The organism is Pseudomonas subflava, assembly GCF_023823685.1.
In the GTDB taxonomy this organism is placed as follows: Bacteria; Pseudomonadota; Gammaproteobacteria; order Pseudomonadales; family Pseudomonadaceae; genus Aquipseudomonas; species Aquipseudomonas subflava.
In genome coordinates, this window is the sequence record NZ_JAMXBF010000006.1 from 55,931 (window position 1) to 110,809 (window position 54,879).

General features: G+C 67.4%; 55 protein-coding genes (2 of these 55 only partly in view). 21 read left to right on the forward strand and 34 right to left on the reverse strand.

Features of this window, described 5'->3' with window-relative positions; genetic code table 11:
- Together NF616_RS09370 and NF616_RS09375 are read left to right on the forward strand one after the other, a co-directional pair.
- Positions 1-1,167, forward strand: partial view of an Orn/Lys/Arg family decarboxylase gene (locus tag NF616_RS09370; RefSeq protein WP_252272974.1) — the 3' portion only. The gene continues 1,089 nt to the left of window position 1, outside the view; the window shows 1,167 of its 2,256 coding nt (coding positions 1,090-2,256); the start codon falls outside the window, past its left edge; its stop codon occupies positions 1,165-1,167.
- A 54-nt stretch (positions 1,168-1,221) separates the two neighbouring features.
- On the forward strand, positions 1,222-2,598 hold the full coding sequence (locus tag NF616_RS09375) for an amino acid permease (RefSeq protein ID WP_252272975.1): 1,377 nt from the start codon (positions 1,222-1,224) through the stop codon (positions 2,596-2,598).
- On the opposite strand, the gene nhaB is transcribed toward NF616_RS09375, so the two are convergent.
- Positions 2,555-4,051: a sodium/proton antiporter NhaB gene (gene nhaB / locus NF616_RS09380; protein WP_252272976.1), complete on the reverse strand. Its 1,497-nt coding sequence runs from the start codon at positions 4,049-4,051 to the stop codon at positions 2,555-2,557. The two genes, NF616_RS09375 and nhaB, sit on opposite strands and share 44 nt — an antisense overlap.
- A gap of 223 nt (positions 4,052-4,274) precedes the next feature.
- Between nhaB and NF616_RS09385 the strand changes: the two genes are divergently transcribed.
- Genes NF616_RS09385 through nudC form a run of 3 tightly spaced genes read left to right on the forward strand, consistent with a single transcriptional unit; the run spans position 4,275 to position 7,612 of the window.
- Positions 4,275-5,087 carry a crotonase/enoyl-CoA hydratase family protein gene (locus NF616_RS09385; protein WP_252272977.1) on the forward strand — a complete coding sequence of 271 codons (813 nt, stop codon included), beginning with the start codon at positions 4,275-4,277 and terminating at the stop codon, positions 5,085-5,087.
- An 18-nt stretch (positions 5,088-5,105) separates the two neighbouring features.
- Entirely contained in the window at positions 5,106-6,779 is a 1,674-nt protein-coding gene (locus NF616_RS09390; RefSeq protein ID WP_252272978.1) for a FimL-related protein, read from the forward strand.
- A complete protein-coding gene (nudC, locus tag NF616_RS09395) occupies positions 6,779-7,612 on the forward strand; it encodes an NAD(+) diphosphatase (RefSeq protein WP_252272979.1) in 834 nt (277 codons plus the stop codon). The genes NF616_RS09390 and nudC overlap by 1 nt, the downstream gene beginning before the upstream one ends.
- A 1-nt stretch (position 7,613) precedes the next feature.
- Here the strand turns inward: nudC and NF616_RS09400 are convergent, their stop codons facing one another.
- Positions 7,614-7,979, reverse strand: a complete 366-nt coding sequence (locus NF616_RS09400; protein WP_252272980.1) for a glyoxalase superfamily protein — start codon at positions 7,977-7,979, stop codon at positions 7,614-7,616.
- A 15-nt stretch (positions 7,980-7,994) separates the two neighbouring features.
- Complete coding sequence (locus tag NF616_RS09405) at positions 7,995-8,771, reverse strand: TSUP family transporter (RefSeq protein ID WP_252272981.1); 777 nt, start codon at positions 8,769-8,771, stop codon at positions 7,995-7,997.
- Between the two features lie 100 nt (positions 8,772-8,871).
- Here NF616_RS09405 and NF616_RS09410 point away from each other — a divergent pair, with 100 nt between their 5' ends.
- Positions 8,872-9,522 (forward strand): hypothetical protein, encoded by a 651-nt coding sequence (locus NF616_RS09410; protein ID WP_252272982.1) that lies wholly within the window; start codon positions 8,872-8,874, stop codon positions 9,520-9,522.
- 86 nt (positions 9,523-9,608) lie between these two features.
- Here the strand turns inward: NF616_RS09410 and NF616_RS09415 are convergent, their stop codons facing one another.
- From NF616_RS09415 to NF616_RS09430, 4 genes are all read right to left on the reverse strand, one after another.
- Positions 9,609-10,376: an SDR family oxidoreductase gene (locus NF616_RS09415; RefSeq protein WP_252272983.1), complete on the reverse strand. Its 768-nt coding sequence runs from the start codon at positions 10,374-10,376 to the stop codon at positions 9,609-9,611.
- Between the two features lie 24 nt (positions 10,377-10,400).
- Positions 10,401-11,468 (reverse strand): phosphotransferase family protein, encoded by a 1,068-nt coding sequence (locus tag NF616_RS09420; RefSeq protein WP_252272984.1) that lies wholly within the window; start codon positions 11,466-11,468, stop codon positions 10,401-10,403.
- 199 nt (positions 11,469-11,667) lie between these two features.
- Positions 11,668-11,982, reverse strand: coding sequence for an SCP2 sterol-binding domain-containing protein (locus tag NF616_RS09425; protein ID WP_252272985.1), 315 nt, complete (start codon positions 11,980-11,982; stop codon positions 11,668-11,670).
- Between the two features lie 60 nt (positions 11,983-12,042).
- Complete coding sequence (locus NF616_RS09430; RefSeq protein ID WP_252272986.1) at positions 12,043-12,753, reverse strand: histidine phosphatase family protein; 711 nt, start codon at positions 12,751-12,753, stop codon at positions 12,043-12,045.
- A 211-nt stretch (positions 12,754-12,964) separates the two neighbouring features.
- On the opposite strand from NF616_RS09430, the gene sohB reads away from it, so the two are divergent.
- Both sohB and NF616_RS09440 read left to right on the forward strand, forming a co-directional pair.
- Positions 12,965-13,987, forward strand: coding sequence for a protease SohB (sohB, locus tag NF616_RS09435; RefSeq protein ID WP_252272987.1), 1,023 nt, complete (start codon positions 12,965-12,967; stop codon positions 13,985-13,987).
- A 9-nt stretch (positions 13,988-13,996) separates the two neighbouring features.
- Positions 13,997-14,986, forward strand: coding sequence for a YhdH/YhfP family quinone oxidoreductase (locus NF616_RS09440; protein ID WP_252272988.1), 990 nt, complete (start codon positions 13,997-13,999; stop codon positions 14,984-14,986).
- Positions 14,987-15,072: 86 nt separating this feature from the next.
- On the opposite strand, the gene NF616_RS09445 is transcribed toward NF616_RS09440, so the two are convergent.
- Positions 15,073-15,510, reverse strand: a complete 438-nt coding sequence (locus tag NF616_RS09445) for a hotdog fold domain-containing protein (protein WP_252272989.1) — start codon at positions 15,508-15,510, stop codon at positions 15,073-15,075.
- 214 nt (positions 15,511-15,724) lie between these two features.
- On the opposite strand from NF616_RS09445, the gene NF616_RS09450 reads away from it, so the two are divergent.
- On the forward strand, positions 15,725-16,306 hold the full coding sequence (locus NF616_RS09450) for a TetR/AcrR family transcriptional regulator (protein ID WP_252272990.1): 582 nt from the start codon (positions 15,725-15,727) through the stop codon (positions 16,304-16,306).
- Positions 16,307-16,455: 149 nt separating this feature from the next.
- Here NF616_RS09450 and NF616_RS09455 read toward each other — a convergent pair whose 3' ends face one another.
- On the reverse strand, positions 16,456-16,953 hold the full coding sequence (locus NF616_RS09455) for a DUF934 domain-containing protein (RefSeq protein WP_252272991.1): 498 nt from the start codon (positions 16,951-16,953) through the stop codon (positions 16,456-16,458).
- Positions 16,937-18,595: a nitrite/sulfite reductase gene (locus NF616_RS09460; protein WP_252272992.1), complete on the reverse strand. Its 1,659-nt coding sequence runs from the start codon at positions 18,593-18,595 to the stop codon at positions 16,937-16,939. Before NF616_RS09460 ends, NF616_RS09455 begins: the two co-directional genes overlap by 17 nt.
- A 470-nt stretch (positions 18,596-19,065) precedes the next feature.
- Here NF616_RS09460 and NF616_RS09465 point away from each other — a divergent pair, with 470 nt between their 5' ends.
- On the forward strand, positions 19,066-20,115 hold the full coding sequence (locus NF616_RS09465) for an ABC transporter substrate-binding protein (protein ID WP_252272993.1): 1,050 nt from the start codon (positions 19,066-19,068) through the stop codon (positions 20,113-20,115).
- A 19-nt stretch (positions 20,116-20,134) separates the two neighbouring features.
- Here the strand turns inward: NF616_RS09465 and NF616_RS09470 are convergent, their stop codons facing one another.
- The 3 genes from NF616_RS09470 to NF616_RS09480 are packed head-to-tail and all read right to left on the reverse strand — an operon-like array spanning position 20,135 to position 22,422.
- Positions 20,135-20,353: a DUF2970 domain-containing protein gene (locus tag NF616_RS09470; protein ID WP_252272994.1), complete on the reverse strand. Its 219-nt coding sequence runs from the start codon at positions 20,351-20,353 to the stop codon at positions 20,135-20,137.
- Positions 20,354-20,404: 51 nt separating this feature from the next.
- On the reverse strand, positions 20,405-21,430 hold the full coding sequence (locus NF616_RS09475) for a lipase secretion chaperone (protein ID WP_252272995.1): 1,026 nt from the start codon (positions 21,428-21,430) through the stop codon (positions 20,405-20,407).
- A 53-nt stretch (positions 21,431-21,483) separates the two neighbouring features.
- Positions 21,484-22,422 (reverse strand): lipase family alpha/beta hydrolase, encoded by a 939-nt coding sequence (locus tag NF616_RS09480; RefSeq protein ID WP_252272996.1) that lies wholly within the window; start codon positions 22,420-22,422, stop codon positions 21,484-21,486.
- A gap of 227 nt (positions 22,423-22,649) precedes the next feature.
- Between NF616_RS09480 and NF616_RS09485 the strand changes: the two genes are divergently transcribed.
- Genes NF616_RS09485 through NF616_RS09505 form a run of 5 tightly spaced genes read left to right on the forward strand, consistent with a single transcriptional unit; the run spans position 22,650 to position 27,226 of the window.
- Complete coding sequence (locus NF616_RS09485) at positions 22,650-23,426, forward strand: helix-turn-helix domain-containing protein (protein WP_252272997.1); 777 nt, start codon at positions 22,650-22,652, stop codon at positions 23,424-23,426.
- A 43-nt stretch (positions 23,427-23,469) separates the two neighbouring features.
- Entirely contained in the window at positions 23,470-24,288 is an 819-nt protein-coding gene (locus tag NF616_RS09490) for an AraC family transcriptional regulator (protein ID WP_252272998.1), read from the forward strand.
- Between the two features lie 46 nt (positions 24,289-24,334).
- Positions 24,335-25,741: an NAD(P)/FAD-dependent oxidoreductase gene (locus NF616_RS09495; protein ID WP_252272999.1), complete on the forward strand. Its 1,407-nt coding sequence runs from the start codon at positions 24,335-24,337 to the stop codon at positions 25,739-25,741.
- Positions 25,742-25,755: 14 nt separating this feature from the next.
- Entirely contained in the window at positions 25,756-26,097 is a 342-nt protein-coding gene (locus NF616_RS09500) for a cupin domain-containing protein (RefSeq protein WP_252273387.1), read from the forward strand.
- Positions 26,098-26,149: 52 nt separating this feature from the next.
- On the forward strand, positions 26,150-27,226 hold the full coding sequence (locus NF616_RS09505; RefSeq protein WP_252273000.1) for a polyamine ABC transporter substrate-binding protein: 1,077 nt from the start codon (positions 26,150-26,152) through the stop codon (positions 27,224-27,226).
- A 46-nt stretch (positions 27,227-27,272) separates the two neighbouring features.
- Here the strand turns inward: NF616_RS09505 and NF616_RS09510 are convergent, their stop codons facing one another.
- The 5 genes from NF616_RS09510 to NF616_RS09530 all read right to left on the reverse strand — a co-directional run bounded on the left by NF616_RS09510 (position 27,273) and on the right by NF616_RS09530 (position 31,559).
- Positions 27,273-28,550: a leucine-rich repeat-containing protein kinase family protein gene (locus NF616_RS09510; RefSeq protein WP_252273001.1), complete on the reverse strand. Its 1,278-nt coding sequence runs from the start codon at positions 28,548-28,550 to the stop codon at positions 27,273-27,275.
- Position 28,551: 1 nt separating this feature from the next.
- Positions 28,552-29,466 carry an endonuclease/exonuclease/phosphatase family protein gene (locus tag NF616_RS09515; protein ID WP_252273002.1) on the reverse strand — a complete coding sequence of 305 codons (915 nt, stop codon included), beginning with the start codon at positions 29,464-29,466 and terminating at the stop codon, positions 28,552-28,554.
- Positions 29,466-30,494 (reverse strand): RNA methyltransferase, encoded by a 1,029-nt coding sequence (locus NF616_RS09520; RefSeq protein WP_252273003.1) that lies wholly within the window; start codon positions 30,492-30,494, stop codon positions 29,466-29,468. Before NF616_RS09520 ends, NF616_RS09515 begins: the two co-directional genes overlap by 1 nt.
- Before the next feature lie 130 nt (positions 30,495-30,624).
- Entirely contained in the window at positions 30,625-30,960 is a 336-nt protein-coding gene (locus NF616_RS09525) for a cupin domain-containing protein (RefSeq protein WP_252273004.1), read from the reverse strand.
- On the reverse strand, positions 30,957-31,559 hold the full coding sequence (locus NF616_RS09530) for a hypothetical protein (protein WP_252273005.1): 603 nt from the start codon (positions 31,557-31,559) through the stop codon (positions 30,957-30,959). Before NF616_RS09530 ends, NF616_RS09525 begins: the two co-directional genes overlap by 4 nt.
- Before the next feature lie 134 nt (positions 31,560-31,693).
- Here NF616_RS09530 and NF616_RS09535 point away from each other — a divergent pair, with 134 nt between their 5' ends.
- Complete coding sequence (locus NF616_RS09535; protein WP_252273006.1) at positions 31,694-31,987, forward strand: DUF1883 domain-containing protein; 294 nt, start codon at positions 31,694-31,696, stop codon at positions 31,985-31,987.
- Here the strand turns inward: NF616_RS09535 and NF616_RS09540 are convergent, their stop codons facing one another.
- Entirely contained in the window at positions 31,988-33,241 is a 1,254-nt protein-coding gene (locus NF616_RS09540; protein WP_252273007.1) for a diguanylate cyclase domain-containing protein, read from the reverse strand. It lies immediately after the preceding gene.
- Between the two features lie 129 nt (positions 33,242-33,370).
- On the opposite strand from NF616_RS09540, the gene NF616_RS21515 reads away from it, so the two are divergent.
- Positions 33,371-33,457 carry a small membrane protein YohP gene (locus tag NF616_RS21515; protein WP_491568552.1) on the forward strand — a complete coding sequence of 29 codons (87 nt, stop codon included), beginning with the start codon at positions 33,371-33,373 and terminating at the stop codon, positions 33,455-33,457.
- A gap of 51 nt (positions 33,458-33,508) precedes the next feature.
- Here the strand turns inward: NF616_RS21515 and osmE are convergent, their stop codons facing one another.
- The 7 genes from osmE to metH form a co-directional block, all read right to left on the reverse strand.
- Positions 33,509-33,841, reverse strand: coding sequence for an osmotically-inducible lipoprotein OsmE (gene osmE, locus NF616_RS09545; protein ID WP_252273008.1), 333 nt, complete (start codon positions 33,839-33,841; stop codon positions 33,509-33,511).
- A gap of 76 nt (positions 33,842-33,917) precedes the next feature.
- Complete coding sequence (locus NF616_RS09550) at positions 33,918-34,571, reverse strand: potassium channel family protein (protein ID WP_252273009.1); 654 nt, start codon at positions 34,569-34,571, stop codon at positions 33,918-33,920.
- A gap of 42 nt (positions 34,572-34,613) precedes the next feature.
- Entirely contained in the window at positions 34,614-35,135 is a 522-nt protein-coding gene (locus NF616_RS09555; RefSeq protein ID WP_252273010.1) for an AAA family ATPase, read from the reverse strand.
- On the reverse strand, positions 35,132-35,695 hold the full coding sequence (gene pnuC, locus NF616_RS09560; protein ID WP_252273011.1) for a nicotinamide riboside transporter PnuC: 564 nt from the start codon (positions 35,693-35,695) through the stop codon (positions 35,132-35,134). Before pnuC ends, NF616_RS09555 begins: the two co-directional genes overlap by 4 nt.
- Complete coding sequence (locus NF616_RS09565) at positions 35,692-36,021, reverse strand: DUF6176 family protein (protein ID WP_252273012.1); 330 nt, start codon at positions 36,019-36,021, stop codon at positions 35,692-35,694. The genes pnuC and NF616_RS09565 overlap by 4 nt, the downstream gene beginning before the upstream one ends.
- Before the next feature lie 17 nt (positions 36,022-36,038).
- On the reverse strand, positions 36,039-36,509 hold the full coding sequence (locus NF616_RS09570) for a hypothetical protein (protein ID WP_252273013.1): 471 nt from the start codon (positions 36,507-36,509) through the stop codon (positions 36,039-36,041).
- Positions 36,510-36,555: 46 nt separating this feature from the next.
- A complete protein-coding gene (gene metH / locus NF616_RS09575) occupies positions 36,556-40,266 on the reverse strand; it encodes a methionine synthase (protein WP_252273014.1) in 3,711 nt (1,236 codons plus the stop codon).
- 154 nt (positions 40,267-40,420) lie between these two features.
- On the opposite strand from metH, the gene NF616_RS09580 reads away from it, so the two are divergent.
- A complete protein-coding gene (locus NF616_RS09580) occupies positions 40,421-42,697 on the forward strand; it encodes a fatty acid cis/trans isomerase (protein WP_252273015.1) in 2,277 nt (758 codons plus the stop codon).
- 85 nt (positions 42,698-42,782) lie between these two features.
- Here NF616_RS09580 and NF616_RS09585 read toward each other — a convergent pair whose 3' ends face one another.
- Positions 42,783-43,571, reverse strand: a complete 789-nt coding sequence (locus tag NF616_RS09585) for an outer membrane protein OmpK (RefSeq protein WP_252273016.1) — start codon at positions 43,569-43,571, stop codon at positions 42,783-42,785.
- Positions 43,572-43,613: 42 nt separating this feature from the next.
- Positions 43,614-44,564 carry an adenosine deaminase gene (locus tag NF616_RS09590; RefSeq protein ID WP_252273017.1) on the reverse strand — a complete coding sequence of 317 codons (951 nt, stop codon included), beginning with the start codon at positions 44,562-44,564 and terminating at the stop codon, positions 43,614-43,616.
- Between the two features lie 132 nt (positions 44,565-44,696).
- Between NF616_RS09590 and nfuA the strand changes: the two genes are divergently transcribed.
- The 3 genes from nfuA (at position 44,697) to NF616_RS09605 (ending at position 47,598) form a co-directional block, all read left to right on the forward strand.
- Positions 44,697-45,281 (forward strand): Fe-S biogenesis protein NfuA, encoded by a 585-nt coding sequence (gene nfuA / locus NF616_RS09595; RefSeq protein ID WP_252273018.1) that lies wholly within the window; start codon positions 44,697-44,699, stop codon positions 45,279-45,281.
- A gap of 367 nt (positions 45,282-45,648) precedes the next feature.
- The gene (locus tag NF616_RS09600; protein ID WP_252273019.1) at positions 45,649-46,641 is read left to right on the forward strand and encodes a response regulator; all 993 of its coding nucleotides are present in this window, start codon (positions 45,649-45,651) and stop codon (positions 46,639-46,641) included.
- Positions 46,642-46,644: 3 nt separating this feature from the next.
- Positions 46,645-47,598, forward strand: coding sequence for a sensor domain-containing diguanylate cyclase (locus NF616_RS09605; protein WP_252273020.1), 954 nt, complete (start codon positions 46,645-46,647; stop codon positions 47,596-47,598).
- 2,751 nt (positions 47,599-50,349) lie between these two features.
- On the opposite strand, the gene NF616_RS09610 is transcribed toward NF616_RS09605, so the two are convergent.
- The 6 genes from NF616_RS09610 to NF616_RS09635 form a co-directional block, all read right to left on the reverse strand.
- Entirely contained in the window at positions 50,350-51,516 is a 1,167-nt protein-coding gene (locus NF616_RS09610) for an MFS transporter (protein ID WP_252273388.1), read from the reverse strand.
- 8 nt (positions 51,517-51,524) lie between these two features.
- Positions 51,525-52,034, reverse strand: a complete 510-nt coding sequence (locus tag NF616_RS09615) for an HPP family protein (protein ID WP_252273021.1) — start codon at positions 52,032-52,034, stop codon at positions 51,525-51,527.
- 5 nt (positions 52,035-52,039) lie between these two features.
- On the reverse strand, positions 52,040-52,288 hold the full coding sequence (locus NF616_RS09620; protein WP_252273022.1) for a DUF1272 domain-containing protein: 249 nt from the start codon (positions 52,286-52,288) through the stop codon (positions 52,040-52,042).
- Between the two features lie 28 nt (positions 52,289-52,316).
- The gene (locus tag NF616_RS09625) at positions 52,317-53,300 is read right to left on the reverse strand and encodes a GlxA family transcriptional regulator (protein WP_434091879.1); all 984 of its coding nucleotides are present in this window, start codon (positions 53,298-53,300) and stop codon (positions 52,317-52,319) included.
- An 80-nt stretch (positions 53,301-53,380) separates the two neighbouring features.
- Entirely contained in the window at positions 53,381-54,472 is a 1,092-nt protein-coding gene (locus NF616_RS09630; protein ID WP_252273023.1) for a DNA topoisomerase IB, read from the reverse strand.
- Positions 54,469-54,879: the 3' portion of a DUF421 domain-containing protein gene (locus NF616_RS09635; RefSeq protein WP_252273024.1), read on the reverse strand. The gene runs 282 nt beyond the window's last position; only the last 411 of its 693 coding nucleotides appear in the window; its start codon lies beyond the right edge, outside the window — the gene reads right to left on this strand; the stop codon is at positions 54,469-54,471. The genes NF616_RS09630 and NF616_RS09635 overlap by 4 nt, the downstream gene beginning before the upstream one ends.

Consider the following 54,879-nt stretch of genomic DNA (forward strand, 5'->3'; position numbering starts at 1 on the left):
TACGCCTACGCCGCATTCCACGAGTTCTACGCCGGGCGCTACGGCATGGGCACCCGCTGCGAGGCGCATTCGCCGCTGGTGTTCACCACCCACTCCACGCACAAGCTGCTGGCGGCCTTCAGTCAGGCCTCGATGATCCACGTGCAGGACGGCGGCGTGCGCCAGCTGGACCGCGACCGCTTCAACGAAGCCTTCATGATGCACATCTCCACCTCGCCGCAGTACGGCATCATCGCCTCGCTGGACGTGGCCTCGGCAATGATGGAAGGCCCGGCCGGCCGCTCGCTGATCCAGGAGACCTTCGACGAGGCGCTGAGCTTCCGCCGTGCCCTGGCCAACCTGCGCCAGAACCTGGCTACGGACGACTGGTGGTTCAGCATCTGGCAGCCGGAGCAGGCCGGTGGCGAGGACGTGCAGACCGGCGACTGGCTGCTCGAGCCCAACGCCGACTGGCACGGTTTCGGCGAGGTGGCCGAGGACTACGTGCTGCTCGACCCGATCAAGGTCACCCTGGTGATGCCGGGGCTGTCCGCCGACGGCAAGCTGGCCGAGGCGGGGATTCCGGCTGCCGTGGTCAGCAAGTTCCTCTGGGAGCGCGGCCTGGTAGTGGAGAAGACCGGCCTGTATTCCTTCCTGGTGCTGTTCTCCATGGGCATCACCAAGGGCAAGTGGAGCACGCTGCTCACCGAGTTGCTGGAGTTCAAGCGCCTGTACGACGCCAATGTGCCGCTGCTCGAGGCGCTGCCCTCGATCGCCCGCGAGGGCGGGGCGCGCTACGCCGGCATGGGCCTGCGCGACCTGTGCGACGAGCTGCACGCCTGCTACCGCGAGAACGCCACGGCCAAGGCGCTGAAGCGCATGTACACGGTGCTGCCGCCATTGGCGATCAAGCCGGCCGACGCCTACGACCAGCTGGTGCGCGGCGGGGTCGAGGCGGTGCCGATCGAGCAACTGGAAGGGCGCGTCGCCGCGGTGATGCTGGTGCCCTATCCGCCGGGCATTCCGCTGATCATGCCGGGCGAACGCTTCGCCGCCGAGACCCGCTCGATCATCGACTACCTGCAGTTCGCCCGCGCCTTCGACAGCCGCTTCCCCGGCTTCGACGCCGATGTGCACGGCCTGCAGCGCGAAGGCGCGTGCTATACCGTGGATTGCATCAAGGAATAACGCACGGCCTGACGACTCGTTTCGCGCAGGCCGGCCACGCCAGCGGGGGGCGTCATGGCTGAAGGCAAGAGCGCGCGCGGGGAAATGGGGTTCTGGACCTGTACCGCGCTGGTGGTCGGCAACATGGTCGGTTCGGGGGTGTTCCTGCTGCCCTCGGCGCTGGCGCCGTACGGCGGGTTGAGCCTGGTCGGCTGGCTGGTCTCCACCACCGGTGCGGTGCTGCTGGCACTGACCTTCTCGCGCCTGGCGCGCTTCAATCCGGCCGCCGGCGGGCCCTACGCCTATACCCGCGATGCCTTCGGCGGTTTCGCCGGTTACCTGTGCGCCTGGACCTACTGGAAGGCCGCCTGGATCGGCAACGCCGCCATCGCCGTGACGCTGGTGGGCTACCTGCAGGTGTTCTTGCCGGTCCTGCGCGATCCGCTCATGACCGTGGCGGCGGCGATCGGCGCGATCTGGCTGTGCACCCTGATCAACCTGCGCGGCATCACCGCCTTCGGCTACGTGCAGAACGTGCTGACCTTGCTCAAGCTGATCCCGCTGCTGCTGGTCGGGGTGCTCGGCTGGTTCTACTTCAATCCCGAACACCTGAGCATTCCCGCGCCGGCGCAGCTGCCCGGCGGCGGCTATGCCCAGGCCATCGCCACCACGGCGGCGTTGACGCTGTGGTCGTTCATCGGCCTGGAGTCGGCGACGGTGCCGGCCGAGCACGTGCGCGAGCCACGCCGGACCATCCCGCGTGCGACGCTGGTCGGCACGCTGGTGGCGGCGACGGTCTACATCCTCTCCATCACCGCCGTGCAGGGCATTCTGCCGCCCGAGATACTGGTCAAGTCCACCGCACCGTTCGCCGATGCTGCGCGGGTCATGCTCGGCGACTGGGGCTACTACGTCATCGCCGGCGGCGCGGTCATCGCCTGCCTCGGTGCGCTCAACGGCTGGGTGCTGCTGCAGGGCCAGATTCCCATGGCGACCGCCCGCGACGGTTTGCTGCCGGAGGCCCTGGCGCGTACCAACAAGCACGGCGTGCCGGCCAACGGACTACTGATCTCCGGTGTGCTGGTGACGCTGCTGGTGCTGGTGGACGGGCAGGGCGATCTGGTCGAAGTGTTCAACGTGATCATCCTGCTCGGCACCATGGCCGGCGTGGTGCCCTATGTGTTCTGCGCCGCGGCCCTGCTGCACCTGCTGGCGATGCGCCCGGCCGATTTCGGTCGCCATGAAAGCGGCCGGCTGCTGTGGGTGGGTTGCTGCGCCTTTCTCTATTCCATGTGGGCGCTGTACGGCACAGGCGAGCAGGCGATCTTCTGGGGCTTTCTCGTGCTGATGGTCGGTATCCCGCTCTACACCTGGCGCCAGTGGCGCAACCGGGTAGAGGCGGAGGCCGTCACAGCCAGTGGCTCACCGCCCACCAGCCCAGACCACCCATGACGAAGGTGTAGGGCAGGGCCATCCACACCATGCGCCCGTAGGACAGTCGCACCAGCGGGGCGACGGCCGAGGTGAGCAGGAACAGGAAGGCCGCCTGACCGTTGGGTGTGGCCACGCTCGGCAGGTTGGTGCCGGTGTTGATGGCCACCGCCAGCGCCTCGAAGTGTTCGCGACTCATCTGACCCTGGGTGAACGCCTGCTTGACCTCGGTGATGTAGATGGTGGCGACGAACACGTTGTCGCTAATGGCCGAGAGCAGCCCGTTGGCGATGAACAGCATGCCCGGCTGCTGCTCGGTGGGCAGCGCCAGCACCCATTGGATGACCGGGGTGAACAGCTGTTGTTCGTGGATCACCGCGACCACGGCGAAGAAGGTCACCAGCAGCGCGGTGAAGGGCAGGGCCTCCTGGAACGCGCGACCGATGCGGTGCTCGTCGGTGATGCCGGAAAACGCGGTGATCAGCACGATCACCATCAGGCCGATCAGCCCGACCTCCGCCACATGCAGAGCCAGGCAAAGGATCAGCAGCAGCGCCGCTAGACCCTGGACCAGCAGCGCGGCTCGCTGCAGGGAGGTGCGCTGGGCATCGCTGGCGCGTGCCTGCTCGGCCAGCACCTGGCGTACGGCGGCGGGCAGCGGGGTGCCGTAACCGAACCAGCCCAGGCGCTCGAGCAGGGCGCAGGTCGCCAGGCCGGCGGCCAGCACCGGCATGGAGACGGGGGCCGTCCGCAGGAAGAACTCGCCGAAGTGCCAGCCCATCTCGTGGCCGATCAGCAGGTTCTGCGGCTCGCCCACCAGGGTGCACACGCCGCCCAGCGCGGTGCCCACCGCACCGTGCATCAGCAGGCTGCGCAGGAAGGCGCGGAATTGTTCCAGGTCCTCGCGATGCAGCTCGATGGGCTCGGCGTGCAGCGCCTCCTCTTCATGCGGGCCGCGGTCGGAGGCGACTCGGTGGTAGACCGAGTAGAAGCCCAGCGCCGCGCTGATGATCACGGCGGTGACCGTCAGCGCGTCGAGAAAGGCCGAGAGAAAGGCGGAGAGCAGGCAGAACAGCAGGGACAGCAGCGTCTTCGAACGCACCACGAGCAGGATGCGCGAGAACAGGAACAGCAGCAGGTCTTTCATGAAATAGATGCCCGCCACCATGAACATCAGCAGCAGGATCACCGGGAAATTGTGCTCGAGCTCGTCGTACAGCGCCTGCGGCGTGGCGAGGCCGAGCAGTATCGCCTGCAGCACCAGCAGGCCGCCGGGTTGCAGCGGATAGCACTTGAGCGCCATGGCCAGGGTGAAGATGAATTCGCCCACCAGCAGCCAGCCGGCGACCGCCGAGCCGAGGTTCCACAGCACCACCGGATTGACGATCAGGAAGACGACGATCGCCAGCTTGTACCAATGCGGCGAATTGCCGAGGAAGTTATGGGCAAGGGCGGCGGCGAAAGAGCGCGGCATGGGTCTGGTCCCCCTGAATCGGAGAGCGAAGATTCCGGGGCAGTTTCAAAAAGATCAAGCGTTTAACGTATATAGTCAGAAATCTTCTCAGCTTTGCTAGCGTGCCGTGCGTCACAGTGGCCGGCATCGACTTTTGGATCGTGCTTGTTATAGTGCTGCGATTGATTCCAAGACCCACTATCCGTATCGCCGCCCCGCGTGCCCGCCTTCGAGGATGATCTGCGTGCCCGAATACAAAGCTTTCCGTGTCGAACTCGTCGACAAGATCGCCCATGTGCAGATCAACCGCCCGGAGAAGATCAACGCGATGAACGTCGACTTCTGGGAGGAGATCATCGAGATCTTCCGCTGGGTCGATGACACCGACGAGGTTCGCGTCGTGGTGCTCTCGGGGGCCGGCAAGCATTTTTCGTCCGGCATCGATCTGATGCTGCTGGCCCAGGCCGGCAGCCAGCTGGGCAAGGACGTGGGCCGCAACGCCGAGGCCCTGCGCCGCAAGATCCTTCAGCTTCAAAGCAGCTTCAACGCCGTCGACAACTGCCGCAAGCCGGTGCTGGCGGCGATCCAGGGCTACTGCCTGGGCGGCGCCATCGACCTGATCTCCGCCTGCGACATGCGCTACAGCACTCTCGACGCGCAGTTCTCCATCAAGGAGATCGACATGGGCATGGCTGCCGACGTCGGCACCCTGCAGCGCCTGCCGCGCATCATCGGCGATGGCATGATGCGCGAGCTGGCCTTCACCGGGCGCACCATCGATGGCCCCGAGGCCCTGCGCATCAACCTGGTCAACCGCACCTACGCCAGCCAGGAAGAACTGCTGGCCGGCGTGTTCGAGATCGCCGGCGAGATCGCCAGCAAGTCGCCGATCGCCATCCGCGGCACCAAACACATGATTCGCTACATGCGTGATCACCGGGTCGACGACGGCCTGGAATACATCGCCAACTGGAACGGCGCGATGTTGCAGTCTGCCGACCTGCGCGTGGCCATGGCCGCGCACATGAGCAAGCAGAAACCGGAATTCGCCGACTAATAGAGGTTCAGCAGACCCATGGTCACTGGAGCGACATCCCTGAGCTTGGTGCGTGACGAGTTGTTCACCACCATGGAAGAGACCGAGCAGAGTCTCGAACAGTTCATCGCCGAACGGAACAACGGCAGCCTGCTGCAGCAGGCCGTGGAAAACCTGCAGCAGGTGCGCGGCACCCTGAGCCTCATCGAACTGGCCGGCGCCGAGTTGCTGGCCCAGGAAGTGCTGCAACAGGCCACCGACATTCCCGCCGGTGCCGGCGAGGAGCGCGACGGCCAGCTGGCCGCCCTGAGCAACGCCCTCTACGTGCTGCGCCGCTACCTCGAGAACGTCGACGCCAGCCGCCAGGAAATGCCCGAGCTGCTGTTGCCGGCGATCAACGACCTGCGCCAGGCAGGTGCCCAGCCGCCGCTACCGGAGAGCTTCTTCTTCAGCGTACGCCTCGATCAGCCGCGCCCGGTCGGCGTGCCCGGCGTGCCGCCCAGCGCCCAGGACGCCCGCCGCCTGCGCCACATGTTCCAGGTCGGTCTGCTCGGCTTCATCCGCGAGGACAATCCCCAGGCCGGTCTCAAGCTGATGCTGCGCGCGCTCGGCCGCCTCGACGGGCTGTTCGCCGACACCCCGGCCGCTCGCCTGTACTGGGTCGGCGCCGCGGCGGTCGAGTCCCAGCTGGACGGCCAGTTGCTGCCGCGCAAGTCGCGCAAGCAGCTGTTCTCCCGCCTAGATCGCGAGATCAAGCAGGCCCTGGCCGCCAATGGCGGCTACGAGACACCACGCAGCCTGCTCAAGGAGCTGCTCTATCTGGTGGCTCTGGCCGACACCCGCGGCCCGCAGGCCAGCGCCGTGCGCGACGTGTTCGGCCTGACCGCGCTGCCGTTCACCGATCACCTGCTCGACGAGGAATACCAGCGCCTGTCCGGCCCCGGTCAGGGCGTGATGCGTTCGCTGTCCACCGCCATCCGCGAGGAACTGGCCAGCGTAAAGGACCTGCTCGACCTGATCGAGCGTGGCACCGCCCAGCCGGAGAGCTTCGGCAATCTGCACGCGCTGCTCGGCAAACTGGCCAAGACCCTCAGCATGGTCGGGCTCAGCTCGGCGGCCAACGCGCTGCAGGTGCAGCTGCCGGTGGTAGGTGGCTGGAGCGAAGAAGCCCCCGCCGCCGGTACCGATCTGCACAAGCTGGCCGAGGCGGTGCTTTACGTGGAAAGCATGGTCGCCAGCCTCGAACGTGGCGAGCAGCGTAACGCGCGGCCGGCGCCGGTGGCCCCGGGCGACGAGGGCGAGGCCTTTGCCGCGCACCAGCTGGCCGAAGCGCGCATCGTGGTGGTCGACGAGGCTCAGGGCGGCCTGGCCCTGGCCAAGCGCGCCATCACTTCCTACCTCGAATCCAACGGCGACAAGCTGCACCTGGCCAACGTGCCCTTCAGCCTGCAGGCGGTGCGCGGCGGTCTGTGGTTCCTCGGCCAGGAGCGTGCGGCCCGGCTGATCGGCCTGTGCGGCGACTACATCCAGACGCAGATGGTCGATGCCCGGCAGATGCCGTCCGAGCAGATGCTGGAAACCCTGGCCGACGCCCTCAGCAGCCTGGAGTATTACCTCGAGGGTGGTGCCGTGCTGCGTCCCGAGACCACGCCGAGCGTGCTCGACCTGGCCGAGGAAAGCGTGCGCGCCCTGGGCATGCCGGTAGCCGCGTGATGGCTTCCGGCTGGCAGACCACGCCACCGCTGAACAATGACCAGGCCGGCGGCTGGGCGCTGGTGCGCAGCTCGCAGGGCTTTCTCGCCGACGGCAACGGCGTGCTCTTTCCCCGCGAATGGCTCAAGCGTCAGGAGCTGTCGCTGCTGGCCGAGCACGGCCTCGGCCATTTCGACGGCGAGCCGGTGTGGCTGCTGACCCTGGACCGCCCGGCCGAGATGCCCGGCTGCTTCTGGCAGGGCCTGCGCCAGTTCATGCTGCAGGCCGACTATCCGACTTTCCGCATGCTGTCGTTCGCCGAGCAGGTTGGTCACTGGGATCTCAACCACCGTTTCTGCGGCCGCTGTGGCAGCCGCAACCGTCAGGTGCCGGGCGAGCGCTGCATGCGCTGCCCTGATTGCGGCCTGGACAGCTATGCGCGCATCTCGCCGAGCATGATCGTGCTGGTCACCCGCGGTGACGAGGTGTTGCTGGCCCGTTCGCCGCGCTTCGTCTCCGGGGTCTACAGCACCCTGGCCGGCTTCGTCGAGCCGGGCGAGTCGGCGGAAGAATGCGTGGCCCGCGAGGTGCGCGAGGAAGTCGGCATCGAGGTCGGCGCGCCGCAGTACCTGGGCAGCCAAAGCTGGCCCTTCCCGCATTCGCTGATGCTGGGCTTTCACGCCGAATATGTCAGCGGCGAGATCGTGCCCCAGGCCGACGAGATCGAGGACGCCCGCTGGTTCCCCATCGACCAGCTGCCGCCATTGCCGATGTCGCGCTCGATCGCCCGCTATCTGATCGACCTCTACGTCGCCCGTCGCCTCGGCCAGCCGGAGCCCGAGCTGCTGCGCTGATTCAGCCGACCGCGTCGGTGAAGGTCAGGCGGTTGCCGAAGGGGTCGCGCACGCTCATGTCGCGGCTGCCCCAGGGCATGGCTTCGATTCCCGGGCGTGCATAGCCGTAGCTCTTCTGCTCCAGCTCACGATGAAACTCGTCCAGGCCGTCGGTCTCGATGCGCATTGCCGCGCCGGGGCAGGCGTCGCCGTGGTGTTCGGACAGATGCAGCACGCAGCCGTCGCGCGACACCTGCAGGTACAGCGGCATGCCGGGGGCGAAGCGGTGCTCCCAGTCGACCCGGAAGCCCAGGTAGTCCACATAGAATTCCCGGGTCTTGGCTTCGTCGAAGATGCGCAGGATCGGAGTCGTCTTGGCGAGTCGCATGGTGAAAATTCCTTTTTAGAACCAGTGTTGCCAGGCCAGGCGCGCGGTCAGCGCCAGCACCACGAGGATGAACACCGGGCGAATGAACTTGGAGCCGCCGCTGATCGCCGTGCGCGCGCCGAAGAAAGCGCCGGCCATCAATGCCAGGCCCATGCTGATGCCGAGCACCCAGGCCACCTGGCCGGCGATGATGAATACCGTGAGGGCCATGGCGTTGCTGACGAAATTCATGCTGCGCGCCACGCCGCTGGCGCGCACCAGGTCCATGGGGTAAAGCAGCAGGGTGCTCACCGTCCAGAACGCGCCTGTGCCCGGGCCGGCCACGCCGTCGTAGAAGCCCAGGCCGAAGCCCTGGGGCCATTGCCGGCCCTGGGCCACGGGAGCGTCGTGCTGGCCATGGGTCTCCGGCATCTTGCCGAACAACAGGTAGAGACCGCAGCCGAATACCACGGCGGGGAGCATCTGGTTGAGCCAGTCCGCCGGCAGCCAGTGGGCGATGATGGCGCCGATGGCCGCGCCCACCGCCGTGGCGATCAGCGCGTTGCGCCACTGTCGTGGCGAGAACAGCTTGCGCCGGTAGAAGGTGTAGCTGGCGGTCGCCGAGCCGAAGGTGGCGCACAGCTTGTTGGTGCCCAGTACCAGATGCGGCGGCAGGCCGGCGGTGAGCAGGGCGGGAATGGTCAGCAGGCCGCCGCCGCCGGCAATGGCGTCGATGAATCCGGCGATGAAGGCGACGATGGCGAGGATCAGCAGGGTGGTCGGATCTACGGCCAGCTCGAAGGGGAAGGGCATAAAAAACTCGAAGTGGGTTCAATTGTGCGGGGCCATCGCTGGTCCACCGCACAGTGGCTGAGCATAATGCCGGCAAAAAATCGCAGAAGGAATCGCTTCCATGCAGTATGACGGCCTGGCCTGGTTCACCGGCCTGCTGGCCCTGCTGGCCCTGTTCGTCGCCGCCCGTATCCTGTTCGCACCCAACTGGTTCCTCGCCTGGCTGCGCGGCACCCTGGGCCTGGCCGTTCTCGCCGTGGCGCTGCTGGTCGGTGTGGTGGCCTATGACCTGCGCAGCTACGACGCGCAGGTGCGCGACAAGCCGCTGGTGACCCTGAGCTTCGCCGCCGAGGGCGCGCAGCGCTACCGGGTCAACCTGCTGGAGGGCGGCGAGGAGCGTCAGGTACTGCTGGAGGGCGATCTCTGGCAACTGGACGCCCGGCTGTTGGGCTGGAAGGGCCTGGCGGCGCTGATCGGCCTGGAACCGGGCTATCGTCTGGAAAAGCTCTCGGGCCGTTTCCTCGCCATCGAGCAGCAGGAGACCGCCCGTCACGCCCAGGTACAGCTGGCGCAGAGTCCCTACGGCATCGACCTGTGGCGCTGGCTGCGCCTGGGCCAGCGCGACCTGTTCCTGTTCGAGCCGCAGGCCGCGCGTGTCACCTACCTGCCGATCGCCGATGGCGCCGTGTTCAGCGTCAGCCTGAGCCCCACCGGCCTGCTCGCCAAGCCCATGAACCAGGTCGCCGAACAGGCGCTGAAGGACTGGCAATAGCTCGCAGGATGCACCGTGCGCGCCCTGGCGCGGCACAACGAAAAAGGGACCCGAAGGTCCCTTTTTTCATGCTCGCGGGGAAGGCTTCAGGAGAGGAAGCCGCCGTCCACGTTCAGCGCCACACCGGTGGTGTAGCTGGAGGCATCGCTGGCCAGGTACAGCACGGTGCCGGCCATCTCGCTCGGAGCGGCCACGCGCTTTAGCGGGATGCGCTGCAGGGCGACGTTGAGGATGGCGTCGTTCTTGGTCAGGGCCGAGGCGAACTTGGTGTCGGTCAGGCCCGGCAGCAGGGCGTTGCAGCGGATGCCGAACTGCGCGCATTCCTTGGCGAAGACCTTGGTCATGCTGATCACGGCGGCCTTGGTCACCGAGTAGATACCCTGGAACTCGCCCGGCGAGACGCCATTGATCGAGGCGACGTTGATGATCGAGCCGCCGCCGTTGGCCTTCATCAGCTTGCCGCCTTCGATGGACATGAAGTAGTAGCCGCGGATGTTGACGTCGACGGTCTTCTGGAAGGCGCCCAGGTCGGTGTCCAGCACGTTGCAGAACTGCGGGTTGGTGGCGGCGTTGTTGACCAGGATGTCGAGGCGTCCGAACTGCTCACGGATGAAGGCGAAGACGTTGCTGATCTGTCCCATCTCGCCGATGTGGCAGGCGATGGCGGTGGCCTTGCCGCCGTCGGCGACGATGGCGTCGGCGACTTTCTGGCAGTCGTCGATCTTGCGGCTCGAGACGATCACGTGGGCGCCTTGCTGGGCCAGCAGTTTGGCGATGGCCTCACCGATGCCGCGGCTGGCGCCGGAGACGAAAGCGATCTTGCCGTCGAGGTCGAACAGGTTGGTCTTGGACATTGCTATTCCCTTGTCTGAGCCGGGTTACAGGGTGGATTTCTTGATGACCTGCAGGGCAGCCTGCTCCAGCAGCTTGTTCATCATGATGAACTGGGCGAAGCGCTTGTCCTTGGTCTGGCCATGGAAGAAGCGGTAGTAGATCTGCTGCACGATGCCGGCCAGGCGGAACAGGCCGTAGCAGTAGTAGAAGTCGAAATTGTCGATCCGGATGCCGGCGCGCTCGGCGTAGTAGTCGACGAACTCCTGGCGGCTCAGCATGCCCGGCGCGTTGCTCGGCTGGCGGCGCATCAGCTGCATGGGCTGCGGATCGCCGGCCTCGATCCAGTAGGCGAGGGTGTTGCCCAGGTCCATCAGCGGGTCGCCGATGGTGGTCAGCTCCCAGTCCAGCACGCCGATGATCTGCATCGGGTTGGCCGGGTCGAGGATGACGTTGTCGAAGCGGTAGTCGTTATGCACGATGCCCGGCTTGTGGTGGTCGGCGGGCATCTTCTCGCGCAGCCAGGTTTTGACCTGCTCCCAGGCGGGCGCGTCGGGGGTCATGGCCTTCTCGTAACGGTCGCTCCAGCCTTCGATCTGGCGCTTCACGTAGCCTTCCGGCTTGCCCAGGTCGGCCAGGCCGCAGGCCTGATAGTCGACGTTGTGCAGGTCGACCAGCTTGTCGATGAAGCTCTTGCACAGGGCGTTGGTCTGCTCGGCGCTGAAGTTCAGCTCGGCCGGCATGTCGCTGCGCAGGATGATGCCCTTGACCCGCTGCATCACGTAGAACTCGGCGCCGATCACCGACTCGTCGGTGCAGTGCACGTAGGCCTTCGGGCAGTACGGGAAGCCGGCGTTGAGCTGGTTGAGGATGCGGTACTCGCGGCCCATGTCGTGAGCCGACTTGGCCTTGTGGCCGAACGGCGGGCGACGCAGGACGAACTCCTGCTCCGGGTACTCCAGCAGATAGGTGAGGTTGGAGGCGCCGCCGGGGAACTGGCTGATCCGCGGCGTGCCGGTAAGCCCCGGGATGTGCGCCTTCAGGTACGGGTCGATCTGCGCGGCATCGAGCTCTTCGCCTTCGCGGATGCCGGTGGACTGGTCTGTCAGCGTCATGCTTATCCCTTCTGCTGATGATGGGGGCCACTAATCATTGGCTAATTTAATGGTGCCCTTAAGCAAAGCACAGCGTTATAGATGCGGATGTTGGTCGTCGATCAAGGGACCTGATTGCCGCACGCCGCCTGGGCTCGGGCGAAAAAAAACCGGAGTCCGAGGACTCCGGTTCTGCTCTGTTCGCGGTGTGCCCTTGGGCTTATACCGGGAACAGTTCGGCCAGTTTCATGGCCAGCATCATGTCGCCTTCGGCGCGCAGCTTGCCGCTCATGAAAGCCTGCATGCCGTCGGTTTCACCGGAGGCGATACCGGCCAGGGTGGCGCTGTCCATGATCAGGGTGACGTTGGCGTTCGGGTTGTCGCCCTGTTGCACGTCGCAGGTGCCGTCCTTGACGATCAGCGCGTAGTTGTCACCGTCTTCGATGTTGAACTGGAATACCAGGTCCAGGCCGGCGGCAGCGCTGGCGTTGAACTTGGACTTCATGGTGTTGATGGTGTCGGCAACGGAGCTCATGGTTTCTGTCCTTTTTATCAAGGGTTGCTGGCGGCCTTGCGGGCCGCTGTGGGCCGGTACTCAGCGATAGGTGATGAGTTCCGGGGTCTTCAACAGCTCCAAATGCACACGGCTGTTGAAGGAAGCCAGGGTCGCCTCGCCGCCGCGGAAGATCAGGCGCGACAGCGAGGTGTTGACGATCTGCCAGTTGAGTTCGAAGGCCTTCTCGGCCGGTACGCCGGTGAGCGCATGGAGCAGGGCGGTGATGGTGCCGCCGGAGGTGAACACGGCGATGTTGTGGCCGCGCTCGGCTTGCGCCAGCAGGCGCTGCAGGCCGCCGTGCACCGTGTCGACGAAACCCTGCCAGGAGGCATGCCCGGGCTCGTCGTACTGGCCGCTGACCCAGCGGCGGATGATGCGCGCGAACAGGTGCTGGAAGGCGGCGCGGTTTTCCTTGGGGTTGCGCAGGATTTCCAGCGCGTCCGGTTCTTCCGGCAGCATGGCCGGCAGCAGGTTGCGGATCACCGCCTCGGCGTCGAATTCGTTGAAGGCCGGGTCGATCTCCAGCTCCGGCGCGTTCAGGCCGGCGGCCACGCAGCGCTGCAGGGCGGCGCTGGCGGTATGTTGCTGACGGCGCAGGCTGCCGCTCAGGCAGCGGTCGAAGACGATGCCGAGCTCGGCCAGGTGCTCGCCGAGCACTTCGGCCTGACGCACGCCGAGCGGCGACAGCACGTCGTAGTCATCGGCACCGAATGAGGCCTGGCCATGTCGTATCAGATAGATGCTACCCACGTCCGCAATCGATCCCGGCGGGTTGAAGTTTCGCGAGGGTAGGGCCGGAACCCGGCCCCTGTCAACGGAAAAACATACGCTTGTTTGAATTGGTGCGAGGCCACTCGCGCATGGCCCGCTGCGGTTGGCCGGCGGGCTTCGGCGCCGTTATGCTTGGGCCTGGCGAGCCGCCGTTCGGCGGCATCGCTTCACAATAGACGAGGGAGAACCTGTGGAGTTTCTGTTGGATTACGCGGACTTCCTGCTCCGCACCCTGACGGTCGTGGTCGCCATCATCATGGTGCTATTGACCATCGCCGCGCTGCGCAGCAAGGGCCGTGGCAAGGGCTCCGGCCACTTGCAGGTGAGCAAGCTCAACGAATTCTACAAGGGCCTGCGCCAGCGCCTGGAGCACGAGCTGCTGAACAAGGCGCAGCTCAAGGCCCAGCGCAAGGCCGAGGCGAAGCAGGCCAAGCTGGATAAGAAGGAAGGCACGCACAAGCCACGGGTGTTCGTGCTCGACTTCGACGGCGACATCAAAGCCTCGGCCACCGACAACCTGCGCCACGAGGTCACGGCGCTGTTGAGCATGGCCACCGCCCAGGATGAAGTGGTGCTGCGCCTGGAGAGCGGCGGCGGCGTGGTCCACGGCTACGGCCTGGCCGCCTCGCAACTGGCACGCATCCGCCAGGCCGGCGTGCCGCTGACCGTGTGCGTGGACAAGGTCGCCGCCAGCGGCGGCTATATGATGGCGTGCATCGGCGATCGAGTGCTCTCGGCGCCCTTCGCCATCCTCGGCTCCATCGGCGTGGTGGCGCAGTTGCCGAACATCCACCGCCTGCTGAAGAAGCACGACATCGACGTCGAAATGCTCACCGCCGGCGAGTTCAAGCGCACGCTGACCATCCTGGGAGAGAACACCGAGAAGGGGCGCGAGAAATTCCAGGAGGATCTGGAAACCACCCACGAGCTGTTCAAGAACTTCGTGGCCCGCTACCGCCCGCAGCTGAACATCGACGAGATCGCCACTGGCGAGGTCTGGCTGGGCATCTCCGCGCTGACCAAGCAACTGGTGGACGAACTCAAGACCAGCGACGAGTACCTGGCCGAGCGTGCCCGCGAGGCCGAGCTGTTCCACCTGCATTTCGCCGAGAAGAAGAGCCTGCCCGAGCGCTTCGGCCTGGCCGCCAGCGTCACGCTGGACCGCCTGCTGCTGAACTGGTGGAGCCGTCTCAATCAACAACGTTTCTGGTAGGAGTAAGCCATGACAGCCTTCAAGGCTCTGCTGGTCAGCGAGGAGAACGGCGCGTTCGTGCCCCGGGTGGTGGAGCGCAATGTCGCCGAGCTGCCTGCCGGCGAGGTGCTGATCCGCGTGCAGTATTCCTCGCTCAACTACAAGGACGCCCTGTCCGCCAGCGGCAACCGCGGGGTGACCAAGGCTTATCCGCACACCCCGGGCATCGATGCCGCCGGCGTGGTGGCCGAGTCCTCGGCGAGCGAGTTCGCCGCCGGCGACGAGGTGATCGTCACCGGTTACGACCTGGGCATGAACACCGCTGGCGGCTTCGGACAGTACATCCGCGTGCCGGCCGCCTGGGTGATCAAGCGTCCCAAGGGCCTGTCGCTGCGCGAATCCATGCTGCTCGGTACCGCCGGCCTGACCGCCGCGCTGTGCGTGGACAAGCTCGAGCAGGCCGGGCTGACGCCGGCCGCCGGCCCGGTGCTGGTGACCGGTGCCACCGGCGGCGTCGGTTCGGTTGCCGTGGCCCTGCTGGCGCGTCTCGGCTACAACGTCGCCGCGTCCACCGGCAAGGCCGGGCAGGGCGAGTTCCTGCGCCAGCTCGGCGCGCAGCAGATCGTGCCGCGCGAAGAGCTGCAGGACGGCAGCGAGAAGGCCATGCTCAAGGAGCGCTGGGCCGGCGCGGTGGACACCGTCGGCGGCGACATCCTGTTCAACGTGGTCAAGTCCCTGCGTTACGGCGCCAGCGCCGCCTGCTGCGGCCTGACCGCCGGCATGGGCTTCAAGGGCAGCGTCGCCCCGTTCATCCTGCGCGGGGTCAACCTGCTGGGAGTGGATTCGGTGGAGCTGCCGCTGGTGGTCAAGGCCTCCATGTGGGACAAGCTGTCCCTGCAATGGAAGCTCGGCAATCTGGAGAGCCTGGCCCAGGAAGTGGGTCTGGAGCAGCTGCCGCAGGCCATCGAGCAGATCCTCTCCGGCAAGATGGTCGGCCGGGTGCTGGTCAATCTCGGCTGATTTCTGCCGTCAGGAAGAGGCCCGGTCCGACCGGGCCTTTTCGTTGGCGTGACTCCGCTTCGGGCTGGTCAGGTGCGAAGGTCCGCTCAGGCCTGGCTGACGTACATGGTGATCTCGGCGCGGAACACCGGCTCGCCGTCGACGTAGGCCACCACCGGCACCTTGACGTCGCCGGTCTGGTTCCAGTCGATGGCGCTGCCGTCGGCCACGGCGCGTACGTCGCCCTTGGCCTTGGCCAGGTACTCCACGGTCATGCCGCGGGGAATCCAGCGGCAGCCGGCCGGGATCGAGGCGTCGGTCATGGTGCCGGCGGCCAGCTCGGCGGCATTGCATAGGGCGATGGCGTGCACCGTGCCGAGGTGGTTGAGCACCTCGCGACGCTTGGGGAAGGTCACCTCGGCATAGCCCGGGCGCAGCTCGACGAACTGCGGGGCGATGCTGGCGAAGTAGGGGGCGACCTGGCCGATCATGGTGCTGAACTGGGCGGGGCCGACCTGCTGGTACATCTGCATCATCTGACTCATGGGGTGCTCCTGAACTGAGATTGAAGAGAAGCGCGCGCCGAGGCAGTATACGGATACTAGAAAACAATTCTAGAAAATTATTCTAATTTGCTGAGTCTGTTGATGATCAGAAGCTAGCCAAGCGAGAGAAGGTGATGGACGAGCATATGAGCCCCCCTCCAATGCCGCTTGGCCGGCGCCTAGCAGACTTTGTAGAGATTCTTAAGGAGGCCTGATGGCCCGCCGTTCCCGCAAGGACGAAATCCTCCAGGCCGCCCTGGCCTGCTTCACCGAATACGGAGTGGACGCGACCACCATCGAGATGATCCGCGACCGCTCCGGCGCCAGCATCGGCAGCCTGTACCATCACTTCGGCAACAAGGAGCGCATCATCGGCGCCCTGTACCTGGCCGGCACCTCCGAATACGCGGCGTTGCTGGACCAGGGATTCGCCAGCGCCGACAGCGCTGAGGCCTGTGTGCGGCTGCTGGTCACCAGCTACATCGACTGGGTGGTGGCCAATCCGGACTGGGCGCGCTTCGTTCTGCACAGCCGCGGCCGGGTGGAGGCGGGGGAACGGGGGGACGAGTTGCGCGAGGCTAACCGGGTGCATTTCCAGCGCATTCTCGAGGCCCTGTCCGGGTATCGCGAAGAGGGCGTGTTCAAGGCGATGCCGGCGGACTGTTTCGCGTCGGTGGTCATCGGCCCGACCCACGACTTCGCCCGTAACTGGCTGGCGGGACGCACCCAGACGCAGTTGGCCGATTGCCGCGAACTGCTCGCCAGCGTGGCCTGGGAGTCAGTACGGGCCCAGTAATGAGCCCTACAAGAGTTCTGCGAGCTGTTTAGTAGCCCGGATGCAATCCGGGAAGCAGGCGACTCCGCTCCCGGATTGCATCCGGGCTACAGCTTGGGCTCTGAAACGAAAAAGCCCCGCGATGCGGGGCTTTTTGCTTGCGGCGGCGATCAGGCGCGGCGGCGGAACAGCGGCAGCGGCTGGTCGGTGGAGGCCTGATAAACCTCGCCGAACTCCTCGAAGGCCTTCAGCGCGTCGACCGGGTCCTTGTCCGCACGCAGGGCGAAGGCATCGAAGCCCACGCGCTGGTAGGAGAACAGCTGGTCGCGCAGCACATCGCCGATGGCGCGCAATTCGCCCTTGTAGCCATAGCGGTTGCGCAGCAGGTAGGCGCTGGAGCAGTGGCGGCCGTCGGTGAAGGCGGGGAAGTTGAGGGCAACCACCTGGAAATGCTCCAGCTGATCGGCGATCTCCTCGACCTCTTCGCCGGCATCCAGCCACACGCCGAGGCCGCCGTCGCGGGCCTTGAGCGCATGAGCGTGCTCGCGCCACAGCGCCAGAGGCACGATCAGGTCGTCGCAGTTGCTGATGCTGTCGAGGGTGGCGTCGGCCGGCAGCAGGTGCCAGGTCTCGTCCAGTACCTGGCCGTTCTTAATGATTCGCTGCATAGACGCGCTCCTTGAACGGGTCGATTCCGACGCGGCGGAAGGTGTCGAGGAAGGTTTCTTCTTCGGTGCGGCGCTCGACATAGACCTTGATCAGCTTGTCGATCACGTCGGCCATTTCCTCTTGGGCGAAGGACGGGCCGAGGATCTGCGCCAGGCTGGATTCGCGGCCGGCGCTGCCGCCGAGGGACACCTGGTAGAACTCCTGGCCCTTCTTGTCCACGCCGAGGATGCCGATGTGGCCCACGTGGTGGTGGCCGCAGGCGTTCATGCAGCCGGAGATGTTCAGGTCGAGGTCGCCGATGTCGAACAGGTAGTCGAGATCGTCGAAGCGGCGCTGGATGGCCTCGGCCACCGGGATCGACTTGGCGTTGGCCAGGGAGCAGAAGTCGCCGCCCGGGCAGCAGATGATGTCGGTCAGCAGGCCCACGTTCGGCGTGGCAAAGCCCTGCTCGCGCAGCTCGCCCCACAGGGTGAACAGCTGCTGCTGCTCGATGTCGGCGAGGATGATGTTCTGGTTGTGGCTGTTGCGCACCTCGCCGAAGCTGTAGCGATCGGCCAGGTCGGCGATGGCATCCAGCTGTTTGTCGGTGACATCGCCCGGCGCCACGCCGGTGGGTTTCAGCGACAGGGTCACGGCGACATAGCCCGGCTTCTTGTGGGCGAAGGTGTTGCGCTGGCGCCAGCGGGCGAAGCCCGGGTGCTGGGCGTCGAGGGCGGCCAGTTCGGCGTCCTGGTCGGCCAACTCGCGGTAGGCCGGGTCGACGAAGTGGGCGGCGACGCGGGCGACTTCGGCCTCGGTCAGGGTAGTTGGGCCATCCTTGAGGTGGGCGAACTCGGCATTCACCTTTTCGGCGAAGACTTCCGGGGTCAGCGCCTTGACCAGGATCTTGATGCGCGCCTTGTACTTGTTGTCGCGACGGCCGTAGCGGTTGTACACGCGCAGGATGGCGTCGAGGTAGCCCAGCAGGTGCTGCCAGGGCAGGAATTCGTTGATGAAGCTGCCGACGATCGGGGTACGGCCCAGGCCGCCGCCGACGGAGACGCGGAAGCCCAGCTCACCGGCGTCGTTCTTCACCGCTTCCAGGCCGATGTCGTGCACCTCGATGGCGGCGCGGTCGCTCACGGCGCCGTTGACGGCGATCTTGAACTTGCGCGGCAGGTGGGTGAACTCGGGGTGGAAGGTCGACCACTGACGGATGATCTCGCACCACGGGCGCGGGTCGACGATCTCGTCGCGGGCCACGCCGGCGAACTGGTCGGTGGTGGTGTTGCGCACGCAGTTGCCGCTGGTCTGGATCGCGTGCATCTGCACGGTCGCCAGCTCCGCCAGGATCTCCGGCACGTCCTCCAGCTCCGGCCAGTTGAACTGTACGTTCTGGCGGGTGCTGATGTGCGCGTAGCCCTTGTCGTAATCGCGCGCGATCTGCGCCAGCTTGCGCACCTGGGTGGAGTTCAGCAGGCCGTACGGCACGGCGATGCGCAGCATCGGTGCGAAGCGCTGGATATAGAGGCCGTTCTGCAGGCGCAGGGGGCGGAACTCCTCGCCGGAGAGTTCGCCGGCCAGGTAGCGGCGGGTCTGGTCGCGGAACTGCTTGACGCGGTCCTCGACGATCCGCTGATCGTAGTCGTCGTATACGTACATAGGTGTCCTGTGGAGGTCAGGCTACTGCTTCATCAGGCAGTGATGGCTTTTGCGCGCGCACGGTTAAAACGCGCTTTTATCAGGGCTGGGGAAAGATACCAGCTGACAAATATGCGAAAAAGTGAAGTTTCCATATAAGTACATAGCTAAAGTAGATAAGCGAAGCGCCTTGAGCGCGGCCGGAGCCTGGTCTTAACTCAGGGAAACCACAACAACAACGAGGCCGCCATGACCGACTCCACCTCCCATGACAAGGACAGCGCCATCGACGCTTGGGCCATCTTCATACTGATCGCAATCGTGGTGAGCACGGCGGTGTTCTGGGTCAGCCAGCAGTAGGCTGACGCCGCCATGCGAGGGCCAGCGACGGATCACCGGCGCTGGCCCTTTCGTTTGTGCGCCCAAAGGCGCGAACGCGGCGGCGACTTGTATACTGCGCGCCGCGATTCGCCTGAGCCTGGATCACGATCTTGTTCCCGCGCCTTCTACTGCTCTGCCTGAGTCTCTTCTGCCTGCCGGCGCAGGCCGCTTCGGTGGTCTTCCTCAACCCCGGCTATTCCAACGAGCGCTTCTGGCTCGACTACAGCCGCTACATGCATGACGCCGCCGGCGACCTCGGCCTGCAGTTGGAAGTGCTGTACGGCGAGCGCGATGCCGATACCCTCCTGCGCAACGCACACGCCGTGCTGCGGCGCCCGCAACGCCCCGACTACCTGCTGTTCGCCAACGAGCAGTACCTCGGCCCGGAAATCCTGCGCCTGATGGCGGACAGCGGCATACGCCTGTTTTCCCTGCACAGCACGCTCACGGCCGAACAGCAGCAACTGATCGGCGGCACGCGGGAGCGATATCCCAACTGGATCGGCAGCCTGGTGGCCAATGACGAGGAGGCCGGCTACCTGATGGCCAGATCGTTGCTGCACGGGGCGCCGGGCGGCAGCGAGCTGGTCGCGTTCTCCGGCGTGAAGAACACGCCGTCGGCCAGCCTGCGCGAGGCCGGCCTGCATCGCGCCCTGGCCGAGCATCCCCAGGTGCGCTTGCGCCAGCTGCTATACGGCGAATGGCGCAAGCAGCGTGCCTATGAGCAGGCGAGGGCGCTGCTGCCGCGCTATCCCGCCGTGCAGATGGTCTGGTCGGCGAACGACGAAATGGCCTTCGGCGCCATGCAGGCGGCGAGCGAGTTGGGCCGTCAGCTGCGCTACACGGCGCTGAATAACTCTGAGGAGGCCCTGCGGGCGCGCGCCGAGGGTCGCCTGGCGGTACTGGCGACGGGGCACTTCTTGCTCGGCGGTTGCGCCCTGGTGATGCTGCACGATCATGCCGCCGGGCTGGATTTCGCCGAGCGCGGCGGCAAGGACCAGAGGGTTCGTCCGCTGCGGCTGATCGATGCGAGGGAGTCGAAGAGGCTGCTGCAACGGCTCCGGCGTCCGGACGTGGGCCTGGATTTCGCCGAGTTCAGCGCCACCCGCAACCCGGCAATGAAGGCCTACACCTGCTCCATCGACCCACTGCTGCGCTAGCGGGCGCGGCAGCCGCGGGCTAGACGCCGGCCAGGTGCAGCACCAGCCGCACCAGCGCGAACAGCACCACCACGAACACCGAGGTGAACAGCACGCCGAGCAGGATGAAATGGCTCGGCTTGCCGCGGCTGAAGTCGCGCGTGCGGTTCTTGCCGCTCTGCACGCCGAAGGCGGCAGCCAGCACGCTCTGCAGCATCTCGCGAAAGGTCAGCGGCTTGTCGTCGTCCTGCTGTTCCATCGTTGCTTCTCCGCCCGGGTCTGCCTACAGGGTAGACCAGCCTTCGCGGCGCTAGAGTTCGGCGTCCAGGGCCTGCACGCGCAGGCGCTCGCGTTCGTCGAAGCGGCTGGCCTGCAGGTCGGCGATGGCGGCCTGCAATTGGCTGTTGTCGAGCCCGGAGTCGCGCAGGCGGTTGCGCTCGGCGGCGTAGTCGGCGAGGCGCTGTTGCCAGGCGGCCTGCTGGCGATCCAGCTCGGCCAGGGCATCGGCGGCCTCGCTGCCCAGGGACTGCTCGCGCACCTGGCGGATCTCCTCGGCGCTGGCGCCTTGTGCCTGCAGGGCCTGGGTGGTGGCGTACAGGTCGCCGTAGCGGCTGCTCTCGGCGCGGGCCGCGCGTACGTCCTCGGGCAGCTGCAGCTCCAGCTCGGCCAGCGCCAGATCGCGTTGTTCGTCGCTCAGGCCGTCCTGCCGGCTCAGCGCCAGGCGCTGCACCCGGTATTCGTCCTCGGCGTTCTCGCGGGCGAAGAACAGCGCGTATTCCTCGGCGCTGAAATAGCGCTGGCGCACCGCGTTGAGCGCGTCCAGGCGCTGGCGCAGGGCGACGGCGTCCAGACCGGCGCCGGCCTCGGGCAGCTCCTGTAGGGCGATACGGTAGTCCACGTAGCGGCGCAGCAGGTCGCGGGCCTGGTCCAGTGCCGGCTCGCGCAGCTGGGCGGCCAGGTCGCGGTGAATACGCGTCAGGACCTTGTCCAGACCTTCCTCTTCGCGACCGGCGAGATAGAAGTCGAACAGGTGCAGCAGGTCCGCCTGCAGGATCAGCTTGCCCCACTCATCCATGCGCAAGGCCACGCCGTGACGGGCGCCTTGCAGCGACGGCGGCAGCGAGCCGGGATCGGCCAGGCGGACGGTCGGCGTCTCGCGCAGGTCGCGGTTGAGGGTGCTGGCCTGGCGGCTGCGTGCATCTTCAGCCCGTTCGCTGGCGCTGGACGTGGATGAGTGGGATGCAGCGGGCGCTGGTTCGGGGCGATAGAGCGCCAGGGTGCCTCCGACGGCGACCGCCCCCAGGGCCAGGGCGGCCAGGATGATTCTGCCGGACATCGAATTCTCCTCGCGGCGGGCATGGCGCGGGAGGGTCGCCATGCCCGCCGGTATCACAGGCCGAGGTTTTTCAGGCGATTGGCCTGACTCTGGAACAGCGTCTTGGGGTTGGTCTCGAACAGCGACACCAGCCCCAGGACCTGGTTGGTCACATCCAGATGGTTCATGGTGTAGTTGTCCTTGAGGACCTTGCCGAAGTGGCTGGAGCAGCGCCCGGTGACGCCGTCGTTGGCCTCGCCGAAGGCCAGCGAGGTGACGGTGAACAGCGGGTCGGAGATGTCCAGCACGTTGGTCAGCGGCGCGGTGCCGCTCATGGAGTACAGACGGATGCTGTTGCCGTTCAGGCTGACGGTCTCGGGGCCCTCACCGCAGCTGCTGGTGGGAATGCCGACCGGGTAGCGCTGGTTGTTGGCGGCGGCCCCGTTCTTGTTGAACTCGGCGAGCATGGCGCGCACGTCCGAAGCGCTCTTGCGGTTGTTCGACAGCAGGTTGACCAGATTGCCCACGGCATTGGCGAACACATCGAAGGCCACGCCGCGCAGGCTGCCGGCCGGCGCCACGCCGGTGACGATATCGGCCATCGGCGAGCCCTTGTGCGGCGAGTTCAGGGTGGTCACCGAGGCCACCAGATCGGGGCGGGTATTGAGCACGTAGCGGGCGGTGAGGCCGCCCTGGCTGTGGCCGATCAGGTTGAATTTCTTCACGCTGCCGCCCGAGGCGGCGCGGATCTGCTCCAGCTGGGCGATCAGCGATTCACCGCGCTTGGCCGAACTGTCGAAGGCATTGATCTTCGGCACGTGAACCTTGGCACCCTGGCTCTGCAGGGCGCTGGGGATCTGGTACCAGTAGTCGATGCCGGCGATGGTGTCGAAGGCGAAGATGCCGGGGACGAGGACGATGGGGTTCTTGGTCTGCGACTGGGTGTTGGCCAGGGCAGGGAGGGACGCGCAGAGGCCGAGGGCGGCCAGCGCCGGGACGAGCAGTTTCTTCATGGTGGGGTACCTGTGTGTTCGTTTTTTGTTGTTGTAGCTCCGCACACAGCAGCGGAGTGGCGGCCATCAAAGCACCCGGGTGCGGAGGCGGCTTGTAAGAACTGATGAAATCAACCCGGCGGCGCACAAATATTTGCGACGCGGTTGGCAGATGCACTTTCATCGGCGCCGGGCCTGTGCTAACCCTGCCGCCCACAAGAACAACAAGAACAGGGCGGGAAACGTCCATGACCAGGCTCCCCTGCGATGCCCCGGTGCTGCTGTACCTGTGGGACAAGCGCACCTTCTACCTGAGTGCCTTCGACGAGCCGCTGCGCCTGTCCCAGGCCGCCGCCATGCTGCTCGTCGCCCTCGACGGCGAGCTGTCGATCAATGCCTCGCTGACCTGCCGCAGCGCCCTGGTGCCGGCCGGGCTGGACCTGGTCGTCGACAGCCGCGGCTCGCGGGTGGCGATCATCTACCTGGACGTGTTTGGCGAGGATCACGCCCTGTTGCGGCCGCGCATGGGCGCCTGCCGTGGCGCGGTGCAAGTCGCGCTCGACGACGAGGCGGCGTGCATCGCCAGCCTCGACGACCTGCACCGGCGCATCGCCGCGCCGGCCGAGGCCTACGATGCGCTGGAGCGGCTGATAAACCCCCAGCAGCAGCGTCCGTCCGGGTTCGCCTGCGACCCGCGCATCGTGCGCGCGGTGACGCTGATCAAGGCCGACGTGGCGTGCAACCAGTCCATCGAATTTCTCGCCGAGCAGGTGGGCCTGTCGGTGCCGCGCCTGACCCAGCTGTTCCGCCAGAAGATCGGCATTCCCATCCGCCGCTACCGCCAGTGGCACCGGCTGTTCGTCACCAGCGTCGGCGTGGCGCGGGGGCTGAATCTCACCGATGCGGCGATGGCCGCCGGCTTCACCGACTCGGCGCACTTCAGCCACACCTTCCGCAGCATCATCGGCATGAGCCCCTCGGCGGCGCTGGCCCAGCCGCGCGGCATTCGCCTGTTCGCCGGCTGAGGAATCGGGCAAGCTGCATGCTTCTGCACAGCCGATCCGCCCCATGCACGACAGCGACTTTCCCGACGACGCCGCGCAGACCGAGCGCACCCGCGAGACCATCCTGCGCTACCACCTCAGCTGGCGCTGCCGGGACCTGGAAGCGGTGATGGCGCTGTTCCACCCGGACATCGAATACAACGACTTCTTCCAGCAACGCACCATGCACCTGGGCGAGCTGCGCGAATACGTCGAGGACAACCTGCCGCGGCGGCCGGGCGAGATGCTCGAGCACGTCGACCGCATCCGCATCGACGGCCACACAGCGTTCATCCAGTACCGCTTCGCCCTGCAGGGCAGCGAGGGGCTGGCGTCGTTCCGCACCGGCGAGTCGATCACCGTGCGCGACGGGCTGATCTGGCGGATCAACGAATACGCCACCCTGGTCCACGAGGCCCGCGCGAGCAAGGGCGCCAGCGCGCGTCCGGCCACCAGTCGCCTCGGGCTGTCCGCGTGGCAGCTGAGCATGCTGGCGCAGGACCTGCAGGACTACTTCCACAAGCACAAGCCCTTCCTCGATGCGGAACTGGACCTGCAACAGGTCGCGGCCGCCACCGGCTACAGCCGCAACCAGATCTCCCATCTGCTCAACCAGGTGCTGGGGCAGAGCTTCTACCGCTACGTCAACCAGGCGCGCCTGCAGCACCTGCTCGACGGCCTGGAGGCGGGCGGCGATCCGCGGCGGGTCGACGAACTGGCCTTCGCCGCCGGCTTCAACTCGCTGTCGGCGTTCTACAAGTGCTTCCGCGAGCACATGGGCGTGACGCCCAAGGCCTACCTCAAGCAAATTTCCTCGCGGGCCCGCACGCAAGACAAGCCCTGAGCCGCCTGACTAGTCTGCGCCCATCGACTGATTGGCGGAGACCCCGATGAATCCCTGGCGCAACATCAGCCTGTGGATGGACCAGCTCGCCGAGCCGCTGACGGCGCGGCCGAGCCTGCAGGCCGACCTGAGTGCCGACGTGGTGATCGTCGGCGCCGGCTACACCGGCCTGTGGACGGCCTACTACCTCAAGCGCCAGGCGCCGCAGTTGCGCGTCGTGGTGCTGGAGGCGGAGATCGCCGGCTTCGGTGCCTCCGGGCGCAACGGCGGCTGGCTGATGGGCAACATCCTCGGCGAGGACCGCCTGCTCGCCGGCCTGCCGGCCGAGCAGCGACGGGCCTCGTTCGACCTGCTGCACGGCATCCCCGACGAGGTGGCCAGCGTCACCGAGCGCGAAGGCATCGCCTGCGACCTGCGCAAGGGCGGCGTCCTGTACTGCGCGGCGCGCTACCCCGAACAGTTGAGCGGTCTGCAGGAGCAGCTACGGCACCTGCGCGCTCTGGGGCTGGGGGAGGACGACTACCGCTGGCTGCCGCCGGCCGAGCTGGCCGAGCAGCTGCGCGTGGCCAACCCCTACGGCGCGCTCTACAGCCCGCACTGCGCCACCATCCAGCCGGCCAAACTGGCCCGCGGCCTGGCCCGCTGCGTCGAGGCCATGGGCGTCGAACTCTACGAGCAGAGCCGGGTGACCGACTGGCAACGCGGCCAGGTACGCACCGCCCACGGCAGCGTCCGTGCCGACTGGGTGGTGCCGGCGGTGGAGGGCTACGCCGCCAGCCTGCCGCCGCTGGGTCGCCATCAGCTGCCGGTGCAGAGCCTGCTCGTCGCCACCGAGCCGCTGCCGGCCTCCGTCTGGGCCGAGATCGGCCTGGAGCGCGGCCAGGCCTTCAGCGAGGCCAGTCGCCAGGTCACCTACGGCCAGCGCAGCGCCGACGACCGCCTGGTGTTCGGCGCCCGCGGCGGCTACCGCTTCGGCGGTCGCCTGCGCAGCGACTTCACCCTCACCGAGGACGAGCGCGAGCTGCGCCGCTACCTGTTCGGCGAGCTGTTCCCGCAGCTGCGCGACGTGCGCCTGACCCATGCCTGGGGCGGCAACCTGGGCATGGCCCGGCGCTTCCACCCGCACATGCTGCGCGACACGCGCAACGGCATCGCCCTGTCCGGCGGCTACGGCGGCGAAGGCGTCGGCGCCAGCAACCTGGGTGGTCGCACCCTGGCCGCGTTGATCCTCGGCCAGGACAACGAACTGACCCGCCAGCCCTGGGTACAGGCCGATTCCGGCCTCGAGCGCCTGGCTGGCTGGGAGCCCGAGCCGTGCCGCTGGCTCGGCTACAACGCCATCATCCGCAGCTTCGTCCATGAGGACCGGGTGCTGGCCGACCCGCACAGCGCGCCCTGGCGCCGCCGCCTCGCGCAGGGCGTGGCGGGCCTGATGGAAGGTTTCATGAAATGACCCTGGAGAATCCGATGAGCATCGACCACTTCAAGAACACCGCCGAGCTGACTCTGGACGAGGTCAACCCGGTGGCCGTGCCGCTGGGCGAGCCGCACGCGGTGACCCGCACTCACAGCGTCGAGCGCGCCGATGGCGTTGAGGCCGGCGTGTGGGAGTGCAGCCCGGGCCGCTGGCGCCGGCAGATCGTCCAGCAGGAGTTCTGCCACTTCATCGCCGGGCGTTGCACCTTCACCCCGGACGGCGGCGAGCCGATCGAGATCCGCGCCGGCGACGCGCTGATGATGCCGGCCAACACCACCGGCGTGTGGGACATACAAGAAACCGTCCGCAAGACCTTCGTGCTGATCCACTGATCGGCGCAGCCCCTGAGCCACTGCCTAACAAGAACAATCAACGAGGTAACCCATGCTGAAGAAAATCATCCCGCTGATGCTCGTCGCATCCGCCAGCCAGGCCGCCGACGGCGTGCGCATCTACAACTGGACCGACTACATCGCGCCGGACACCCTGAAGAATTTCGAGAAGGCCAGCGGCCTCAGCGCCCAGTACGACGTGTACGACAGCAACGAGACCCTGGACGCCAAGCTCATGGCCGGCCGCTCCGGCTACGACGTGGTGTTCCCCTCCAACCACTTCATGGCCCGGCAGCTGCAGGGCGGCGCCCTGAAGAAGCTCGACCGCAGCAAGCTGACCGGCTGGAACAACCTCGACCCGGTGCTGCTCAAGGCGCTGGAAACCAACGATCCGGGGAACCAGCACGGCTTCCCCTACCTGTGGGGCACCACCGGCATCGGCTACAACGTCGACAAGGTCAAGGCCGTGCTGGGCGAGGGCGTGGCCGTGGATTCCTGGGACCTGATCTTCAAGCCCGAGCACATGGCCAAGCTGGCCCAGTGCGGCGTGGCCATCCTCGACAACGGCCCGGAGATGCTGCCCATCGCGCTGCATCAGCTGGGCCTGCCGCACCACAGCCAGGACCTCGACGACTACAAGAAGGCCGAGGCGCTGCTGATGGAGATGCGCGAGAACGTGCGCTACTTCCACTCCTCCAAGTACGTCGGCGACCTGGCCAACGGCAACATCTGCGTGGCCGTGGGCTTCTCCGGCGACATCATGCAGGCCGCCAGCCGCGCCGCCGAGGCCGGTAACGGCGTGAAGATCGAGTACGTGATTCCCAAGGAAGGCGCGCCGATGTGGTTCGACATGGTCACCATGCCGGTCGACGCGCCGAACGAGGAGGCCGGCTACGCCTTCATGAACTACCTGCTGCAGCCGGAAGTGGCCGCCAGCATCAGCAACCACGTGCACTACGCCAATGGCAACCTGAAGGCCGATGCGCTGGTCGACCCGGCGCTGAAGAGCGACAACAAGGTCTACCCGCCGCAGGAGGTGATGAGCAAGCTGTATGCGCTGGAGGCCATGCCGCTGAAGATCGATCGGGTGCGCACGCGCATCTGGAGCAAGGTCAAGAGCGGCATCTGATCCGCCTCTTGCCTGCATGCGAAGCCCCGGCCGGTCCGGGGCTTCGTCATTTCAGGCGGGCGACGATCTCGGCGAAGTCCGGGCGCTGGGCCGTGGCGGACTGGCGGCATTCCTCGGCCAGCGTCTGCAACTCGGCCGGCGGCGTGTCGCAACGCTGCAGCAGCTCTTGCAGCAGGATGCCGAAGGCGCGGCTCTCCACGCGCTGCAGTGCCGCGCCCTGGGCGCTGCCGGCGGTGAAGAAGGACGCCGCGCCGAAGTCGCTGAGGCGGCAGTCGTGGCCGTCGACCAGCAGGTTGTGGGCGTACAGGTCGCCATGCAGGATGCCCTGGCCGTGCAGGTGCGCCAGCGCGCCGGCCACGCCGCGGGCCAGCGCCTGCACCTGCTCGGCGGAAAAGCGCTGCTCGGGCCCGTAGCAGTCGCGGGTGCAGCTGGCCAGCGAGGGCGGCCCGGCCAGCACGCGGAAGCGCGGCTCCAGCAGTTCCAGCAGCAGCCCGTCCGGCTCGCCTTCCTGCGGCTGCAGCGGGCCGATCACCGGCAGCAGCTGCGGGTGGCGGCCGGCGGCAAGGCAGGCGGCCATCTCGCTGTGGGGCAGGCCGTCGCTGGTCATCTTCCCCTTGAACAGCTTCGCCGCCACCTCGCGGCCGTTCCAGCGGGCGCGGTGGATCAGGCCGCTGGCGCCCTGGCCGAGCAGCTCGCCCAGGACCAGCTGATCGCGAGCGATGGGCGCCTGCGGATGGGCGGCCAGGGCCGCCGCCTCGGCGCGGTCGCTACACGGGTTGCCGTCGAAGGCCAGCCAGGCCAGGCGCGGCAACTGCGGCAGCCAGTCGGGCAGGGTCTCCAGGCGGTTGGCGGCAATGCGCAGCAGCTCCAGCTGGTGCAACCCGGCCAGGCTCTCCGGCAGCTCGCTCAGGCGGTTGCCGGCGAGCATCAGCTTCTGCAGTCGCGAGCGCTCGCCCAACTCGGCCGGCAGCGACTCGATGCGGTTGTCGGTGAGGATCAGCCAGCGCAGCTTCTCTGGCAGCGCGGCGGCCGGCACATGCTGGAGGCGGTTGGACTTGAAGCCGACCATCTCCAGCTGCGGGCAGTCGCCGAGCGCTTCAGGCAGGGTCTCGAAAGGGTTGTCGGAGCAGAACAGCACCTTCAGCTTGTGCAGCCGCGAGAGGTCGTGGGGCAGGGCGCGCAGGTGGTTGCCGCTGAGGTTGAGCACCTCCAGGCTGTCGGCCAGCTCGATGATCTCGCGGGGGAATTCGTCGAGGTCGGCGGCCAGGTCCAGGCGGCTGATGCCGGCCAGTTCGCCGCGGCGCAGTTGTTCCAGGCTGTGCATGTCAGTCGCTTCCCAGCAGTTGCAGGTGCACGCGACGCGGCAGGTGATCGGCGCCGAGGTCCGGGCCCAGGCCCTGTTCGACCACTCGCCAGGGGCCGCGGACCAGCACCTGGTCGATGGCGATGCCCAGCCAGCCCTGGCCGAGGGCCGGCCAAGTGGCCTGCAGATCGCTGGCGCGGTACCAGCCCAGGTCGTGCAGGTCGCGGGTGGCCTGGGACCAGGGGCTGGCGTTAAGGTCGCCGGCCAGCAGGCCGGGCTGGCCGGCGGCGGCATTGCGCTGCAGCACCAGCTGCAGGCCGAGGTTGCGCTTGTGGTGCCAGTAGGGCGACAGCGGCGGCATGGGGTGTACCAGGCTCAGGCTGACGGCCTGCTCGCCGCTGCGCAGGGTCGCCTCGATGCTGGGGATGTCGTCGCTGTCGCGGCGCACCCGGCCATTTTCCAGCGGCAGGCGCGACAGCAGGGCCAGGCCGAAGGGTGAATCCTGCGGGGCGAGGACGCGATGCGGGTAGTCCTGCCAGCGGGCCAGCTGCCCGGCCAGCGCGGGGGTGACCTCCTGCAGCAGCACCAGGTCCGCCGGCTGCTCGTCGAGCCAGGCGCGCAGGGCGCGGGCATCGCCGCTCTGCTGCAGGTTGGCGGTGACCAGGCGCAGCTCCAGGCGCGGCTCGCCGGCCTGCTGCGGCAGCATCGGCGCCACGCTCAGGCAGGGCAGCACGGCCAGTGGCAGCAGGAGCAACCAGAGCGGCCGGCGCCGCGCCAGCAGCGCCAGGCACGCCAGCAGCAGGGCGAGGTGCAGCCACTGCCAGTGGCTGGCCAGGTCGAACAGCCAGGCCAGGTGCTGCGAGTGGTCCGCCAGCAGCGTCACCAGCCAGGGCGACAGCAGCCCCAGGGCGGCGCAGACGGCGAGCAGGCGTAGCATCAGCCGTGCAGCCGGCTGGTGTTGACCCGCTCGGCGCGGGCGCGCAGCTGGCCACAGCCGCCGTCGATGTCCTGCCCGGCGCTATTGCGTACCTTGGTCAGCACGCCGCGGCTGTGCAGGTAGCGCACCATCTGCACGATGCGCTCGCCGTCCGGGCGCTGGTATTCGTCCAGCTCCAGGCTGTTGTAGGGGATGAGGTTGAGCACCGCGTACTTGCCCTTGAACAGGCGCAGGATCTCGTCCATCTCTTCCTGGCTGTCGTTGATGCCCCTGAGCAGCGTCCACTGGTACTGGATCGGGTAGCCGACCCCGCGGGCATAGGCCTCGCCCAGCTCCATCAGCTCGGCGGGGGCGATCTTCGGCGCCTTGGGCAGCAGCTGTTCACGTAGCTCGGCATTGGTCGTGTGCAGCGACAGCGCCAGGGCCGGGCGCACCCGCTGCTGCGGCAGGCGCTCGAACACCCGCGGGTCGCCGACGGTGGAGAACACCAGGTTCTTGTGACCGATGCCGCCGTCGGTGCCGAGCAGGTCGATGGCCTCCAGCACGTTGTCCAGGTTGTGAGCGGGCTCGCCCATGCCCATGAACACCACCTTCTTCACCGGTCGCCGGCGTCGTGCCAGGGCCACCTGGGCGACGATCTCGGCGCTGCTCACCTGGCGCAGCAGGCCGCTCTTGCCAGTCATGCAGAACACGCAGCCGACGGCGCAACCGACTTGGGTGGACACGCACAGGCCGTCGCGCGGCAGCAGCACGCTCTCCACCATCTGGCCGTCGTTCAGCTCCACCAGCAGGCGCACCGAACCGTCGGCGGCCGGGTGCTCGGAGCGCACCCGGGCCAGGCCCTCCAGCTCGTCGCTCAGCTGCGGCAGGCCGTTGCGCACCGACAGCGGCAGGAAGTGCTCGGTGTGCTGGCGGCGGGTGCCGGTGTTCAGCGGCTTGCCCTGCAGCCAGGCGCGCACCACCCGGCCGCTGTGGGCGGGCAGGGCGCCGAGGTCGGCGAGGCGCTGGTGGACATCGGAGATTCGCATGGGGCGCGCATGCTACCACTGGGCGCCGGTGGCGCGTAGGTCGGCTTGTCCGCTTGCGGCGGGCGAATGACGCGGCCCGCGGGCCCCTCGGCCTCTCGCCGGGAGAGGCGTGGCCCGCGTCATGGCCGGGTTATTCGGATGTGGCCTGGAAGTGCAGTGCCAGCCACACGGCGTCCGGCGAGCACTCGGCAACCCGATGCCGGCAACCGGCGGGAATCAGCAGGGCATCGCCGGCCACCAGCGGCCGCGCGCCATTGTCGAACTCGAGGCGCGCCGTGCCGCGTAGCAGGGCCACCCACTCGGGCTGCGACTGGTCGTACCAGAAGCCCTCGGGGCTGGCCTTGCCATGGGAGACGATCTGCTCCAGCAACAGGCCACCCTCGCGCAGCAGCGGCACGAACTGCTCCTGTGCCGCCGGGTCCGGGATGGCCTGCAGCAGGTTGAGCGGCTCGGGTGGCCGGCTCATTGCGGCTCGACGCTGACGGCCACGGCGGTGGTGACGCGCAGCACCACCTGGCGGCCGAGGTAGGCGGTCTTCATGTCCACGTCCGGGCGGACCGGGATGACGCGCTCGCGACCGTCGGGCATCTGCAGGGTCACGTTGCGCAGGGTGGTGTCCATGCCCTTGACCAGCGCCGTGATCTCCACCGTGTCCGCCGCCAGCATGCCCGGCTTGTCGCCCGGCGCCGCGCTGGCGACGATGCCCGCGGCACCGTCCTCCAGCGGCTCTCCCGGCTGGCGCAGGTAGACGACGCGCTCCTGGGTGACCACGGCGCGAACCTGGTCGCCGGTTTTCAACTGGTCGAAGTTCTGCATCTGTGCCGGCGCGTGGAAGGTACGCCGGTTGCCCTGCGTGTCCTGCAGGGTGAAGGTGCGTTTGGCCGTGTCGACGGCGCTGACGCGGGCGGTCAGCTCCTCGGTCTCGAGCACGGCGCCGCCCGGAACGCCTTCGGCGTAGACGTCGGTGCGGCTGTAGTCGGTGGTCAGTTCGTCGTCGCCATGGCTCTGGCAGCCGAGTGTGAATGCGGCTGCCAGGCACAGGCAGACCAGGCGGGGTGTGTTCATGGGGGCTCCTTGCGTGCGTTGGGTCACCGCAGGCGCCGCGGGCACCTGCGCTCAGTCCAGCCTAGCAGCGGCTCGGCGGCGTGGTGGCGCTCGTGCTATCTTCGCCCACCGCTTTTCCTGCCCGGTTTCACACCATGAAATTCATCCACCAGCGCGAGTTCCTCCACGAGGGCGACACGGTCGTCATCCATTGCTCGCAGCCGTGCAACATCCGCCTGATGAACGACGCCAATTTCCGCAGCTTCAAGAACGGCGGTCGCCACACCTACCACGGCGGCGCCTTCGACCGCTTTCCGGCGCGCATCAAAGTGCCCAGCGACGGCTTCTGGAATGTCACCCTCGATACCGTGACCCGCCGCGCCATCAGCGTGACGCGCAAGCCGCAGATGGAATACACCATCAAGTTCATCCGCCGCTCGGGCGCCTGATCACTCGCTGCGGGTGCGCGGCGCCTGGCCCAGGCGATACTGGTTGTCGCCGCTGCGCTTGGCCTCGTACATGGCCTGGTCGGCGATATGGATCAGCCGGTCCATGTTCGTTGCGTGCTCGGGGAACAGGGCGATCCCCAGGCTGATGCCGATCCGCTGCGCCTCGCCGTCCATCTGCACCGGCGGGCTCAGCGCCGCCAGCAGCTTGTCGGCGATGGCCTGGCCTTCTTCCTCGGGCGAGCGCTCGGCTGACAGCCCTTCCAGCACCGCGACGAACTCGTCGCCACCCAGCCGCGCCACGCAATCCGAGCCGCGCAGCGTGGTGCGCAGGCGTTCGGCGGTGGCCATCAGCACCTGATCGCCGGCGCGGTGGCCGAGCTGGTCGTTGATCGTCTTGAAGTCGTTGAGGTCGATGAACACCAGCGCCACCCGCGTCCGCCCGCGGCGCGCGCGCTCCAGGGCGCCGGCGAGGCGCTCCTCGAACACCAGGCGATTGGGCAGGCCGGTCAGCGGGTCGTGATGGGCCAGGCGGTGCATCTGGCTGGCCCAGGCCTTTTCCTCGGTGATGTCGCGGACCACGCCCATCATCTTCACCGGCGTGCCGTCCTCGTCCTTCACCACGTTGCCGGTCTCGCGCAGCCAGCGCACCGTGCCGTCCGGCCAGACCACCCGGTATTCCTCGTCATGGTTCTCGCCGGTGGCGATGCAGCGCAGCTCGCCGGCGCGCACGTGCTCGCGGTCGTCCGGGTGCACGCTGCGGCAGAACAGCTCGTAGCTGGGCGTGACCGCGCCGACCGCGTGGCCGAACATGGCGTAGATGGCTTCGGACCAGTACAGGCGGTTGGTGTCGATGTCCCAGTCCCAGGTGCCGATGCGGGCGAAATACTGGCTGCGCTGGAAGCGTTCGGCGTCGCTCTGCGCAGGGCGCAGCAACAGGTAGTCGCCGACACGCTGCAGCCGCACGGCGCGCTGCAGGCCGTCTTCGCCCCTGGCCAGCGCGTTTTCCTGGGTGTTCTCCAGCAGCGGCAGCCAGCGCTCCAGGGCCTCGCCGCGCAGGTCGCGCCCGGCGCAGCCGAGCAGCTCGGCGGCGGCCGGATTGTGCCAGCGCACCCGCTCCTGGCCGTCCAGGCGCAGCACGCCCTGGTCCAGCTGCTGCAGCAGTTGGTCCAGCTGGCGCAGCCGCTGACGGTGCCGCAGCAGGAACAGCGCGGCGACGGGCAGGACACAGGCGAGTATCAGCAGCAGCGGGAGCAAGGCGCGAGCACCGGGTCGGCTGGAAAGCGCGCATTATCGGGGTCGCACCCGGCTGGCGACAATCAGGGGAAACGCCGGGGGGCTTGCAGCGGTCTCAACTGAGAGACCCGCAAACCAGGAGTAACAACAATGCTGAAGTTTCTCGGAGGCACCGTCGGCATCATCTTCATCATCGGCCTGATCGTGGTGATCGGACTGTTCCAGCTGATTTTCTGACCCGCAAAAAAAAGACCCGCTGCCAGCAGCGGGTCTTTTTTCGTCCGGGCCTCAGAGGCGCCGCTTGTTGTCCTGGTGATCCTCGCAGGTCATGAAACCCTTGCCGTCGACCCGGCCGTTGGTGTCGAAGGTCACGTAGTAGGGCTGTTCCTTGCCTTCCACGTTGAGGATGTAGTTGTTGCAGGTGCCCGGGGTGACGGTGTTCTCGACCTCGGTGGAGGGCGGCCCGCCGATGGTCAGCACTTCATCCCGGGTCATGCCGTCGCGGACGTCCCGCACCAGCGGCTCGTCGTTGTAGGTCACGTAGTCGGCGGGGTTTTCCATGGTCGAGCAGCCGCTGGCCGCGGCCGCTACAGCCAGTACTGCGAGAGTTTGCTTGTACATGTCGTCGCTCCGTCGCATGAGCCGGACTGGCTCCTTGCAGTTGGAGCGTTGCGCTTGTGGCGGAGTTCGAGGTTTTTCAGCGCTTGGCCACGGTCAGCGCGATCAGCCGCGACACCACCAGCGCCAGGTACATGACCCCGGCGAACTCCTCGATCATCACCAGCGAGCGCGCCACCGGCGTGAGCGGGATGATGTCGCCCAGGCCGACGCCGGAGAGCGTGGTGAAGCTGAGGAACAGCAGCTCCATCCAGGTGCGCGCCGCCTCGGGGTCGACGGCGGCGGTAAAGCTGCCGGGCGCCAGCAACTGGCAGAAGGTGAACAAGTGCGCGAAGGCCCAGGCCAGCACGGTGAAGGTGGCGCCGGCAGCGTACAGCTCGTCGGTGCTGGCGTGCAGATCGGCGTTCATGTAGGCGATCAGACAGACCGTCGCGTAGAAGTAGAAGACCGCCTCGAGCAGCGCGATCAGTGCCTCCAGCGGCTGGCTGGTGATCAGCATGTCGAGCAACGTCAGCAGCAAGACCACCAGGGCCAGCACGACCGCCAGCCAGGTTTCCGCGGGGCTGCGCTTGACCACGCGCAGCGCCAGCCCCAACACCAGCAGGCCGAAGGTACCGAACAGCGCGCGGCCGAATTGCGTGCTCTCCATCCAGGGATACAGCAGCACGCCAAGCAGCTGGACGAAGAGCAGGCCGGCGGAGGGGTGGCGAACGAGGTAGGTGATCGGCGACATGGGCGTCCTGCGGGTTGGAAAGTGATAGGCAGTGTAGGCGGCTCAGCCGAGCAACCGAGTCACCTGTTCGACCGCCCGGGCCTCGCGCTGTGCCCAGTCGCCGTCGATGTCCACCCAGGATTGGGCATGCTGCGCCAGCCAGTCGGCGCATTGGCGATGAAAACGCAGGCGCTCGGCCAGGTCGGGCTGGCAGCGCTGGCCGTCGCCTTGCCACTCCACGCCGTGTGGGGACAGCAGCAGGTGCAGGTCGTAATGCCGTGCCAGCAGCGCCGGCTCCAGCCAGGCCGGACAGTCGCCGAACAGGGTGCGGCTCCAGAGGATGTTGCTCAGCAGATGGGTGTCGAGGATCAGCAGGGCTGGCTGCTGGGCTCGGGCGGCGTCCTCCCACTCGAGCTGGCCGCGGGCGATGGCGGAGATGTCCGCCAGGCTGGTGTCTCTGCGTTCCTGGTCGATGAAATGGCGCACGTACTCGCCCACCACCCGGCCGCCGAAGCGGCGCTGCAGGCGTTCGGCGAGAAAGGTCTTGCCGCTCGATTCGGGGCCGGTAAGGACCACCACCTTCACGCCGGGCGCACCCGCGCCGCACGCCACTCGCGCAGGCCGAGCACGGCCAGGGCGGTGAACACGCCGTACAGTCCGGCCGTCAGCCAGTATTCCTGGAAGGCGAAGAAGCCGACGTAGAGCACATCGATCACGATCCACAGCGGCCAGCACTGCCAGCGCTTGAGCGCCATCCACAGCTGGGCGAGCAGGCTGAAGGCGGTGAGCAGGGCGTCCGGCCAGGGATAGACGGCCTCGGTGAGGCGGTCCATGGCCAGGCCCAGCAGCAATCCGACGGCCAGCGCCGCCGCCAGGCCTGTCACGATCTCGCGTCCGCCAGAGCTGCTGATCGGCCGTCGGCCACTGTCATCGACACCCTGACGCCATTGCCAACCGCCATACAGCTGCATGGCGGCGAACACCCCGTGCAGCAGCACCAGGGAATACAGGCGGGCGTCGAAGAAGAACCAGGCGTAGAGCAGCACCATCACCAGGCCGACGGGCCAGCACAGCGGGTTCTGCCGCACGGTGAGCCACACGGAGATGATGCCGAGGACGGCGGCGATGATTTCCAGGGGCGTCATCGGGTTTGCAGATCCACCAGCAGCTCGCACTCGATCATGCCGTTGCGGTCCCAGGCGTCCAGCTTGAACTGACGGTGCACGGCGTCGACTTCCAGCGTCGACTCGGCGCCGATGGCCTCGGCTCGGGCGATATCGCCGCTGCGGATATAGGCCAGCAGGTAGTGCTCGCCTGCCAGCTGCACCTGGAACCAGGACTCGACCTCGATGCCTTCGTTGCGAATGGACTCGATGGCCTGCTCCTTGAGCTGCAGGATGCGTGTTTGCCAATCGGCGACCCTAGGGGCGGTGTCGGGTTTGAGGCAGATGAGTACGGCTTTTACGTCCATGGCTTCAATACGATTTTCTAGGCGAGCGACCACGACAAGGGGCCGCACCACATCAAGGTGTTGCAGACGACGAGCTGGTTCGCGGCGAAACCCAGCAGCAGACCGCCCAGGCCCAGTGCGAACGCCGGGCCCGGCCCTGGCCATCTTCTGCTGAGCACCGCGCCCAGAATGACTCCCGCCGCAGCTCCCGGAAGCGAGAACAGATGCCCGAGTGCGAGGAGCCCTTCGACGCGCTGGGCATTGATAAGCGCGTAAACCGCCAGCGTGAGCAAGGCGCCGATGGTCGTGCCGGTGAGAAACCACGGCGGACACCGGCACAGCAAGCCCAGGCCGAGTGCCGCCAGGGGCACGGCGAGGTAGTACCAGATGCCCAGGTAGAGGTGATCGCCCAGTACCAGAACGACGCACGAGAACAGGCCGGTGAGGGCGAGCGCACGTGCCAGGTCCCTCCGGGTCGATGCTTGAAAAACGCTGCTTTCCTTGGCCATTGCTTCTCCAATCGTCGTCCATGACGGGTGTGTCAGGGGCAAGCGGTCAGCTGTCATACCCCAGATTCGGCGCCAGCCAGCGTTCGGTCACGGCCAGCTCCTGGCCCTTGCGCTGGGTGTAGCACTCCACCTGATCCTTATCGACTTTGCCGACGGCGAAGTACTGCGCCTCGGGGTGGGCGAAGTACCAGCCGCTGACGGCTGCGGCGGGGAACATGGCGTAGTGCTCGGTGAGGAACACCCCGCTCTTTCCGGCCTGGTGGTAATCGGCTTCGGGGTCGAGCAGCTTGAACAGGGCGGCCTTCTCGGTGTGATCCGGGCAGGCCGGGTAGCCGGGGGCCGGGCGGATGCCGACGTATTGCTCGCGAATCAACGCCTCGTTGTCCAGTGTCTCATCCTTGGCGTAGCCCCAGTACTGCTTGCGCACGCGCTCGTGCAGCCACTCGGCGCAGGCCTCGGCCAGGCGGTCGGCGAGGGCCTTGACCATGATCGCGCTGTAGTCGTCGCCCTTGGCCTCGTAGGCCTTGGCCACTTCCTCGGCGCCGATGCCGGCGGTGGTGATGAAGCCGCCCATGTAGTCGGTCTTGCCGCTTTCCTTGGGCGCGACGAAGTCGGCCAGTGACAGGTTCGGCTTGCTGTCCGGCTTGATGGTCTGCTGGCGCAGGTGGTGCAGGGTGGCCAGCGGCTTGCCGTTGTCGCCGTACACCTCGATGTCGTCGTGGCGTACCTGATTGGCCGGCCAGAAGCCGAAGACGGCGCGGGCCTTGATCAGCTTCTCGTCGATCAGCTTGGTCAGCATCGCCTGGGCATCGTTGAACAGGCTGGTGGCGGCCTCGCCGACCACCTCGTCGCTGAGGATGCGCGGGTACTTGCCGGCCAGGTCCCAGGAGATGAAGAAGGGCGTCCAGTCGATGTACTCGGCCAGCTCGCGCAGGTCGATGTCGTCCAGCACCTGCACGCCGGTGAAGCTCGGCTTGGGCGCGACGTAGGTGGACCAGTCGAAGTCCGGCTTGTTGGCGATGGCGTCGGCGTAGCTCAGGCGCTCGGTACGCGTGGCGCGGGCGGCGGTGCGCTCGCGCACCACCACGTACTCCTCGCGGGTCTTCTTGACGAAGTCGGGCTTGAGTTCCTTGGACAGCAGCTGGGTGGCCACGCCCACGGCGCGCGAGGCGTCGGTGACGTAGATGACCGCGTCGTTGCTGTACTGCGGGTCGATCTTCACTGCGGTGTGGGCCTTGGAGGTGGTGGCGCCGCCGATCATCAGCGGCAAGGTGAAGCCCTGGCGCTGCATCTCCTTGGCCACGTGCACCATCTCGTCCAGCGACGGGGTGATCAGACCGGACAGGCCGATGATGTCGCACTTCTCGGCAATCGCCGTCTGCAGGATCTTCTCCGCCGGCACCATCACGCCGAGGTCGACGATGTCGTAGCCGTTGCAGCCGAGCACCACGCCGACGATGTTCTTGCCGATGTCGTGCACGTCGCCCTTCACGGTGGCCATGAGGATCTTGCCCTTGGCCTCCGGCTTGTCGCCTTTCTCCGCCTCGATGAAGGGGATCAGGTGGGCCACGGCCTGCTTCATCACGCGGGCGGATTTCACCACCTGCGGCAGGAACATCTTGCCCGAGCCGAACAGGTCGCCGACCACGTTCATGCCGCTCATCAGCGGCCCCTCGATCACTTCGATGGGGCGCGCGCACTGCTGGCGGCACTCCTCGGTGTCTTCGACGATGAAGGCGGTGATGCCCTTGACCAGCGCATGTTCCAGGCGCTTGTCGACCGGCAGCGAGCGCCATTCCTCGTCCTCCGCTTCCTTCACCGCGCCGCCGCCGCGGTAGTTCTCGGCGATGGCCAGCAGGGCGTCGGTGCCGCCCGGCGTGCGGTTGAGCACCACGTCCTCGACCCTGTCGCGCAGCTCCTTGGGGATCTCGTCGTAGATCTCCAGCTGGCCGGCGTTGACGATGCCCATGGAGAGGCCGTTCTGGATCGCGTAATAGAGGAACACCGAGTGGATCGCCTCGCGCACCGGGTTGTTGCCGCGGAACGAGAAGGACACGTTGGACACACCGCCGGAGCTGAGCGCATAGGGCAGCTCGTCACGGATGAAGGCGCAGGCCTCGATGAAGTCCACCGCGTAGTTGTTGTGTTCCTCGATGCCGGTGGCGACGGCGAAGATGTTCGGGTCGAAGATGATGTCTTCCGGCGGGAAGCCGACTTCGTTGACCAGGATGTCGTAGCTGCGCTGGCAGATTTCCTTCTTGCGTGCGGCGGTGTCGGCCTGGCCGACTTCGTCGAAGGCCATCACCACCACGGCGGCGCCATAGCGCTTGCACAGCTTGGCGTGGTGCTTGAACTGCTCGACGCCTTCCTTCATGGAGATCGAGTTGACGATGCCCTTGCCCTGGATGCACTTGAGGCCGGCCTCGATCACGTCCCACTTGGATGAGTCGATCATGATCGGCACGCGGGAGATGTCCGGCTCGGAGGCGATCAGGTTGAGGAAGCGCACCATGGCCGCCTGGGAGTCGAGCATCCCTTCGTCCATGTTGATGTCGATCACCTGGGCGCCGGCTTCGACCTGCTGCAGGGCGACCTCCAGGGCCTCGGTGTAGTTCTCCTCGCGGATCAGCCGGGCGAACTTGGCCGAGCCGGTGATGTTGGTGCGCTCGCCGACGTTCACGAACAGCGAACTGCGGTCGATGGTGAACGGCTCTAGGCCCGACAGGCGGCAGGCCTTGGGGATGTCCGGGATCACGCGGGGCGGGTACTTGGCCACGGCCTCGGCGATGGCGCGGATGTGCCCCGGGGTGGTGCCGCAGCAGCCGCCGATGATGTTGAGCAGACCGCTGGCGGCGAACTCCTCGACCACCTCGGCCATCTGCGCCGGGGTCTCGTCGTACTCGCCGAAGGCGTTGGGCAGGCCGGCGTTGGGGTGGGCGGACACCTGGGTGTCGGCCTTGGCCGAAAGCTCCGCCAGGTACGGGCGCAGCTCCTTGGCACCGAGGGCACAGTTCAGGCCCACGGAGATCGGCTTGGCGTGGCGCACCGAGTTCCAGAAGGCCTCGGTGGTCTGGCCGGACAGGGTGCGGCCGGAGGCGTCGGTGATGGTGCCGGAGATCATGATCGGCAGCTCGACATCGTCCTCGTCGAACACCTGCTGCACGGCGAAGATCGCCGCCTTGGCGTTGAGGGTGTCGAAGATGGTCTCGATCAGGATCAGGTCGGCGCCGCCCTCGATCAGGCCGCGGGTGGCCTCGGTGTAGTTCTCCACCAGTTCGTCGAAGGTGACGTTGCGGAAGCCCGGGTCGTTGACGTCCGGGGAGATCGAGCAGGTACGGCTGGTCGGGCCGAGGACGCCGGCGACGAAGCGTGGGCGATCCGGGGTTTCCAGGGTCTTGGCATCGGCCACCTGGCGGGCGACACGGGCGCCGGCCACGTTCAGCTCGTAGGTCAGCTCTTCCATGCCGTAGTCGGCCTGGGACACGCGGGTGGCGTTGAAGGTGTTGGTTTCCAGGATGTCGGCACCGGCATCCAGGTAGGCCTTCTCGATCTCGGCGATGATCTGCGGCTGGCTCAGCAGCAGCAGGTCGTTGTTGCCCTTCACGTCGCTCGGCCAGTCGGCGAAGCGCTCGCCGCGGTAGTGCTCCTCCTTCAGCTTGTAGCTCTGGATCATGGTGCCCATGCCGCCGTCGAGGATCAGGATGCGTTCTTTCAGAGCGTGCTGAAGGGCCTGGAGGCGGGCGCTGCGGTCGGACATGGAGACTACCTGGGGCGAACGTGAAGAAAGGCCGTGGATGATAGCAAAGCTGCATCCTTCTCAGACGCGGAGGAGGTCTGCATGAAAATGGCTCAAGTTGGGCCGTTTCGCTGTCACAGCCTTACAATGCCCTGTCGTTGCCAAGGACCATGCCATGCCCCGCCGTCTACTCGCCCCGCTGGCGCTGCTGTGCGCGCCGCTGTTCGCCGCCGAGCCGGTCTCCTACAGTCGTGACGTTCAACCGATCCTGACCCACAAGTGCGTGGCCTGCCACGCCTGCTACGACTCGCCCTGCCAGCTCAACCTCGGCAGCGGCGAGGGCGTGCTGCGCGGTGCCAGCAAGCTGCCGGTGTACGACGGCGCACGGACCGAGGCGCAGCCGACCACGCGCCTGTACTTCGACGCCCAGGGCGAAGCGGCCTGGCGCGACAAGGGTTTTCATTCGGTGCTCGATCCGCGGGCCGACCAGGCGGCGCTGATCACCCGCATGCTGGAGCTCGGGCGCGACAACCCGCCCGAGCCCAATGCCAAGCTGCCGGCCGATCTGGACCTGTCCATCGAGCGGGACAACCAGTGCCCCTTGCCTGGCGAGTTCGAGGCCTACGCGAAGAAGCATGCCCGTGCCGGCATGCCGTTCGCCGTCACCGGGCTCAGCGACGGCGAGTACGCCACCCTGCAGCAGTGGCTGAAGGAGGGCGCGCCGGTACAGGAGCAGGCGCTGCAGCCGTCGGCCGCCGAGCTGGAGCAGGTGAAGCAGTGGGAGACCTTCCTCAACGCGCCCGGCGCCCGCGAGAGCCTGGTCAATCGCTGGCTGTTCGAGCATCTGTTCCTCGCCCACCTGTATTTCGAGGGCGGCGAGCCGGGGCATTTCTTCCAGCTGGTGCGCTCGCGCACGCCCAGCGGCCAGCCGATCGACCCCATCGCCACGCGCCGCCCCAACGAGGACCCCGGCAGCGACTTCTATTACCGGCTGTGGCCGATCCAGGGCGTGATAGTGCACAAGACGCACATCACCTATCCGCTGAGCGCGGCGAAGATGGCGCGAGTGCGCGAGCTGTTCTATGCCGGCGACTGGGCGGCGAACGCCGTGCCCGGCTACGGCGCCCAGCGCCGCGCCAACCCCTTCGAGACGTTCCAGGCCATTCCGGTGCAGGCGCGCTACCAGTTCATGCTGGATAACGCCGAGTACTTCGTGCGTACCTTCATCCGCGGCCCGGTGTGCCGCGGGCAGATCGCCACCGACGTGATCCGCGACAACTTCTGGGCGGTGTTCCAGGACCCGCGGCACGACCTCTACGTCACCGATGCCGACTACCGCGCCAAGGCCACGCCGCTGCTGGCCATGCCCGGCCAGTTCGACGAGATCGGCGACCTGCTCGGCCTGTGGAAGGCCTATCGGGACAAGCGCAACGAATACGAGGACCTGCGCCGCGAGGCTTACGCCGACGCGCCTGCGCCGGGCTGGTCGAGCCTCTGGGCCGGCAACGACAACGCGCTGCTGTCGATCTTCCGCCACCACGACAGCGCCATGGTGCGCAAGGGCCTGATCGGCGAGATTCCACAGACCCTGTGGCTGATGGACTATCCGCTGTTCGAGCGCACCTACTACCAGCTGGTGGTCAACTTCGACGTGTTCGGCAACGTCGCTCACCAGGCGCAGACCCGTTTGTACTTCGACCTGATCCGCAACGGCGCCGAGCTGAACTTCCTCCGCCTGCTGCCGCCGGAGTCGCGCCAGCTCTACCTGGACGACTGGTACCAGAACAGCGGCAAGCTGAAGATGTGGCTGGACTACACGACGGCCGATGTCGACACCGCCAGCGGCCTGAATCTGCCGGAGCGGGGCGCCAAGGGCGGGTTCGCCCAGGCCCTGCTGGCCCGTTACGCGGGTCTCAATGCGCGGCCCGATCCGATCAACCGCTGCGAAGGCGCCGATTGCTCTCGACCCGGGCTGCCGGCCGACCTCGCCGATGCCGAGCAGGCGCTGAGCCGCCTGACCGGGCGCCCGGCCGGGGGGCTCAAGGCGATCGACCAGTTGCCCGAGGCGACCCTGTTGCGCGTCGAGCTGGCCAACGGCGAGCGCGAGGTCTACAGCCTGCTGCGCAACCGCGCGCACAGCAACGTGGCCTTCATGACCGGCGAATCGCTGCGCTACCAGCCGGGACTGGACACGCTGACGGTCTACCCGGGTGTGCTGACCAGCTATCCGAACTTCATGTTCAGCCTGCCGGCCGACGAGGTGCCGGCGTTCGTCTCGGCCCTGGAACAGGCCCGCGACCCGGCGGCGTTCGAGCAGGTGGTGCAGCGCTGGGGCATCCGCCGCAGCCACCCCGAGTTCTGGCGCTACTTCCACGACCTGTCGGCCTACATCCGCGAGACCGAACCGACGGAGGCGGGCGTGCTGGACATGAATCGCTACCAGAACCTCTGACTGCCGAACGCGTGCGTCCGCCGGAAGGCGGCGCATCACGAAAAAGCCCGCCGAGTGGCGGGCTTTTTTCTGCGCGGAGCCGGGCTTAGAAGTGGCCCTTGAACAGCAGGCTGATGGCGCTCTGGTCGGTGCCGCCGAGGATCTCGTCGCCGACGTAGCCGTCGTCGTCGATACCGTACTTGTCGGTCCAGTAGTCGTACTCGACACCGACGTAGAAGCGTTTGCCCCAGCCCATGGCCTTGGCCATGTCGTACTTGATCTGCGGGTTGAAATGCAGGTTGGCGTGGTAGCTGTCGTCGTTGTCCACCACCCAGTCCATGAAGCCGTCGATCACCAGGTCCGAATCGCCCACGGCTAGGGTGTAGCTCCAGGCCGGGGTGATCTGCCACACGCCGCTGCCGTCGCGCTTGCCATCGGTTTCGCGGTAGTAGGTGTTGAGCTGGAAGAAGTCGAAGCCGGGGACGTTCAGGTCGAGCGCCGGGCCGAGCAGGTAGGAATCGACGTCGTCCTCGCCGAACTCGTAGGTGGCGGCCAGCAGCACATCCTTGATCGGGCCGAACGACAGGTCGGCGCCGCTGAGCTTGCCGAACGACAGGCGCGGGCTGATCTCGCCGTAGAAGGTGTGGCCGTCGCCGGCGCCGTTGGTGGCCTCGGTGTTGTACTTGATGCCATCGACGAAGATGAACAGGTCACCGAAGCTCCAGCCGCTGGCGTGCTCGAAGGTCAGGGTCTGCTGCTTGGGCGGGTCGACCTTGAAGTCGATGCCGTTGAGGTAGGTCAGGCTGTTGTCCTGCCATTGCAGCAGGTCGGCGGCCAGAACCTGGCCGCTTGCGAGGGTGGCGGCCAGGCTTAGGCCGATGGCGAAGCGGGACATCTACAACTCCGATTCTTGACTGGGTAGGCGAAAAAAAGCGCGCTACTTTACCAGCCTCGCCTCGAGACTGTTGCTGGCCAGACGAGCGGCCTGCTCGCGGGTCATGCCCAGGTCGCGCTCCAGCGCGGCGAAGTTCTCGCCGACATAGCCGCCGAAGTAGGCCGGGTCGTCCGAGTTCACCGTCACCTTCACGCCGCGTTCGAGCATGGCCAGGATGTTGTGCTGGCGCATGTCATCGAACACGCAGAGCTTGATGTTGGACAGCGGGCAGACGGTCAGCGGGATCTGCTCGTCGATGATGCGCCGCATCAGGCGCTCGTCCTCGATGGCGCGCACGCCGTGGTCGATGCGCTCGATCTTGAGCAGGTCCAACGCCTCCCAGATGTACTCGGGCGGGCCTTCCTCGCCCGCGTGGGCGACGGTGAGCAGGCCTTCGCTGCGGGCCTTGGCGAACACCCGCTCGAACAGGCGCGGCGGAAAACCCTTCTCCGAGCTGTCCAGGCCGACGGCGACGAAGGCGTCGCGGAACGGCATGGCCTGTTCCAGGGTCTTGAACGCCTCTTCTTCGGAGAGGTGGCGCAGGAAGCTGAGGATCAGGCCGTGGGTGATGCCCAGTTGCTGCTCGCCGTCGACCAGCGCCTGCTGGATGCCGCGCAGCACCACTTCGAAGGGCACGCCACGGTCGGTGTGGGTCTGCGGGTCGAAGAACGGCTCGGTGTGGATCACGCCCTGTTCCCGGCACTTGAGCAGGTAGGCCCAGGTCAGGTCGTAGAAGTCCTGTTCGCTGCGCAGGACGTCGGCGCCCTGGTAATAGAGGTCGAGGAACTCCTGCAGGTTGTTGAAGGCGTAGGCGGCGCGCAGGCTCTCCACGTCGGCCCAGGGCAGGGCGATCTTGTTGCGCTCGGCCAGTGCGAACATCAGCTCGGGCTCCAGCGAGCCCTCCAGGTGCAGGTGCAGTTCGGCCTTGGGCAGGGCGGTGATCCAGTCGGTCATGGTGCTCACTCGGGTCTATCGAGCGCGCATTCTAGCGGAGTCGGCGCTGGGAATTATTCCTACTAAAACACTAGGACTTTATCCGCGCGGGTCGATTGGCGTACACTGGCGCCACGTTTGCGAGGAGTTGCCATGAGCGCCATCACCATTACCGACGCGGCCCACGATTATCTGTCCGATCTGCTGAAGAAGCAGAACACCACCGGCATCGGTATTCGTGTGTTCATCACCCAGCCCGGCACGCCCTACGCGGAAACCTGCATCGCCTACTGCAAACCGGGTGAGCAGAAGCCGGAAGACACCGCCCTGGCGCTGAAGGAATTCACCGCCTGGATCGACGCCGTCAGCGAGCCCTTCCTGGAAGACGCCGTGGTCGACTACGCCACCGACCGCATGGGCGGCCAGCTGACCATCAAGGCGCCGAACGCCAAGGTGCCGATGGTCAACGAGGACAGCCCGGTCACCGAGCGCATCAATTACTACCTGCAGACCGAGATCAACCCGGGCCTGGCCAGCCATGGCGGCCAGGTGAGCCTGGTCGACGTGGTCGAAGAGGGCATCGCCGTGCTGCGTTTCGGCGGCGGCTGCCAGGGTTGCGGCCAGGCCGACTTCACTCTCAAGGAAGGCATCGAGAAGACCCTGCTGGAGCGCATTCCCGAGCTCAAGGGCGTGCGCGACGTGACCGACCACAGCAACCGCGAGAACGCCTATTACTGAGTGTTCGCGGTTCTGCAAAAAGGCGCCTCCGGGCGCCTTTTTTCGTTTAGGTAGATCATTTTTCCGGTCATCACACACGACGGTCGCTGCTGAAGGGGGGGAACGTTGGCACACCGAGCCAGTCCATGGGGAGGACCGGGCCGCCCGCCGCAGACCGAATGCTGTCCATCGGATGCTGTCTTTTGTCGCCGTAAGAGAGAGCGTGCGGCCTGTCGCAAATGGGATGAGTGATGGCATATTGCTATGGCATTTCCCGGAAAAAAGTGCTTCCTTATGGGCCCTTTGCCCGCCGCTGCGGCGTGACTCTTGGCGGCGGCGGTGATAACAAGCAGGCAGCACCCCGCTTTTCGTGTTCGAGGCATTGCCGATGGCAACCACTTCCCTGTTGGTCTGCGACGACTCCGCGATGGCGCGCAAGCAGCTGCTGCGCGCCCTGCCGGCGGATTGGCCGGTCGAGATCAGCCAGGCCACCAATGGCGCCGAGGCGCTGCAGCGTATCCGTGAGGGCGGCATCGACCTGCTCCTGCTCGACCTCACCATGCCGGTGCTCGACGGCTACGGCGTGCTCGCCGGGCTGCGCGATGAAGGCCTGGCATGCCGGGTCATCGTGGTCTCCGGCGACGTGCAGGAAGAGGCGGTACGGCGTGTCACCGAACTGGGCGCGCTGGCCTTCCTGAAGAAGCCGGCCGATCCCGAGATCGTGCAGGAGACCTTGCAGCGCCTAGGGCTGCTCGGCCAGGGCGGCGCCGCGGCGCCGATGGCGCTGGTCGAGCCGGCGGTGAATTTCCGCGATGCCTTCCGCGAAGTCATCAACGTCGCCATGGGCCGCGCCGCCGCGCTGCTGGCGCGGGTCTTGGGCGTGTTCGTGCAGTTGCCGCTGCCCAACGTCAACATCCTCGAGGTCGGCGAGCTGCACATGGCGCTGGCCGACGCGCAGAGCGACGACCGCCTCACCGCCGTGTGCCAGGGCTACATCGGCGGTGGCATCGCCGGCGAGGCGCTGCTGATCTTCCACGACTCGGAAGTAGGCGACATGGGCAAGCTGCTGCACCGCAGCGACGGCGGCAACTCCTCCATGGAAATGCTGCTGGACATGTCCAGCGTGGTGATCGGCGCCTGCCTCGCCGGCATCGCCGAGCAGATCAACATCAAGTTTTCCCAGGGCCATCCGCAGATTCTCGGCCAGCACGCGCCGATCGACGAGCTGATCCGCCTCAACCAGCAGCGCTGGCGCAAGACGCTGGCGGTGGAGTTCAGCTACAGCATCGAGGGCCACGACATCCACTTTGACCTGATGCTGCTGTTCACCGAGGACTCCGTGCCTCTGCTGACCCACAAGCTCGCCTACATGATGGGTTGATCCATGGCCGAAACCGTCGATCTCAACGAATTCCACTGGTTGCTGACGATCGTGCAGAGCATTGACGTCGGCGTGGTGGTGCTGGACCGCCAGTTCCGCGTCGAGGTGTGGAACGGCTTCATGGAGAACCGCTCCGGGCGTACGCCGGAGGAAGTGCTGCAGAAGTCCTTCTTCGAGTTGTTCCCCGAGGTCGAGGAAGAGTGGTTCCGCCACAAGGTCGACAGCGTGGCCACCCTCGGCACGCCGGCCTTCACCATCTGGGAGCAGCGGCCCTACCTGGTGCGGTTCAAGAACTACCAGCCCATCACCGGGCAGGAAGACTTCATGTACCAGAACACCACGATCCTGCCGCTGCAGGCGACCAACAGCCGCATCGAGCACGTCTGCCTGATCATCTACGACGTCACCGACGTGGCGGTGAACAAGCACCAGCTGCAGTCGGCCAACCAGCAGCTCAAGCACCTGTCGCGCACCGACCGCCTCACCGGCCTGAACAACCGCGGACACTGGGAAGAAGAGCTGCGCCGCGAGTACTCGCGCCATCGTCGCTACGGCAGCATGGCGGCGCTGGTGATCTTCGATATCGATCACTTCAAGAAGGTCAACGACACCTACGGGCACCCGGCGGGCGACAAGGTCATCCAGCTGGTCGCGGACGTGGTGCGCGAGACCATCCGCGACACCGACATCGCCGGACGCTACGGCGGCGAGGAGTTCGTGGTGTTGCTGCCGGACGTGGACAAGCTCAGCGCCAAGCTGTTCGCCGAGCGCCTGCGCCAGTTGATCGAGGCCCTGGTGGTCGATCATGAGGGGCAGGAAATCCGCTTCACCATCAGCCTCGGCGTAGCTGACCTGGCGCAGAGCAGCCAGGACCATCAACAGCTGATCGACTGGGCCGACCGCGCCCTGTACCAATCCAAACATGGCGGCCGCAACCAGGTGACGGTGCACGGCTAGGGCATGTCCCGCGTGGTGTTCTTCAGGTTTTGGGTGCCCGCGACGTAGGGCGCCCTCGCCGAAGGCAGCGCGCCGACGAGGCTGTGCGCGACGGTGAGGTTCGGACGGTGGGCTGCCGCTGCGCGGCGAGACCACCCTACGGGAAGCGTTGCGTCAGATTGCGTGTAGGGCGACCTCGCCGAAGGCAGCGCGCCGACGAGGCTGTGCGCGACGGTGAGGTTCGGACGGTGGGCTGCCGCTGCGCGGCGAGACCACCCTACGTGAAGCGTTGCGTCAGATTGCGGGTAGGGCGTCCTCGCCGAAGGCAGCGCGCCGATGAGTCTGTGCGCGACGGTGAGGTTCGGAGGGTGGGCTGCCGCTACGCGGCGAGGCCACCCTACCTGAAGCGTTGCGTCAGGTTGCATGTAGGGCGCCCTCGCCGAAGGCAGCGCGCCGACGAGGCTGTGCGCGACGGTGAGGTTCGGACGGTGGGCTGCCGCTGCGCGGCGAGACCACCCTACGTGAAGCGTTGCGTCAGATTGCGTGTAGGGCGTCCTCGCCGAAGGCAGCGCGCCGATGAGTCTGTGCGCGACGGTGAGGTTCGGATGGTGGGCTGCCGCTACGCGGCGAGGCCACCCTACATGAAGCGTTGCGTCAGGTTGCATGTAGGGCGCCCTCGCCGAAGGCAGCGCGCCGACGAGGCTGCGTGCGGCGGTGAGATTCGGGGGGTGGGCTGCCGCTGCGCGGCGAGGCCACCCTACGTGAAGCGTTGCGTCAGATTGCGTGTAGGGCGTCCTCGCCGAAGGCAGCGCGCCGATGAGTCTGTGCGCGCCGGTGAGGTTCGGATGGTGGGCTGCCGCTCCGCGGCGAGGCCACCCTACATGAAGCGTTGCGTCAGGTTGCATGTAGGGCGCCCTCGCCGAAGGCAGCGCGCCGACGAGGCTGCGTGCGGCGGTGAGATTCGGGTGGTGGGCTGCCGCTGCGCGGCGAGGCCACCCTACGTGAGTGCGTAGTCGGGGTGCGTGTAGGGCGCCCTCGCCGAAGGCAGTGCGCCGACGAGGCTGCGCGCGGCGGTGAGGTTCGGATGGTGGGCTGCCGCTGCGCGGCGAGACCACCCTACGTGTAGCGTTGCGTCAGAGTGCGTGTAGGGCGACGTCGCGGAAGGAAGGGCGCCGAGGGAGATGCGGGCGGCGGTGAGGTTCGGTTGGTGGGCTGCCGCGGCGCGGCGAGGCCACCCTACGTGAGTGCGTAGTCGGGGTGCGTGTAGGGCGCCCTCGCCGAAGGCAGTGCGCCGACGAGGCTGCGCGCGGCGGTGAGGTTCGGATGGTGGGCTGCCGCTGCGCGGCGAGGCCACCCTACGTGAAGCGTTGCGTCAGGTTGCGTGTAGGCGCCCTCGCCGAAGGTAGTGCGCCGACGGAGCTGCGTGCGGCGGTGAGGTTCGGGTGGTGGGCTACCGCTGCGCGGCGAGGCCACCCTACGTGTGCGTTGTGTCGGGCTGCGTGTAGGGCGCCCTCGCCGAAGGCAGCGCGCCGACGAGGCTGCGAGCGGCGGTGCCGACCGGCCGGTGGGCTGCCCCTGCGCGGCTTGCCCACCCTACGTGTGCGGTGTGTCGGGCTGCGTGGAGGGCGCCCTCGCCGACGGCAGCGCGCCGACGCGGCTGCGTGCGGCGGTGAGCTTCGGGTGGTGGGCTACCGCGTCGCGGCGAGGCCACCCTCCGTGTGCGTTGTGTCGGGCTGCGTGGAGGGCGCCCTCGCCGAAGGCAGCGCGCCGACGAGGCTGCGTGCGGCGGTGAGGTTCGGATGATGGGCTGCCGCTGCGCGGCGAGACCACCCTACGTGAAGCGTTGCGACAGATTGCGTGTAGGGCGCCCTCGCCGAAGGCAGCGCGCCGCCGGAGCTGCGGGTGGCGGTGAGGTACGGATGGTGGGCTGCCGCTGCGCGGCGAGACCACCCTACGGGAGCGCGTAGTCGGGCGGAGTGTAGGGCGCCCTCGCCGAAGGCAGCGCGCCGCCGGAGCTGCGGGTGGCGGTGAGGTACGGATGGTGGGCTGCCGCTGCGCGGCGAGACCACCCTACGTGAAGCGTTGCGTCAGATTGCGTGTAGGGCGCCCTCGCCGAAGGCAGCGCGCCGACGGAGCTGCGTGTGGCGGTGAGGTTCGGATGGTGGGCTGCCGCTGCGCGGCGAGACCACCCTCCGTGAAGCGTTGCGTCAGATTGCGTGTAGGGCGCCCTCGCCGAAGGCAGCGCGCCGTCGAGGCTGCGTGCGGCGGTGTGGTTCGGATGATGGGCTGCCGCTGCGCGGCGAGGCCACCCTACGTGAGCGCGTAGTCGGGCTGAGTGTAGGGCGCCCTCGCCGACGGCAGCGCGCCGATGAGGCTGTGCGCGGCGGAGAGGTTCGGATGGTGGGCTGCCGCTGCGCGGCGAGACCACCCTACGTGAGCGCGTAGTCGGGCTGAGTGTAGGGCGCCCTCGCCGAAGGCAGCGCGCCGATGAGGCTGTGCGCGGCGGTGAGGTTCGGATGGTGGGCTGCCGCTGCGCGGCGAGACCCCCCTACGTGAGCGCGTAGTCGGGCTGAGTGTAGGGCGCCCTCGCCGACGGCAGCGCGCCGATGAGGCTGTGCGCGGCGGAGAGGTTCGGATGGTGGGCTGCCGCTGCGCGGCGAGGCCACCCTACGGGGGCGGCGAGACCACTGCGTGGAGGCCCGGGTCGCGGCGAGAGTGAGCGCGGCGGGGCTGATAGGAATAGGCCATGCCATGATTCGCTTCAACGGCACCTCAGGCCGGCTGGGTTCGCCGGGCTCCGCCGATCAGGGTGATTACCGCGAGTGTCAGCAGCCCCAGCATGGCCAGGTTCACTGGGCTCCAGCCCAGGCCGCTGATCAGGGCGCCGGAGGCGAAGGAGGCCATGGCCGCCACCATTCCATTGCCCAGTTCCATCAGCCCCTGCGCCTGGCCGCGTTCGGCCGGGCTGTGGCCCTGGCCGAGCAGGGTGGTGCCGGCCACCAGCATCAGATTCCAGCCCATGCCCAGCAGCAGCGACGAGATCAGGAACTGCAGCTGTTGCTCGCCGCTCAGGGCGATGCAGGCGCTGGCGGTGAGCAGGCCGATGCCGATCAGCGCGACGCGGCGGCTGCCCAGGCGATCCACCAGCGGTCCGGCGACGAAGGCCGGCAGGAACATGCCCACCATGTGCCAGCGGATTACCTCCGCGCCGGCCTCCAGCGGCAGACCGCAGAAACTCATGGCCAGCGGCGTGGCGTTCATCACCAGCACCATCAGGCCCTGGCCGATCGCCGTGGTGATCATTGCCGCGCGGATCACCGGGCGCGCCAGCAGCTCGCGCATGGCGGCCAACGCGCCGCCGTTGGCCGGCGGCAGGGCGCCCTGGCGCAGGCCGGCGAGCAGCGGAATGGCCAGCGCGGCGAGGGCCGCGATCAGCAGGTAGGCGCCAACGAAGGGCCGCTCAAGGGCATCGCGCGCCCACAAGGTGAGGCTGGGCGCCAGCAGCGCGGCAAACAGGCCGCCGCCGATCACCCAGGCGGTGGCGCGGCCCTTGTGCGCGTCGTCCACCGCCTCCAGGGCGGCGAAGCGGTAATACATGGCCGAGGCCTGGTATACGCCGATCGGCAGGGCGCCGAGACACAGCAGCCAGAAGTCCGCCAGCCACACGCCGGCCGCGCTGAGCAGCCCGCCGAGGATACCGGCGCCCGCGCCCAGCACCAGTCCCGCGCGACGCCCGCGGCGCTGCATGAAGCTCGACAACGGTTGTGTCGCCGCCAGGTAGCCCAGCACCATGAGCGCCAGCGGCAGGGTCGCCAGGCTGTTGCGTGGCGCCAGCTGCAGGCCGACCAGCGAGGTCAGGGTGACGCCGACCATCGCGCAGCTCCAGAACAGTGCCTGGGCCAGGAACAGGCGCAGCAGCGTAGGGTTTCGCAGGAACAGCATGGTCGTCACCAGTACCTGGGGTAGCGCGCGGCGCGCGTCGTGTTGTTGTAGATCAGCGCCACCAGCATCAGCAACAGGGCACCGCTCAGGGTCGGGAAGAGCAGGAAGTCCCAGCCCGGCTGGGCGAGGAAGATGATCACCGGGTTGGATCCGGCCGGCGGGTGCACGGTGCGGGTCGCCATCATCAGGGCGATGGCGGTGCCGACCGCTAGCGCCAGTGCCCACCATTGTGGGCCGAACGCTTGCAGCAGGGCCAGGCCGACCAGCGAACTGAGGAAATGCCCGCCGACCAGGTTGCGTGGCTGCGAGAAGGGCAGGTCGGGAAAGCCGAACACCAGTACGCAGGAGGCGCCGAAGGAGCCCAGCAGCAGGCTCAGCGACAGCCAGTCGCCGGTGCTGGCGACGCAGGCGATGGCCAGCGCGCCGCCGAGCCAGGCCAGGGCGATCTGCTGCCAACAGGCGCGGGGTGGCAGGGCGGCGGCATCGCCGCGCAGCTTGTGCAAGAGTGTGCTCATGGTCATCACCCAGCCGCCGCGCAGCCGGCGGGCTTGTGGGTGCGCGCCGTGGCTGCGGGAAAGCGCTCCAGCTTGGTGGTCGGACGGATCGGTCGGCGCACCAGCTCGCCGCCGCAGTTCGGGCAGCGGCCCTGCAGGCGCTGTTCGGCGCAGTCGTGGCAGAAGGTGCATTCGAACGAGCAGATGCGCGCGTCCGGCGAGTCGGGTGGCAGGTCGCGGTCGCAGCATTCGCAACCGGGGCGCAGTTCGAGCATGGTGGTTCTCCTTGGCGCGGTGGGTGAGTCAGGCGAAGCGTTCGGCGTAGTCCTGGGGGCTGACCGAGAGGTGCTTGTGAAAGCTGCGGCGCAGGTTCTCCGGGTGGCGGAAGCCGGTCAGCCGCGCCACGGTGCCGATCGAGGCGCCGCTGTCCTGCAGCAGGCCGCGGGCCGCCTGCAGGCGCAGTTGCTCGACGTAGCGCCCCGGGCCCATGCCGAGTTCCTGGACGAACAGGCGGGACAGGCTGCGCGGCGACAGGTTGGCGCGCTCGGCCAGGGTTTCCAGCGACAGGTCGGCGGCCAGGTTCTGCGCCATCCATTCGAGCAGCGCGAGCAGGCGCGGTGTACGCGCCGAGTCCGGGGCGAGCAGGGCGCTGAACTGCGCCTGGCCGCCGGGGCGCCGCAGGAACATCACCAGGCGGCGCGCCACGGCCAGCGCCAGCGGGCGGCCGAGGTCGGCTTCCACCAACGCCAGGGCCAGGTCGATACCGGCGGTGACCCCGGCCGAAGTGAATACATGGGCGTCGCCGTCGCGGCCGGTCGGGTCGTAGGTGTGCAGGCGGTCGCCGTCCACCTCGATGGCCGGATGGCAGCACAGCGCCGGCACATCGGCCCAATGGGTGGTAGCGCGGCGCCCGTCGAGCAGGCCGGCGGCGGCGAGGATCAACGCGCCGGAGCACACCGAGCCGAGCCGGCGAATGCGCGGCTCTGCCGCACGCAGCCAGGCCAGTAACGGTGGGTTGGCGCACTGCGCCGTCTCGCCCTGACCGCCGGGTATGAGCAGGGTGTCGAGCTGGTCGGCGGGGCAATCACGCCAGGCGCGGTCGGCGACGATCTGGAAGCCCGCGGACGTGGCCAGCGGGCCGGCCTCGTCGGCCAGCACTAGGAGGCGATAGGCCTCGGCCTGGCCCTGGCGACGCAACTCGACATTGGCCGAGGCGAACACCTGCAGCGGGCCGGTGACGTCCAGGCTCATCACGTCGGGGTAGATCAGGCTGGCGATGGTTTTCATGGGGCTCTCCAGAGGCTGGAGAGAGTCTGGGCTCTGGCCGATCTGGCAACAAGGACAATCGCCCCACAGATATGGCCAAACTAGTCGGGCTTCGCCAGCCCTTCGAGAAAACGCAGCAGCAGACTTTCCTCGTCGCGCAGGCCGCTGCGCGCACGTGCCGGACGCAGCGCGGCCAGGCGTCCCCCGAGGAAGGCGTCGATCACCGCAGGATGGATGTAGCACTTGCGACAGATCGCCGGCGTGTTGCCCAGCAGCCGCGAGACCTGGCGGGTGACCTCGACAACCTGGCTCTTGGCCTCGGTGGCGCTGCCCGGCGTCAGCTCGCGCAGAAAACGCAGCGCCAGCGCGCTGCCGGCCCAGGTGCGGTAGTCCTTGGCGCTGAACTCGCCGCCGCTGTGCTGCTGCAGGTAGGCGTTGACGTCTGCCGAGCTGACGTCGTGGCGCTGGCCTTCGTCGTCCAGGTACTGGAACAGCTGCTGCCCGGGCAACTCCATGCAGCGCCGCACCGCGCGCGCCAGACGCGGATGACTGAGGCTGACGCGGTGCTCGATGCCGCCCTTGCCGCGGAAGTGGAAGCGGATGGCGGCGCCGCTGACCTCGACGTGGCGATTGCGCAGGGTGGTGAGGCCGAACGACTTGTTGTCGCGGGCGTACTGCGGGTTGCCGACGCGGATCAGCGTCGAGTCGAGTAGGGACACCACCGTGGCCATGACCTTGTCGCGGCACAGATCGCGCAGCGCCAGGTGCTCCTCGACCTGCCGGCGCAGGCGCGGCAAGGCATGGCCGAAGTCGAGCATGCGCCCGTACTTGTCGCTGTCACGCACCTCGCGCCAGCGCGGGTGGTAGCGGTACTGCTTGCGCCCGCGGGCGTCGCGGCCGACCGCCTGCAGATGGCCCTGCGGGTCGGCGCAGATCCACACGTCGGTGTAGGCCGGCGGGATCGCCAGGGCGTTGATGCGACGGATTTCTTCCTCATCGCGGATGCGCTGGCCATCGGCGTCGAAGTAGGCGAAGCGGCCGCGCAGCTTGCGCCGGGTGATGCCCGGCTGGCGGTCATCGACATAGCGCAGGTCGGGCGGCAGCACCGGGCACAGCGCGGTGCCGGTGTCGCCACGTTCGTCGTCCGGTAGCGGGCGGTCGCCGCTGGCCAGTGGGGGTGCCTGTTCGCTCATGGTTCGCGCTTCCAGTCCAGTGCCCTGCTCCAGAGGTTGCTGCCACAGCGGGCGCAGGTTGGCGTGCTACTCGCCGCCAGCGGCTGGGGATTGCCGCAACGGTTGCAAGCGTACAGGCCGTCCTCGGGGATCTGCCGGTAGACCGGGCGGAGTTCCGCCGGCAGCACCGACAGGCCGCTGTGGGTGGCCTCCGGCGGGAAGAAGTACAGGCTGAGGTCGCCGTCCACTTCGAGAATGCCCAGGCGCACCTGGCCCAGATGCTCGACGCCGGCGCGGCGCAGCTCCATGTGGAATTCGTCGCTGGTGATGTTCTGCGCCTCCAGCGTGCCCAGCTCGTAGAGGCCGTCGCGGATGATCACCACCGGCTTGCCTTCGACCCAGTCGGCGAAGCGGGTGCTGCGCTTCAT

What these genes read in the sequence shown, in the direction of transcription:
- NF616_RS09375 (WP_252272975.1), top strand. Translation starts at nt 1,222, where the DNA reads ATGGCTGAAGGCAAGAGCGCGCGCGGGGAAATGGGGTTCTGGACCTGT.
- nhaB (WP_252272976.1), bottom strand. Translation starts at nt 4,051, where the DNA reads ATGCCGCGCTCTTTCGCCGCCGCCCTTGCCCATAACTTCCTCGGCAAT.
- NF616_RS09390 (WP_252272978.1), top strand. Translation starts at nt 5,106, where the DNA reads ATGGTCACTGGAGCGACATCCCTGAGCTTGGTGCGTGACGAGTTGTTC.
- nudC (WP_252272979.1), top strand. Translation starts at nt 6,779, where the DNA reads ATGGCTTCCGGCTGGCAGACCACGCCACCGCTGAACAATGACCAGGCC.
- NF616_RS09400 (WP_252272980.1), bottom strand. Translation starts at nt 7,979, where the DNA reads ATGCGACTCGCCAAGACGACTCCGATCCTGCGCATCTTCGACGAAGCC.
- NF616_RS09405 (WP_252272981.1), bottom strand. Translation starts at nt 8,771, where the DNA reads ATGCCCTTCCCCTTCGAGCTGGCCGTAGATCCGACCACCCTGCTGATC.
- NF616_RS09410 (WP_252272982.1), top strand. Translation starts at nt 8,872, where the DNA reads ATGCAGTATGACGGCCTGGCCTGGTTCACCGGCCTGCTGGCCCTGCTG.
- NF616_RS09415 (WP_252272983.1), bottom strand. Translation starts at nt 10,376, where the DNA reads ATGTCCAAGACCAACCTGTTCGACCTCGACGGCAAGATCGCTTTCGTC.
- NF616_RS09420 (WP_252272984.1), bottom strand. Translation starts at nt 11,468, where the DNA reads ATGACGCTGACAGACCAGTCCACCGGCATCCGCGAAGGCGAAGAGCTC.
- NF616_RS09425 (WP_252272985.1), bottom strand. Translation starts at nt 11,982, where the DNA reads ATGAGCTCCGTTGCCGACACCATCAACACCATGAAGTCCAAGTTCAAC.
- NF616_RS09440 (WP_252272988.1), top strand. Translation starts at nt 13,997, where the DNA reads ATGACAGCCTTCAAGGCTCTGCTGGTCAGCGAGGAGAACGGCGCGTTC.
- NF616_RS09445 (WP_252272989.1), bottom strand. Translation starts at nt 15,510, where the DNA reads ATGAGTCAGATGATGCAGATGTACCAGCAGGTCGGCCCCGCCCAGTTC.
- NF616_RS09450 (WP_252272990.1), top strand. Translation starts at nt 15,725, where the DNA reads ATGGCCCGCCGTTCCCGCAAGGACGAAATCCTCCAGGCCGCCCTGGCC.
- NF616_RS09455 (WP_252272991.1), bottom strand. Translation starts at nt 16,953, where the DNA reads ATGCAGCGAATCATTAAGAACGGCCAGGTACTGGACGAGACCTGGCAC.
- NF616_RS09460 (WP_252272992.1), bottom strand. Translation starts at nt 18,595, where the DNA reads ATGTACGTATACGACGACTACGATCAGCGGATCGTCGAGGACCGCGTC.
- NF616_RS09470 (WP_252272994.1), bottom strand. Translation starts at nt 20,353, where the DNA reads ATGGAACAGCAGGACGACGACAAGCCGCTGACCTTTCGCGAGATGCTG.
- NF616_RS09475 (WP_252272995.1), bottom strand. Translation starts at nt 21,430, where the DNA reads ATGTCCGGCAGAATCATCCTGGCCGCCCTGGCCCTGGGGGCGGTCGCC.
- NF616_RS09480 (WP_252272996.1), bottom strand. Translation starts at nt 22,422, where the DNA reads ATGAAGAAACTGCTCGTCCCGGCGCTGGCCGCCCTCGGCCTCTGCGCG.
- NF616_RS09485 (WP_252272997.1), top strand. Translation starts at nt 22,650, where the DNA reads ATGACCAGGCTCCCCTGCGATGCCCCGGTGCTGCTGTACCTGTGGGAC.
- NF616_RS09490 (WP_252272998.1), top strand. Translation starts at nt 23,470, where the DNA reads ATGCACGACAGCGACTTTCCCGACGACGCCGCGCAGACCGAGCGCACC.
- NF616_RS09495 (WP_252272999.1), top strand. Translation starts at nt 24,335, where the DNA reads ATGAATCCCTGGCGCAACATCAGCCTGTGGATGGACCAGCTCGCCGAG.
- NF616_RS09500 (WP_252273387.1), top strand. Translation starts at nt 25,756, where the DNA reads ATGAGCATCGACCACTTCAAGAACACCGCCGAGCTGACTCTGGACGAG.
- NF616_RS09505 (WP_252273000.1), top strand. Translation starts at nt 26,150, where the DNA reads ATGCTGAAGAAAATCATCCCGCTGATGCTCGTCGCATCCGCCAGCCAG.
- NF616_RS09510 (WP_252273001.1), bottom strand. Translation starts at nt 28,550, where the DNA reads ATGCACAGCCTGGAACAACTGCGCCGCGGCGAACTGGCCGGCATCAGC.
- NF616_RS09515 (WP_252273002.1), bottom strand. Translation starts at nt 29,466, where the DNA reads ATGCTACGCCTGCTCGCCGTCTGCGCCGCCCTGGGGCTGCTGTCGCCC.
- NF616_RS09520 (WP_252273003.1), bottom strand. Translation starts at nt 30,494, where the DNA reads ATGCGAATCTCCGATGTCCACCAGCGCCTCGCCGACCTCGGCGCCCTG.
- NF616_RS09525 (WP_252273004.1), bottom strand. Translation starts at nt 30,960, where the DNA reads ATGAGCCGGCCACCCGAGCCGCTCAACCTGCTGCAGGCCATCCCGGAC.
- NF616_RS09530 (WP_252273005.1), bottom strand. Translation starts at nt 31,559, where the DNA reads ATGAACACACCCCGCCTGGTCTGCCTGTGCCTGGCAGCCGCATTCACA.
- NF616_RS09535 (WP_252273006.1), top strand. Translation starts at nt 31,694, where the DNA reads ATGAAATTCATCCACCAGCGCGAGTTCCTCCACGAGGGCGACACGGTC.
- NF616_RS21515 (WP_491568552.1), top strand. Translation starts at nt 33,371, where the DNA reads ATGCTGAAGTTTCTCGGAGGCACCGTCGGCATCATCTTCATCATCGGC.
- osmE (WP_252273008.1), bottom strand. Translation starts at nt 33,841, where the DNA reads ATGTACAAGCAAACTCTCGCAGTACTGGCTGTAGCGGCCGCGGCCAGC.
- NF616_RS09550 (WP_252273009.1), bottom strand. Translation starts at nt 34,571, where the DNA reads ATGTCGCCGATCACCTACCTCGTTCGCCACCCCTCCGCCGGCCTGCTC.
- pnuC (WP_252273011.1), bottom strand. Translation starts at nt 35,695, where the DNA reads ATGACGCCCCTGGAAATCATCGCCGCCGTCCTCGGCATCATCTCCGTG.
- NF616_RS09565 (WP_252273012.1), bottom strand. Translation starts at nt 36,021, where the DNA reads ATGGACGTAAAAGCCGTACTCATCTGCCTCAAACCCGACACCGCCCCT.
- NF616_RS09570 (WP_252273013.1), bottom strand. Translation starts at nt 36,509, where the DNA reads ATGGCCAAGGAAAGCAGCGTTTTTCAAGCATCGACCCGGAGGGACCTG.
- metH (WP_252273014.1), bottom strand. Translation starts at nt 40,266, where the DNA reads ATGTCCGACCGCAGCGCCCGCCTCCAGGCCCTTCAGCACGCTCTGAAA.
- NF616_RS09580 (WP_252273015.1), top strand. Translation starts at nt 40,421, where the DNA reads ATGCCCCGCCGTCTACTCGCCCCGCTGGCGCTGCTGTGCGCGCCGCTG.
- NF616_RS09585 (WP_252273016.1), bottom strand. Translation starts at nt 43,571, where the DNA reads ATGTCCCGCTTCGCCATCGGCCTAAGCCTGGCCGCCACCCTCGCAAGC.
- NF616_RS09590 (WP_252273017.1), bottom strand. Translation starts at nt 44,564, where the DNA reads ATGACCGACTGGATCACCGCCCTGCCCAAGGCCGAACTGCACCTGCAC.
- nfuA (WP_252273018.1), top strand. Translation starts at nt 44,697, where the DNA reads ATGAGCGCCATCACCATTACCGACGCGGCCCACGATTATCTGTCCGAT.
- NF616_RS09600 (WP_252273019.1), top strand. Translation starts at nt 45,649, where the DNA reads ATGGCAACCACTTCCCTGTTGGTCTGCGACGACTCCGCGATGGCGCGC.
- NF616_RS09605 (WP_252273020.1), top strand. Translation starts at nt 46,645, where the DNA reads ATGGCCGAAACCGTCGATCTCAACGAATTCCACTGGTTGCTGACGATC.
- NF616_RS09615 (WP_252273021.1), bottom strand. Translation starts at nt 52,034, where the DNA reads ATGAGCACACTCTTGCACAAGCTGCGCGGCGATGCCGCCGCCCTGCCA.
- NF616_RS09620 (WP_252273022.1), bottom strand. Translation starts at nt 52,288, where the DNA reads ATGCTCGAACTGCGCCCCGGTTGCGAATGCTGCGACCGCGACCTGCCA.
- NF616_RS09625 (WP_434091879.1), bottom strand. Translation starts at nt 53,300, where the DNA reads ATGAAAACCATCGCCAGCCTGATCTACCCCGACGTGATGAGCCTGGAC.
- NF616_RS09630 (WP_252273023.1), bottom strand. Translation starts at nt 54,472, where the DNA reads ATGAGCGAACAGGCACCCCCACTGGCCAGCGGCGACCGCCCGCTACCG.